Source organism: Veillonella sp. 27098_8_77, assembly GCF_041431535.1.
Lineage (GTDB): Bacteria > Bacillota > Negativicutes > Veillonellales > Veillonellaceae > Veillonella.
In genome coordinates, this window is record NZ_JAPVXW010000001.1 from 288,357 (window position 1) to 333,136 (window position 44,780).

At 36.7% G+C, this 44,780-nt stretch carries 41 protein-coding genes (1 of these 41 only partly in view); all 41 read right to left on the reverse strand.

Annotation, left to right across the window (positions count from 1 at the left end):
* Window positions 1-63 carry the start of a histidine triad nucleotide-binding protein gene (locus tag O3617_RS01380; protein WP_316580245.1) on the reverse strand. The gene continues 282 nt to the left of window position 1, outside the view, so the window shows 63 of its 345 coding nt (coding positions 1-63); its start codon is at window positions 61-63; its stop codon lies off the left edge, out of view.
* A gap of 16 nt (window positions 64-79) precedes the next feature.
* Complete coding sequence (gene mtaB, locus O3617_RS01385) at window positions 80-1,375, reverse strand: tRNA (N(6)-L-threonylcarbamoyladenosine(37)-C(2))-methylthiotransferase MtaB (RefSeq protein WP_371448209.1); 1,296 nt, start codon at window positions 1,373-1,375, stop codon at window positions 80-82.
* Between the two features lie 50 nt (window positions 1,376-1,425).
* Window positions 1,426-2,157 (reverse strand): 16S rRNA (uracil(1498)-N(3))-methyltransferase, encoded by a 732-nt coding sequence (locus tag O3617_RS01390; protein WP_371448210.1) that lies wholly within the window; start codon window positions 2,155-2,157, stop codon window positions 1,426-1,428.
* A complete protein-coding gene (locus O3617_RS01395) occupies window positions 2,154-3,017 on the reverse strand; it encodes a 50S ribosomal protein L11 methyltransferase (protein WP_371448211.1) in 864 nt (287 codons plus the stop codon). The genes O3617_RS01390 and O3617_RS01395 overlap by 4 nt, the downstream gene beginning before the upstream one ends.
* Window positions 3,018-3,073: 56 nt before the next feature.
* Window positions 3,074-4,231 carry a molecular chaperone DnaJ gene (gene dnaJ / locus O3617_RS01400; protein ID WP_371448212.1) on the reverse strand — a complete coding sequence of 386 codons (1,158 nt, stop codon included), beginning with the start codon at window positions 4,229-4,231 and terminating at the stop codon, window positions 3,074-3,076.
* A 16-nt stretch (window positions 4,232-4,247) separates the two neighbouring features.
* Window positions 4,248-6,086 carry a molecular chaperone DnaK gene (gene dnaK / locus O3617_RS01405; RefSeq protein WP_371448214.1) on the reverse strand — a complete coding sequence of 613 codons (1,839 nt, stop codon included), beginning with the start codon at window positions 6,084-6,086 and terminating at the stop codon, window positions 4,248-4,250.
* A 27-nt stretch (window positions 6,087-6,113) separates the two neighbouring features.
* The gene (gene grpE / locus O3617_RS01410) at window positions 6,114-6,665 is read right to left on the reverse strand and encodes a nucleotide exchange factor GrpE (RefSeq protein ID WP_371448216.1); all 552 of its coding nucleotides are present in this window, start codon (window positions 6,663-6,665) and stop codon (window positions 6,114-6,116) included.
* A 12-nt stretch (window positions 6,666-6,677) separates the two neighbouring features.
* Window positions 6,678-7,694, reverse strand: coding sequence for a heat-inducible transcriptional repressor HrcA (gene hrcA, locus O3617_RS01415; RefSeq protein ID WP_371448218.1), 1,017 nt, complete (start codon window positions 7,692-7,694; stop codon window positions 6,678-6,680).
* 278 nt (window positions 7,695-7,972) lie between these two features.
* Window positions 7,973-8,575, reverse strand: coding sequence for a nitrite/sulfite reductase (locus O3617_RS01420; RefSeq protein WP_371448220.1), 603 nt, complete (start codon window positions 8,573-8,575; stop codon window positions 7,973-7,975).
* Window positions 8,576-8,656: 81 nt separating this feature from the next.
* Window positions 8,657-9,835 (reverse strand): radical SAM family heme chaperone HemW, encoded by a 1,179-nt coding sequence (hemW, locus tag O3617_RS01425; RefSeq protein ID WP_371448222.1) that lies wholly within the window; start codon window positions 9,833-9,835, stop codon window positions 8,657-8,659.
* Between the two features lies 1 nt (window position 9,836).
* Window positions 9,837-11,636 (reverse strand): translation elongation factor 4, encoded by a 1,800-nt coding sequence (lepA, locus tag O3617_RS01430; protein ID WP_371448223.1) that lies wholly within the window; start codon window positions 11,634-11,636, stop codon window positions 9,837-9,839.
* A 38-nt stretch (window positions 11,637-11,674) separates the two neighbouring features.
* A complete protein-coding gene (gene mnmA, locus O3617_RS01435) occupies window positions 11,675-12,736 on the reverse strand; it encodes a tRNA 2-thiouridine(34) synthase MnmA (RefSeq protein ID WP_371448225.1) in 1,062 nt (353 codons plus the stop codon).
* A gap of 199 nt (window positions 12,737-12,935) precedes the next feature.
* Window positions 12,936-14,174, reverse strand: a complete 1,239-nt coding sequence (locus tag O3617_RS01440; RefSeq protein ID WP_371448227.1) for an aminotransferase class I/II-fold pyridoxal phosphate-dependent enzyme — start codon at window positions 14,172-14,174, stop codon at window positions 12,936-12,938.
* Window positions 14,175-14,190: 16 nt separating this feature from the next.
* Window positions 14,191-15,114 (reverse strand): tRNA (adenosine(37)-N6)-dimethylallyltransferase MiaA, encoded by a 924-nt coding sequence (miaA, locus tag O3617_RS01445; RefSeq protein ID WP_371448229.1) that lies wholly within the window; start codon window positions 15,112-15,114, stop codon window positions 14,191-14,193.
* Entirely contained in the window at window positions 15,111-15,905 is a 795-nt protein-coding gene (locus tag O3617_RS01450) for a protein-L-IsoD(D-D) O-methyltransferase (protein WP_371448231.1), read from the reverse strand. Before O3617_RS01450 ends, miaA begins: the two co-directional genes overlap by 4 nt.
* A 1-nt stretch (window position 15,906) precedes the next feature.
* Window positions 15,907-17,865: a DNA mismatch repair endonuclease MutL gene (mutL, locus tag O3617_RS01455; protein WP_371448233.1), complete on the reverse strand. Its 1,959-nt coding sequence runs from the start codon at window positions 17,863-17,865 to the stop codon at window positions 15,907-15,909.
* Window positions 17,865-20,486: a DNA mismatch repair protein MutS gene (mutS, locus tag O3617_RS01460; RefSeq protein ID WP_371448235.1), complete on the reverse strand. Its 2,622-nt coding sequence runs from the start codon at window positions 20,484-20,486 to the stop codon at window positions 17,865-17,867. Before mutS ends, mutL begins: the two co-directional genes overlap by 1 nt.
* A gap of 2 nt (window positions 20,487-20,488) precedes the next feature.
* Window positions 20,489-21,805: a tRNA (N6-isopentenyl adenosine(37)-C2)-methylthiotransferase MiaB gene (gene miaB, locus O3617_RS01465; RefSeq protein ID WP_371448237.1), complete on the reverse strand. Its 1,317-nt coding sequence runs from the start codon at window positions 21,803-21,805 to the stop codon at window positions 20,489-20,491.
* An 8-nt stretch (window positions 21,806-21,813) separates the two neighbouring features.
* A complete protein-coding gene (locus tag O3617_RS01470) occupies window positions 21,814-22,692 on the reverse strand; it encodes an Asp23/Gls24 family envelope stress response protein (RefSeq protein WP_371448239.1) in 879 nt (292 codons plus the stop codon).
* 20 nt (window positions 22,693-22,712) lie between these two features.
* Window positions 22,713-23,537 (reverse strand): PHP domain-containing protein, encoded by an 825-nt coding sequence (locus tag O3617_RS01475; RefSeq protein ID WP_371448241.1) that lies wholly within the window; start codon window positions 23,535-23,537, stop codon window positions 22,713-22,715.
* Between the two features lie 176 nt (window positions 23,538-23,713).
* A complete protein-coding gene (locus tag O3617_RS01480; RefSeq protein ID WP_371448243.1) occupies window positions 23,714-25,432 on the reverse strand; it encodes a proline--tRNA ligase in 1,719 nt (572 codons plus the stop codon).
* 4 nt (window positions 25,433-25,436) lie between these two features.
* On the reverse strand, window positions 25,437-26,513 hold the full coding sequence (gene ispG / locus O3617_RS01485) for a flavodoxin-dependent (E)-4-hydroxy-3-methylbut-2-enyl-diphosphate synthase (protein WP_371448245.1): 1,077 nt from the start codon (window positions 26,511-26,513) through the stop codon (window positions 25,437-25,439).
* A 24-nt stretch (window positions 26,514-26,537) separates the two neighbouring features.
* Window positions 26,538-27,554 carry an RIP metalloprotease RseP gene (rseP, locus tag O3617_RS01490; RefSeq protein ID WP_371448246.1) on the reverse strand — a complete coding sequence of 339 codons (1,017 nt, stop codon included), beginning with the start codon at window positions 27,552-27,554 and terminating at the stop codon, window positions 26,538-26,540.
* A 1-nt stretch (window position 27,555) separates the two neighbouring features.
* Entirely contained in the window at window positions 27,556-28,707 is a 1,152-nt protein-coding gene (locus O3617_RS01495; RefSeq protein WP_371448248.1) for a 1-deoxy-D-xylulose-5-phosphate reductoisomerase, read from the reverse strand.
* 27 nt (window positions 28,708-28,734) lie between these two features.
* Window positions 28,735-29,556: a phosphatidate cytidylyltransferase gene (locus O3617_RS01500; protein WP_371448249.1), complete on the reverse strand. Its 822-nt coding sequence runs from the start codon at window positions 29,554-29,556 to the stop codon at window positions 28,735-28,737.
* A 3-nt stretch (window positions 29,557-29,559) separates the two neighbouring features.
* On the reverse strand, window positions 29,560-30,321 hold the full coding sequence (locus O3617_RS01505; RefSeq protein WP_371448251.1) for an isoprenyl transferase: 762 nt from the start codon (window positions 30,319-30,321) through the stop codon (window positions 29,560-29,562).
* On the reverse strand, window positions 30,302-30,553 hold the full coding sequence (locus tag O3617_RS01510; RefSeq protein WP_371448253.1) for a hypothetical protein: 252 nt from the start codon (window positions 30,551-30,553) through the stop codon (window positions 30,302-30,304). The genes O3617_RS01505 and O3617_RS01510 overlap by 20 nt, the downstream gene beginning before the upstream one ends.
* Entirely contained in the window at window positions 30,553-31,113 is a 561-nt protein-coding gene (frr, locus tag O3617_RS01515; protein WP_371448255.1) for a ribosome recycling factor, read from the reverse strand. The genes O3617_RS01510 and frr overlap by 1 nt, the downstream gene beginning before the upstream one ends.
* 5 nt (window positions 31,114-31,118) lie before the next feature.
* The gene (gene pyrH / locus O3617_RS01520) at window positions 31,119-31,844 is read right to left on the reverse strand and encodes a UMP kinase (RefSeq protein WP_371448257.1); all 726 of its coding nucleotides are present in this window, start codon (window positions 31,842-31,844) and stop codon (window positions 31,119-31,121) included.
* Between the two features lie 62 nt (window positions 31,845-31,906).
* Window positions 31,907-32,587, reverse strand: coding sequence for a translation elongation factor Ts (tsf, locus tag O3617_RS01525; RefSeq protein ID WP_371448259.1), 681 nt, complete (start codon window positions 32,585-32,587; stop codon window positions 31,907-31,909).
* Between the two features lie 97 nt (window positions 32,588-32,684).
* Window positions 32,685-33,437, reverse strand: a complete 753-nt coding sequence (gene rpsB / locus O3617_RS01530; RefSeq protein WP_005379083.1) for a 30S ribosomal protein S2 — start codon at window positions 33,435-33,437, stop codon at window positions 32,685-32,687.
* A 225-nt stretch (window positions 33,438-33,662) separates the two neighbouring features.
* Entirely contained in the window at window positions 33,663-34,313 is a 651-nt protein-coding gene (gene rpe, locus O3617_RS01535) for a ribulose-phosphate 3-epimerase (protein WP_371448262.1), read from the reverse strand.
* Between the two features lies 1 nt (window position 34,314).
* Window positions 34,315-35,178, reverse strand: a complete 864-nt coding sequence (gene rsgA / locus O3617_RS01540) for a ribosome small subunit-dependent GTPase A (protein WP_371448264.1) — start codon at window positions 35,176-35,178, stop codon at window positions 34,315-34,317.
* A gap of 7 nt (window positions 35,179-35,185) precedes the next feature.
* Complete coding sequence (gene pknB / locus O3617_RS01545; protein ID WP_371448266.1) at window positions 35,186-37,111, reverse strand: Stk1 family PASTA domain-containing Ser/Thr kinase; 1,926 nt, start codon at window positions 37,109-37,111, stop codon at window positions 35,186-35,188.
* Between the two features lie 26 nt (window positions 37,112-37,137).
* Window positions 37,138-37,839 (reverse strand): Stp1/IreP family PP2C-type Ser/Thr phosphatase, encoded by a 702-nt coding sequence (locus O3617_RS01550; RefSeq protein WP_371448268.1) that lies wholly within the window; start codon window positions 37,837-37,839, stop codon window positions 37,138-37,140.
* On the reverse strand, window positions 37,832-38,878 hold the full coding sequence (rlmN, locus tag O3617_RS01555) for a 23S rRNA (adenine(2503)-C(2))-methyltransferase RlmN (RefSeq protein ID WP_371448270.1): 1,047 nt from the start codon (window positions 38,876-38,878) through the stop codon (window positions 37,832-37,834). The genes O3617_RS01550 and rlmN overlap by 8 nt, the downstream gene beginning before the upstream one ends.
* A gap of 30 nt (window positions 38,879-38,908) precedes the next feature.
* Entirely contained in the window at window positions 38,909-40,267 is a 1,359-nt protein-coding gene (gene rsmB, locus O3617_RS01560; protein ID WP_371448272.1) for a 16S rRNA (cytosine(967)-C(5))-methyltransferase RsmB, read from the reverse strand.
* Entirely contained in the window at window positions 40,251-41,075 is an 825-nt protein-coding gene (locus O3617_RS01565; RefSeq protein ID WP_371448274.1) for a DUF116 domain-containing protein, read from the reverse strand. The genes rsmB and O3617_RS01565 overlap by 17 nt, the downstream gene beginning before the upstream one ends.
* Window positions 41,032-42,039, reverse strand: a complete 1,008-nt coding sequence (gene fmt, locus O3617_RS01570; RefSeq protein ID WP_371448275.1) for a methionyl-tRNA formyltransferase — start codon at window positions 42,037-42,039, stop codon at window positions 41,032-41,034. The genes O3617_RS01565 and fmt overlap by 44 nt, the downstream gene beginning before the upstream one ends.
* Window positions 42,032-42,520: a peptide deformylase gene (def, locus tag O3617_RS01575; RefSeq protein WP_371448277.1), complete on the reverse strand. Its 489-nt coding sequence runs from the start codon at window positions 42,518-42,520 to the stop codon at window positions 42,032-42,034. The genes fmt and def overlap by 8 nt, the downstream gene beginning before the upstream one ends.
* Before the next feature lie 11 nt (window positions 42,521-42,531).
* Complete coding sequence (gene priA / locus O3617_RS01580; protein ID WP_371448278.1) at window positions 42,532-44,715, reverse strand: primosomal protein N'; 2,184 nt, start codon at window positions 44,713-44,715, stop codon at window positions 42,532-42,534.
* Window positions 44,716-44,780 lie beyond the last annotated feature (65 nt).

Genomic DNA, 44,780 nt, shown 5'->3' on the forward strand with positions numbered 1-44,780 from the left:
TTCTAATACTTTTTTGGATGGAATTTCGCCGTTAATAATTTTACAAAAAATACAGTCGCTCATGGGGACCTCCTCTATCTTATTCAATGATTACAAAATCTTTTTCAACAGCCACCACAGTACCGCCTATAAGATCACCTATAGAGTGTTGACCATCTGATTTAACTCTACCATGAATATATTCATTTGTTAAGCCTGTATAATATCCATTTTCCTCTTTTTCAATGAGGATTTCACCAGGTTTACCTATACGAGATGTTGCATACGCATGTAAACCTTTTTCGCTTATATCATTTAACAATGCTACACGTGTTTTTTTTACAGCTTCTGGAACTTGATTTGGCATTGTTGCAGCCGGTGTACCTTTACGAATTGAATATGGGAATGCATGAATATGAGTAAAACCAATTTCTTTTACCGTATTCATCGTCTCGTCGAAATCATCGTCTGTTTCTTGAGGAAAACCTGCAATGATATCTGTTGTAATAGATAAATCAGGTATGCGCATTCTAAGAGTTTTGATTAAGTCCTTATACTCTTGTAATGTATAATGACGTTTCATCAATTGTAAAACATGATCAGAACCAGCTTGTAGAGGTAAATGTAAATGTGGGCATACACGTTTATCAGTAGCCATTAATTCTATGAGTTCATCCGATACTTCAACAGACTCAATAGAACCAAAACGTATGCGATGTAAGTTTGGAATTTCTAAAAGAGCTTTTACCACATCAGCTAATGTGGGTCGATTAGGTAATTCTACACCGTAGTTACCGAGATGAATACCTGTTAAAACGATTTCGTGGAATCCATGGTCAACGAGACGTTTAGCTTCATTGACGATATCCTCAACTTTACGGGACTTTAACTTACCGCGGGTATAAGGAATAATACAAAAGGCACAGTAGTTGTTACATCCTTCTTGTATTTTCATAAAAGCTCTCGATTTATCGGATTCATTGCCAAATAATGGCATTTCCTCAAAATTAGATTCTTTCATAATGTCTCGAACAGCATTGATTTGACGTTCTGTTGTCTCAAGCTGTTCTACAAGTTCGACGATTTTTGAACGATTATTGGTGCCAATTACGAGATTAACACCATCAATGGCTGCGATCGTATCCGGATCCAATTGAGCATAACAACCGGTAACTATAACGTACGCATCTTGATTTTGACGTTTAGCTTTACGTATCAATTGGCGAGACTTTTTTTCACCCATATTGGTAACAGAACATGTATTAATCACGTAGATATCCGCTTTTTCATCAAAATCTACAGCTTCATAATTATGTTGTAAAAATAACCCTTTCATCGCGTCGGTATCATATTGATTTACACGACAGCCTAAGGTTGTAAAGGCAACGGTTTTCATTGCACCTCCCAATTCTTTATATATACCATACAAGATCTGTATCTAATGTTTTATAATTCTAATTCATAGTGAATCATAGATAATGTAGCAATAGCCGCCGTTTCAGCACGTAATATGGTGTGACCTAACGTAACTGATTGACCACCACATTCTATGATATCATTGATTTCTTTCTCTTGAAAGCCCCCTTCAGGGCCAATACAAATTAAGATATCCCTATTAGTAGAATCACTATTAATAGCCTTTAAAGCATCTTTAATGGTATAGCCCGCTTCATTTTCATAGGCAACCAACTTTAAAGATTCAGATTCGATGTCTAATACATTCGAAAGTGGCTCGCCTACAACGAGCGTAGGTAACTGTGTGCGCCCACATTGTTGAGAAGCTTCCAACATAATCTTTTCCCAACGACTATATTTTGACTGTAATTTTTTTGCATCGTACTTAGCAACGCAATTCAATGTGGGCACAAGATATACGGTATCGACATTAAGCTCTGTAGCTTTTTGTAAAACCCATTCTAATTTTTCACCTTTTAAATAAGATTGTACTAATATGGTTCTATACATTGATGTAGACGCATCAATATATTCTATAAGACTAGCTTGTGCTAGGCCATTTATCTCATCATCGATCTGATAGATACCACAACGGTTATCGCTACCTGTAACAGTAATTGGTTTCTCTATATTATGGCGAAATACATGTAATATATGATGAGTCACATCTTTAGGTAATACAATGGATTCATCTAATGGTGTAGGAATAAATATCTTTTTCATCGTTTTTCTAGCGCAAATGTATGCCAAGGTCCAGCAATGCGCTCCTCAATAATATGCCAATCTTTATTAATATAAGGCATAATCTCATCATACCTATCATCAATAATACCACTAATGATGAGAATACCTTTATCATCGAGCTTTTTACCAATTTGTGGCAATAAAATTTTTAAAGGATCTACTGTTAAATTCGCTAAAATCAATTGAGCCGTACCCTTAAAATCAGTATCCAAATTACCACAAATGATATCCGCTACGACATGATTATTATCACAATTAATTCTTGCCTGTTTAGCTGCATATTCTTCTATATCGATGCCTACAAGATGTTTTATACCCATATGAGCAGCTACTAACAACAGAATGCCTGTTCCCGTCCCTATATCTAAACATGTAACAGAATCTAAATCCATAGATTTACTATAGTCATGTAAAAGTTCTGCACAAGTTCTCGTAGTTTCATGTGAACCAGTACCAAATGATATATCCGAATCGATTTCGATAATGGCCTTATTATATTCATTATCATATTCTTGCCATGCAGGTTTGATTATTAAATTAGGTAGTATTTCTGTGGGTTCTATATACTGTTGCCAAGAATTGAACCATGTAGACTCATCTAACATATGTGCATCTATTGATGTGATTTCGATATTGATTTCGTTAAGACGCCGCTTTATATCAGACTCAATCGTGTTAGGATCTAATGCTGCATCAGCATAAAGCGTTAATTGTACTAAATTCGGTTGATTATCTACATCTTCTTCTATAATTCCATTGTCTGCATAATCGCCAAAAAGAGTAGTCACCTCATCGGTGGCTACTCTTTCACAGACAATAGATATTTCTATCCATTGCATATTGTGCTCCTTAGCTATTGATGCGCAGGAACAAACCATTCACGCATCAGAGCTGTTCATTTAGTTAAACAATCCTTGATTTTTTCAAATAAACTTTTACTAACTTGTAAGTTATTTACATCTTCATTACTTTCTTTTGCAAATCGAAGCAATAATTCACGTTGTGTATCAGTTAATTTTTTAGGCGTTTGTACAGTAACGATTACATGTTGATCGCCACGTTGTTTAGGATTGCGTAGATATGGAATACCTTTGCCCTTGAGTCTGAATGCAGTTCCCGTTTGAGTGCCTTCTGGGATCTTTAATTCTACTTTACCATCTAAGGTATTCACTTGTATAGTCGCACCTAATGCAGCTTGTGCAAAGCTGATAGTAACACGACTGATAACATCATTGCCATTACGTTCAAATTCTTTATGAGGGCGTACGTAAATGTAAACGTATAAGTCACCTTTTGGACCACCTAATATACCCGGTTCCCCTTCATTAGAAACGCGTAGACGAGATCCGTTATCTACACCAGCTGGAATCTTAATATCGATTTTTCGTTTTACTAAGATTTCACCAGATCCACGACATTTGGAACAAGGTTTTTCAATGACCTTACCAGAGCCATGGCAACGAGAACAAGTACGAGCAGATTGCATACGACCAAATGGTGTATTTTGAATAACAACCTCTTGACCAGAGCCATGACAATTAGGGCATGTATCAACCTTAGATCCAGGTTCACCGCCGGTCCCGTGACAATGATTACATTCTTCATGACGTTGAATGTTGATTGCCATGGATTTACCAAAGGCAGCATCCTCAAAGGATATATCTATATCTTCACGAAGATCATTGCCTTTTTGAGGACCATGTTGTTGGTGTCCACCACCAAACATGCCGCCAAAGAAATCACCGAAGATATCACTGAAGCCACCAGCCTGACCACCGAAACCGCCAAAGCCACCTTGGAAACCACCGGCCCCAGCGCCGCCTCCTTGTTTGAAGGCGTCGTGGCCGAATTGGTCATATTGAGCTTTTTTAGTTTCATCAGACAATACTTCGTAAGCTTCGTTAGCTTCTTTGAATTTTGCTTCTGCTTCCTTTGGATTATCTTTATTTACATCTGGATGGTATTGGCGAGCCTTTTTACGGAAGGCTTTTTTAATTTCATCTTGGGTTGCATTTTTGCTTACCCCTAAGATGTCATAATAATCTCGTGCCATTAGTTACCAACCCTTCTTATTTCTTATCGTCATCAACTACAGTGTAATCAGCATCAACTATATTATCGTCAGCTTTTGTTTGTTCACCTTGTTTAGCATCACCAGCAGCTTGTTGTGCTTGTTGAGCAGCAGCATACATTTGTTCAGCTAATTTGTGCAAAGGTTGTTCCAAAGCTTCACTATCTTTTTTTATATCTTCAATATTGCCAGCTTCGATAGATTTTTTCAATTTATCTTTAGCTTCTTCAACTTCTTTCAATAATGCAGCATCGCCTTTACCTTCAAGGTCTTTCAAAGCTTTTTCAGCTTGGTATACTAAAGAATCTGCATTATTTTTAATGTCTAATTCTTCTTTTTTAGCTTTATCTTCTGCAGCATGAGCTTCTGCTTCTTTAACCATGCGTTCTATTTCGTCTTCTTTCAAACCGCTAGAAGAAGTAATTGTAATTTTTTGTTCTTTTTGAGTACCCAAATCTTTAGCTTTTACATGTACGATACCGTTAGCATCGATGTCAAATGTTACTTCAATTTGAGGAACCCCACGAGGAGCTGCTGGGATGCCATCCAAGTTGAAACGACCCAAAGTTTTATTATCTGCTGCGAATTCACGTTCACCTTGCAACACATGGATATCTACAGATGGTTGGTTATCCGCTGCAGTGGAGAATACTTGAGATTTAGATGTAGGAATTGTAGTGTTACGATCGATAATACGGGTGAATACACCGCCCATTGTTTCGATACCAAGAGACAATGGAGTTACGTCAAGTAACAATACGTCTTTAACTTCACCTACTAATACACCACCTTGAATAGCAGCACCGATAGCTACGCATTCATCTGGGTTAACGTTTTTAGTTGGTTCTTTACCCAATACTTTTTTAATAGCTTCTTGTACAGCTGGAATACGGCTAGAACCACCAACTAACAATACTTTATCGATATCAGATGCAGATAAGCCAGCATCGTTCATAGCTTTACGAGTAGGTTCAATAGTAGCTTGTACCAAATCAGCAGTTAACTCTTCAAATTTAGCACGAGTCAATGTTACATCCAAATGTTTAGGACCAGTAGCATCAGCTGTGATGAATGGCAAGTTGATGTTTGTGCTAGCTACGCCAGACAATTCAATTTTTGCTTTTTCAGCAGCTTCTTTTAAACGTTGATCAGCTAATTTATCATTGGATAAATCGATACCAGTTTCTTTTTTGAATTCTTCAATAAGGTAGTTCATGATACGTTGGTCGAAATCATCGCCGCCAAGGTGGTTATTACCAGATGTTGCCAATACTTCGAATACGCCATCACCAAGTTCAAGGATGGAAACGTCGAATGTACCACCACCAAGGTCAAATACAAGAACTTTACCGTCTTCGTCTTTATCTACACCATATGCAAGAGCCGCAGCTGTAGGTTCGTTAATGATACGAAGTACTTCAAGACCTGCAATAGAACCTGCGTCTTTAGTAGCTTGACGTTGAGCATCTGTAAAGTATGCTGGAACAGTAATAACAGCTTGTTTTACAGGTTCGCCCAAGTAAGCTTCTGCGTCAGCTTTAATCTTTTGAAGAATCATTGCAGAAATTTCTTGAGGTGTATAAGATTTACCTTCTACAGTTACTTTGTAGTCAGAACCCATATGACGTTTAATAGAAATAATTGTGTTTTCTGGATTGGATACAGCTTGACGTTTAGCCAATTGACCAACTAAACGTTCGCCATTTTTCGCAAAACCAACTACGGAAGGAGTTGTACGTGCACCTTCTTGGTTTGTAATAACCGTAGGTTCGCCGCCTTCCATAACAGCAACACAAGAGTTTGTAGTCCCTAAATCAATACCAATTACCTTTGCCATAATATATGACCTCCTAATACTTATAATCTATTCAACAACCTTTACCATTGCTGGTCGAATACAACGACCATCCACAGTATAGCCAGTTTGCAGTACTTCACATACCGTATCAGATTCATATTCATCTGATGGTACGCGCATAATTGCTTGATGGAAATTTGGATCAAATGGTTTTCCAACTGCATCAATAACAGCCAAACCATGCTTAGACAACATAGCCATCAAGTTTTGATGAATCATAACAAATCCATCAAGGAATACCTTTGTATCCCCTTCTGCAGGAGCTTGTACAGCTCGCTCAAAATTATCTAATACAGGTAGCAAATCTTTTAGGACATCACCCTTAACAAAACCTGCCAACTGTTCTTTTTCTTGATTAGTACGGCGTTTAAAATTTTCAAAATCCGCTTGTAAGCGTTTATAACGATTATCAAAATCGGCTTTTAATTCTTCTAACACCTCACTTGCATCAACTACAGACTCTTCAGCATTTTTTACTTCGGATTGATCCTTCGTTGCTTCTGTAGGCTCAGAAACTTCTTCGTCTACCACATCTTGTTTAATTTGTTCTTCAGACATGCCTTATCCTTTCTATGATTGATTCCTTGCCATCGTTTCCATTAAATGCTTCATATAAGAAAGCAAATTTATAATGCGTCCATATTCCATTCTTGTAGGGCCTAGTATTGCCAATGTACCAAGTTGATTATTATCTTTAGAAAAGTCTGTCTGAATAAGGCTCATATCACTTAATGATTCCATCTGATTTTCTGATCCAATCTTAATCTTAATTGGCATCTTTGAATTATCTTGTAATATATGACCTAATTCTTGCTGCTCTTCTAACAGTGAAAGTACAGGTTGTACTTTTTCTACCGTTTTAAATTCCGGTTGACGTAACAACTCCGTAGCACCAACTGAATAAAATAAGCGACGTTTGGTGATGGCCCTTAATAAGGTTTCTCCGATTTGTAATAATACGGATTTTGGACCGTCTATATGTGCGATAATGGCACTAATATGAACTGCTGTAATATCTCGCAAAAGCTTGTTTTGAACGGCATTGCTAAATTGAATAGCCAATCGTTGTAGTTCATCAGCTTTCACAGAAGATGTAAAATACATCAATTCATTATCTAGTGCACCAGTTGCGGTTATCACAACCATAACAGCTTGGTGAGCATCAAGAGGTAAAATATGTATATATTTTAATTGTGCTTGCTCATGTCCAGGAGCTAATAACAAGCTCATGCTATGACTCACTTGAGAAACCAGTCTGGCCATATGCAATAACATTTCATTGCTTGATAGCTGTGAATCATTCCATATGTTATTGATTTGTTTCACATCCTCATTTAAGACCGGACTTTGATGCACCATAGAATCAACGTATAAGCGATAGCCTTTTGATGACGGTATACGTCCAGCTGATGTATGAGGTTTTTCTAAATAACCTAAGTCCTCAAGATCGGACATTTCATTACGCACTGTTGCAGGGCTAATTCCTAAATCATAATTTTTAGCAATCGTCCTAGAACCAACAGGCTCAGCAGATTTAACATAATCCTCTATAATCACTCGTAAGATGCGTTGTTTTCTTTCATCCATAATGACACCTCACTTGTTAGCACTCAAAATGTTTGAGTGCTAATCGCATGTATAATATTACCATACCAAAATAAAATGTCAAGTAAAATTATCCTTAAAACACCAAATAAAATCAGTTTAGTCAAAAAGACAATATGATTTTATAGAATAATAGGTCAAAAAGACAAGACAATAAAATTATAGGATTAGTCAAAAAGACAAGTCCCATCTATGTTTATAAGATGTATACAAATATAAAATAGCTCCTAGTCAATTTATAACTAAGAGCTATTGTTAAATTATAAAGTTTTATTTTCTAATGGATTTCCAAGACGTTCTAACAATTTTCCCATACGCTCTTTTGGTTCTCCATTTTCTGCATACCAATCGATTAATATATCAGCGGCCTTCTTTGCTTGCTCAACAGATAATTTACGCATCAATATCTTTCCTGCTTCAGGACGCATGCCTGTATTACCACCTACGGCAAGCATAAATCCTTGAGATGTACCAATAAAGGCGATATCTTTAACCATAGAATCAGGACAGTTACGACCACAACCACTAATTCCTATTTTACATTTGTGACTTGTTTTACGACCATAATGTTTGCGTTCTATATAATCTGCTAATTCAGCAGTCTCCATCTGACCATTTTTACATTTTCCTTTACCTACACAGGCAATTAGCGAATTGACGCCTCTATGAATAACCGTAGTGACACCTTCAGGCAATTCAGCAATTAAAGCATCTTTATCATCTTTGTCAATACCTGTAATTTGTATACCAGTCACCACATGTCTAAAGGAACCGCCATATTTTTCAGCTAGTGCTATACATGCTTTCATTTGATCCAAAGAAAATTCATTATGCAATCCATGTATTATAACAGATGTCTTCATCTTTCCTCCTAAATAAGCATGCATATTCATCATCATCCTATTCATCCTAACATGTTACTTATTGAGAAACTATGAGAAATATTACTCTTCTATGAATTGACTAAACACATAATTGCCATGCTTAGCACCTTCTAGCGTAAGATGATATAAATCGCCATCTTGTATAATTAAATTCTTTTCAATTAAATGATTTAAAATAGAGCCATATATATCTTCTAATTTTATATTAAATCTGTTAGCAAAATCGACTGTATTGATTCCCCACTTGGTTCGTAAGCTTAAAAAACAATAATCTTCTCTAGCTCTTTTGGTATCGATAACTTCCTCTTCTACAACAGGAAATTCAAAACAGTCTATTTTTCTAGCATACGGCATGACATTGCGATTATTAGCTCTTCTTACACCATCAAAAAATGAATGAGCACCAGCACCAAAACCTAAATAATCACAATATTGCCAATATTTCAGATTATGTTTACTATAGGACTTATCTCTTGCAAAATTGGATATTTCATAACGCTCAAATCCCAAATCTTGAATTCCTTGCATCATCATGTCATACATCGTATCCTCTGTTGATTCATCAGGTAAAGAAATGAGTCCTTTATCAACCAAATGATATAATCGTGTTCCTTGTTCTACTTGTAAACCATAGGTAGAAATATGATTAATTGGCAAGGAACTAACAATGTCTAAATTTTTATTAATTTCATCAGTTGTTTGATTCGGTAATCCATATATTAAATCGATATTAATATCTTGAAATCCCACCTCAAAGGCCTTTTGAACTGCATTTATAGCAGCCTCACGATTGTGACTTCTATGTAAACTTACAAGAGATTTATCATTAAAGGTTTGAACACCGAAACTGATACGAGAAAATCCTAATTTATGCAACCCCTTTAAATAAGCCTGATCTACCTCTCCAGGATTTGATTCGATGGTAAACTGACAATCAGGAGATACATTATAGTTAGTTTTAATAGTATTCAAAATTTGTTCTAACTGTAATAAGGATAATTCCGTTGGTGTACCGCCTCCGAAATAAACAGTATCTACAAGTTTAGTGCGAGATGTAGGATATGCATCACCGAACATAGTCATTTCTTGAACCAAGGCATACAGATATGTATCGTAATAGTCCTCTAAATTTTGATACGCTGGAAAGTCACAATATATGCATTTTTGTTTGCAAAACGGGATATGGATGTATATCCCCATATCCCGCTGTACAAACAAATCGTTACGATTTGTTTCCATATTAATCTTCTACCTTTAAAATTGCCATAAATGCTTCTTGTGGAATCTCTACAGAACCAACAGCTTTCATGCGTTTCTTACCGGCTTTTTGTTTTTCTAGCAATTTACGTTTACGAGAAATATCGCCACCATAACATTTTGCTAAAACGTCTTTACGCCAAGCTTTTACAGTTTCACGGGCTACAATTTTCGTACCTACTGCTGCTTGAATAGGAATTTCAAACATTTGACGAGGAATTAATTCTTTTAATTTCTCAGCTAATGCACGGCCACGTGTAGCAGCACGATCCTTATGAACAATGATAGATAATGCATCTACAGGTTCTCCATTTAATAAGATATCCATCTTAACCATTGGAGATTGTTTATATCCAATCAATTCATAATCAAGAGATGCATACCCCTTTGTAGCAGATTTTAATTTATCAAAGTAATCATAAATGATTTCACTCAATGGTAAGTGATATACAACGGATACACGCGTTTCATCCAAGTATTCCATAGATTGATATTCGCCACGTTTATCTTGAGACAATTCCATAATAGTACCAACAAAATCCTTAGGTACAATGGTGGTAGCCTTAACATATGGTTCTTCAATATAATCGATTTCCGTTGGAGGTGGTAATTTGGCAGGGTTATCCACTTCGAGCATTTCCCCATTAGTCTTATACACCTTGTAGTTAACAGATGGAGCCGTAGTGATAAGTGTTAGATTATATTCACGCTCTAAGCGCTCTTGAATAACATCCATATGTAGTAAGCCTAGGAAACCACAACGGAAACCAAAACCTAGAGCCAAGGATGTTTCTGCTTCATATTCTAAGGCAGCATCATTAAGCTGTAACTTTTCTAATGCATCACGAAGATTTTCATAATCCTTAGAATCTGTTGGGTATAAGCCACAATATACCATGGATACGGCTTTGCGATAGCCAGGTAATGGTTCAGGTGCAGGGTTATCAGCCAATGTTACGGTATCACCAACGTGACAATCCTTTACATTTTTAATACTAGCAGCAATACAACCTACAGAACCACATGGTAATTCTTGAACAGGCACAAGATTTGGTGTAAAGATACCAAGCTCTGTAACATCAAAATCTTTTTTATCATGCATCATGCGGATTGTATCTTTTGCCTTAATAGCCCCTTCTTTCACACGAACATAAGCAATGGCCCCCTTATACGCATCAAAGCGGCTATCAAAGATCAATGCTCGTGTTGGTTCATCAGATTTATCTGGTGGAGGTGGAACCTTATTGACAATAGCTTCTAAAATATTAAGAATACCGACACCAGATTTAGCAGAGCATAAGACAGCTTCAGAGGCATCTAAACCTATAATGTCTTCAATTTCTTGCTTAACTCGTTCAGGATCTGCAGATGGCAAATCGATTTTATTAATTACAGGTATAATCTCAAGGTCATGTTCTAAAGCGAGATATACGTTTGCCAACGTTTGTGCTTCTACACCTTGTGCAGCATCTACTACAAGCAATGCTCCTTCACAAGCTGCTAGAGAGCGAGATACTTCATAGCTGAAATCCACATGGCCCGGTGTATCAATAAGGTTCAAAATGTATTCTTTACCATCTTGAGCCTTATACAAAATACGAACGGATTGCGCTTTAATAGTAATACCACGTTCACGTTCTAAATCCATGGAATCCAATACTTGTGCTTCCATTTCTCGTTTTTGTAGAGTACCAGTATATTCAATTAATCTATCAGCGATAGTAGATTTACCATGGTCGATATGAGCTATAATACAGAAGTTTCTAATCTTTTTCGTTGACATACTATGTGAACAAGTTCAAGGAACTTGTATTCTCCTTTCTAACATACGCAATCGATAACAGCACCTCCTAATAATTGAGTGCCATTATAAAAGGCTACGGACTGACCGGGTGTAATAGCCCGTTGTGGTTCATCAAAGATGACCTCCATCGTATCGTCGTCTAAGATACGTGCCGTACAAGGCGATGGCTTGGCTGCGTAACGAATTTTACCTTCCGCCTTTAACTCTTTATGGATTGTATCATCTAAGAAATTATAAAACTTACAAATCATACGATTTGTAAAAAGTCGTTCATTAGGTCCTACAATAACTTCATTGCGTTCACCATTAAAGCCAATAACATATAAAGGGTGTTTATAGGCAATGCCTAGTCCTTTACGTTGACCAATCGTGTAATTGAATAAACCCGTATGCTTTCCTAATATTTCACCATCTTCAGTAACAATATTACCAGATTTTGGTTTAGTTTTCATTTCTTCTACTACGAGTTTTTGGTAATTACCATGCGGTAAGAAACAAATATCTACACTGTCTGGTTTCTTAGCTACTGGCAAATCATATTCAGCAGCTAATTTACGTGTTTCTGTTTTACATTGGCCACCCAATGGGAACATAAGATGACTCAAAATACGTTGATTCATATTATACATAACATAGCTTTGATCTTTAGTTGGGTCAACACCTTTATGCAATTCATATAAACCAGTGTCTTCATTATAATTAACCTGTGCATAGTGACCGGTTACCATATGTGTAGCACCTAGTTCTAATGCCCGATTAAGCATTAAATCAAATTTAATATTTTTATTACAGAATACACAAGGATTTGGTGTGCGCCCATAAGCATATTCTTTCACGAAATAGTCTACTACATTATCGTAGAATACATCACGAGCATCGATAACATGATGCTCGATACCAAGAAAATCACACATTTTCTTAGCATCTGTTACAGCAAGAGGCACCTCATCATACGGTGTCCCACTCACCCATAGCCATAGGGTAATACCAAATACTTTATAGCCTTGTTTTAGCAGCATTGCAGCAGTCAAAGAACTATCTACTCCACCACTCATAGCTACAGCGATAACTTTTTCCATACTTTCTCCTTTTAATGATCTCTTGATCATAAAACTAATCAGGGTGAAAGCCTGACGTGTAAAAACACTAATTCGGTGTAAAAGTCCGAGTAGTATTGCTATGAAATTATAGCAACTTATATTATAGCCTAGAATGATGTATATTGAAAAGATTTGAAACAAAAGAATCTCTTTCCATCAAAGAAAGAGATTCTAATTATTATCTATGTTTTAATAATTCCTCTGCCGCACCTAAAATGCCGAGCATAGAATGTTCGAATACAAGACCACCTTGCATGAAGATTGTATATGGAGGGCGCACAGGACCATCAGCACTGAGTTCAATAGATGACCCTTGTACAAATGTACCGCCAGCCATGATAATTTTATCTTCATAACCAGGCATATCCCCAGGAATTGGATGCACATGAGCATCTACAGGAGAGTAAGCTTGCATGCCTACACAGAAATGCTCCATTTCCTCACCATTTTTTAAATTGATGGCTTGAATTAAATCATAACGGTCTGCATCTACCTTAGGAAATACTTCATATCCTAGTAATTCACCTACCGCAGCTGTATACACAGCCCCTTTAAGAGCTTGTAAAACTACATGAGGAGCCATAAATAAGCCTTGGAAGAATAGACGGTAGCCAGGAGCATAGGAACCCATATGATCACCAAGTCCTGGAGCCGTCAATTGATATGCTGCGTCTTCTACAAGGTCCTCACGACCTACGATATAGCCACCGGTTGGTGCCAAACCGCCTCCTGCATTTTTGATGAGAGAACCTGCCATGATATCAGCACCAGCCTCTAATGGTTCTTGAAGCTCTGTAAATTCACCGTAGCAATTATCTACAAAGCAAATGGTTTCTGGATTCTTAGCTTTCACAACATCAACGATAGCCTTAATATCCGCAATCGATAATGGTTCACGTGTGCTATACCCACGAGAACGTTGTATAACAACAGCACGCGTATTGGAATTAACAGCCTTTCCAATAGCCTCCAAATCGTAGGTATTATTTTTTAGAGGCACTTCTGTATAGGTAAAGCCTTTTTCAATCAATGATCCCTTAACAGGACGAGTATAGCCTATAACAGATTGCATGGTATCATAAGGAGCTCCAACAGCATAGATAAATTCAGTTCCTTTAGAGCCATTTCCCATAATAGCCATCAGTGTAGTAGCTAATGCGTGAGTACCCGATACAAAATGAGGTCGCACAAGAGCCTTTTCGCCTTTAAATACATAGGCAAATACTTCATCTAATTTTTCACGTCCCACATCATTGTAACCGTAACCAGTTGTGCCTATAAAATGATAATCAGATACTTGACACTCTTTAAATGCTTCTAATACTTTTTTTGTATTTGCTAATGCAATAGGTTCAAACTTTTTAAATTGTGTCTCCGCCATTTCAAGGGCTTTACTACGTATTTCTTCTAATGTCATACCTTTTCCTTTACTGTTATAGTGTCGCTTCTATTATAGTGCGAGCTTTACAAAAAATTTCATTACTTGTAGTTTGTTTATCAATAGTAATCCACTCTATATACGGCATACGTTTGTACCACGTAATCTGCCGTTTTGCAAAGTGGCGCGTATTCTTTTGAATTAAATCAACACATGCGTCATAGCTGATTAATCCTTCTAAATACTGGATAACCTCTTTATAGCCAATGCCTTTAAAGGCTTGGCATTGTGGATTTACGCCAGAGTCTAATAAGGTCTTAACTTCATCTACTAATCCCTGTTCAAACATAATCTCCACACGGCGATTGATGCGGTCATACAAATCACTGCGCTCACGTTTTAATCCAATAACTGGACCTTTATAGGATAAACCATCTTTTGTTTGCTTTATTAACGATTCATAATCACCAGCTGTCATCAATTCAATAGCGCGGTACAACCGATGTTTATCGGTATATTTAATTTCTATGCCACCTTTTTCTGCCAAATTCTGAGCATACTCACGTAATCCATCTACGCCATATTCAGCATATAACTCATCTAATTCGCTTCTTAATTTTGTATTAGGTTTTATATCATTAAAATTATAGTTTTCTAACAAAGACTGAACATATAAACCAGTTCCACCAGATAAGATTGGTACAACATGATTGTTATTTAATTGATCTATTAATGATTTGGCTTGTTGTTGAAAGATAGAAACACTGTAATCATCGTCAGGTTCTAAAATATTTATAAGATGATGAGGTACAGCAGCTAATTCTTCTGTTGTCGCCTTTGCAGTACCAATATTCAAATGTTTATACACCTGATACGCATCACCAGAAATCACTTCGCCATGATAGCCTTTAGCCAATGCTAATGTTAAGTCAGTCTTACCTACAGCTGTAGGACCTACAATTGTTATTAACTTTTTCATTGTAACCCCTCATTACTGTAAACACCATATCCTATACGACTATACTTGCCGCCCACCCATGTGGATGGTGGAAAATCTTTAAATACAGAGCTAAACGGTCGTTCTTTGATAATAAAACCTAATCGACAAACGCGCTTAGCTTCCTGAATAACAGAATCTGTGATTCTACCTTCCGAAGTATGCCCACGCAACGGTTTAAATTGTGGACTTTCTTCAATAGGAACTTCAAACATAGGGTCAAAATATAATATATCTACACTATCGTTAGGTAGCCCCTGTAAAAAGCTTTCAAAATTATCATGACGAGCATCAATACGACGTAGTGCATTTGTTACAGTCATATCCTCATGAGTATAATGTTTCAATCCAAACCATGTAGATAGCCATATAGGATATGACGCTTCTAATCCTATAATATGTGCACTAGGGAATGCATAGGACATGATAATACTATCACTGCCAAGGCCCAGCGTACAATCAACTATAGATATAGAATTAGATGATTCAGCTGTTAACAATTCTATAGCGTTTACAAGATGGTCATCATCTCCACGTTGTAAGCGTAAAATACGCAATTGAGCCATGGATAAATGAAATCTATGATCCTGTTCTTCGTTAAAATGAATTGTCAATTGATTCTTAGAAACAACCGCAATAGGCGTATCCTCTAATAATAGTTCAGAAATAGGCCTCTTTTGACGATTTAGATATACTAAATCTAATGATTTAGCTAATTCTTTTGTTTCTTCTTTTATTGCTGAAGACGCTTTTTGTGAAGTAGTAATAATCATATTAAGACCTTAAGAATAACTTACCCAATTCATCAGGTGTAAATTTAATAATTGTTGGGCGACCATGAGGGCACACATAAGGTTTATCTGTATGGAATAAATCTTCAATAAGGGTTGTCATTTGGTACATATTAAGATTGTGTCCAGATTTAATGGCCCCCCTACAAGATGCATAAGCTAGCATTTCATGACGCAATTGAGCTTTGGTAGGCTGTTCATGGTCATGCAAAAAAGTAAATACATAAGATAAAATTTCCTGAGCTTTACTTTCTACTAGATCTACAGGTGCACCAACTAATTTGATTTGATTAGGACCGCCAAGCTCTACTTCAAAGCCTAAATCCAACAAAGCGTCTTGTTCATTCTCAACAAGATTCATTTCATCCTCTGTGGCATTGCTATAAGTCGGTACAAGCAGGCTTTGCATTGGTATAGCTTCCGAAGATTTACACAAACGATCATAACGGACACGTTCATGTGCTGCATGCTGATCTATAATATATAAATCATCACCTTTTTTGGCTAATATATAACAGGATGCAACCTGCCCCATTGGTAAAAAGCCTGATTTTTGTATATCTCTAGATTCATCTTCTATATGCTGTTCTTGTATTTGATGGAATTTCTCTTTATCTTCCGTCGTATAGCTAGTATAAGCTGTAGGAACTGATGTAAATGAGGATTCCTCAAATGTTTCCTGTTCATATGTCGCTTTTGGAGCTGGTGGTGTGAACCCTTTTTCTTTTAAGGCATCTACAAAATCACGTGTATCTTGGCGAAGCACCTCATACCCTTTTGTGCGACGCCCACCAAAGACCTTATCATAATCAATGGCTGTTGCAATATGCTCTGCTGTATCACTGTGATCACTAACTACTTGAGGTGATTGATATGAATCGTATCCACTACCTTTGGCTTCAGTTTCTACTGGTTGTACGTACGACGATGATTCACGTTCATATCGTTCATGAAGAGGGTTATTTAAAGCATTTAAAATTGCATGATAAACAGCCTTAAATATTATTTTATCATCTTCAAATTTAACTTCGCTCTTACGAGGGTGAACATTGATATCCACCATACTAGCAGGTACTGTAATATGTAATAAAACCAGTGGATAACCGGATTTTGGCAATAATGCATGATACGCATTATCTATAGCTTTTAAGATTGTCTTATCCGATATAACACGGTTATTGACGATAATCGTCTGCCATATACGCGTACTCTTCAATAAGGTTGGTTTTGATACAACACCTTCGATATAGATATGTTCACTTTCATAAGCGATAGGAAATATATCATTCTTGGTCTTATAACCGTATAATGCAGCCACTGTATCTTCTATTGAGCCAGATCCTGGTGTAATGATGGCTACACGATCATCAATAGTTAATTTAAAAGCAATATGCGGATTACTTAATGCCAATTTACCAACAATGTCTTGAATTTTAGATGATTCAGTTCGTTCGGTTTTAAGAAATTTACGACGAGCTGGTGTATTAAAAAATAATTCCTTCACTTCAATTGTCGTACCAGGTGCTGCACCATAAGGAATACAATCAGTAAAGGTTCCTCCATCGATGAGGATACGTGTACCAAGATCTTGGTCTATAGTTCTAGTAGTCAAAACAAAATGAGAAACAGAGGCGATACTCGCCAAAGCCTCTCCCCTGAAACCTAAGGATGCAATATCGAATAAATCCTCTACATTTTTAATCTTAGAGGTTGCATGACGCAAAACTGCAAGGCGGGCATCCTCTTCTGTCATCCCCTTGCCATTATCAGTAATGCGCATATATGCACTTCCACCTTCACCAATTTCCACTTCAATCGATGTAGCACCAGCATCAATAGAGTTTTCAATCAGTTCTTTTACAACTGATGCAGGACGTTCCACAACCTCACCAGCTGCTATTTTATTGATTGTAGTTTCATCCAAAACATGTATGGTTGCCATTATTTACCGCCTCCATTACGCGCCTCTGCTTGTAACTGATGAATTGTATTCAATGCCTCTATCGGTGTCATCGTATTCACATCTATAGCTAGCAAAGAATCTACTACAGAATGGGTGAATAAATTCCCAAAATCATCTTGTTCGATAGATGGTTTTGTATATTTTACAACAGTGTCTGATGTTATTACGCGATTATTTAAATCATCGGTATCGGTATTTTGTTCCTCTAAGGATTCAAGAATCACTTCCGCTCGTTTCAATACTTGAGCCGGCAAACCCGCCAATTTTGCTACGTGAATACCATAGCTCCTATCGGCACCACCTCTAATAATGCGGCGTAAAAAGGCTATATCCTTACCTTTTTCCTTTACAGCTACCGTATAATTCTTCAACCTAGGATATACATCTTCCAAAGGAATCAATTCATGGTAGTGTGTAGCGAACAATGTTTTTGCATGAATATGCTTGCAAATATGTTCGACTACAGCCTGTGCAATGCTTAAGCCATCGAATGTACTCGTACCACGACCTATTTCATCGAGGATAATCAAACTCTTAGAGGTAGCATTTTCTAGAATATACGCAACCTCTTTCATTTCTACCATAAATGTACTTTGACCAGTAGAAATATCATCACTCGCACCAACACGTGTGAATACGCGATCTACTGGAGAAATAGTAGCCTCCCTTGCAGGAATGAATGATCCTATTTGAGCCATAATCATAAGTATCGCGACTTGTCTCATATAGGTAGATTTACCAGCCATATTAGGGCCTGTTATGAGCATAAATTCTTCATCATCATGATTAAGTACCACATCATTGGGAACAAATACTTCTCGTTTCAAGAATTTTTCTATTACCGGATGACGGCCATCACGAATATTAATTTGTCCATTCATAACGATATTCGGGCAAATATAGTTCGACTCATAGGCTACTGTAGCTAATGATGCTAGCACATCGAGTTCTGCTAAGGCTCTCGCTGTTTCTTGAACACGTTTGATAACACCCTTAATTTGATTACGTAAATCTTGATAGAGTTGTTGTTCTAGAGAAACGATTTTTTCCTTGGCGCTTAGAATTTTAATTTCAAACTCTTTCAAATCAGGCGTAATATACCGTTCAGCATTAACTGTAGTTTGTTTTCGAATAAAATAAGCTGGCACCTTATCAATTTGTGATTTACTTACTTCAAAGAAATAACCAAAAACCTTATTATATTTTGTTTTAAGTTTAAGACCTGTTTCTTCTCTAGCCTTATCCTCTAACTTTTGAAGCCAAACCTCACTGTTTGTTGCTAAGGATCGTAGTTCATCTAATTCTTCGTTATAGCCATCACGAATTACACGACCATCTTTTAATGTTAATGCAGGTTGTTCTGCAATAGCACGATTTAATAAATCATATATATCAGCATGATTATCGATGCGGCTGTTAATAGATGTTAAGGAAAGTCCAGAAAATTCCGTAAGAAGGCTCTTAAGCTGTGGCAATACTTGCAAGGATTCGCGAAGAGATGTAAAGTCTCGAGGTGATACAGAACCCGTTTCAATACGACCAACGATACGCTCAAAATCATAAATACAATCTAAATAACTTTGAATTTCGCATCTTTCACCATTACGAGATATAAGTTCTGCAACAGCAGCTTGACGTCGTTGAATCGTAGGTATATCTGTTAGAGGACTTTCCAACCATTGTTTTAATAAACGAGCTCCCATAGGTGTTAATGTTCTGTCGAGCACATCTAATAAGGTACCCTTTACACCACCATCTCGTAAATTGTGAGTAATCTCAAGATGACGCAATGAGGATGTATCTAAAATCAAACGATTTCCTACATCCATTTGATGAACATAATTAATATGAGCTATTTCTGTTTTAATTACATCTTGTAAATATAAGAGCATAAAGCCTAGAGCAGCTAATACATCTTCCTCCATAAGGCCCATATCTTGAAAGTGATTATTTGCTAATTTACATACCTGTTCAATACTTTCAAAAGAGGAAAATGGAGATAATACCACATTATTGAATTGATTATGAATGAAATCGACAATTGATTGTGGCAAAATAGTTCCATCAGGAACAATGATTTCTGCAGGCCTATACATGCTTAAGGAATCATATATTTGACTTATATTATCTTGTGATACACGGTCCCAAATAACCTCTCCTGTAGAAACGTCGGAATACACAAGAATCCATGCTTCCTTGACTAAATAAAATAACGCTAAAAAATTATTTCTTCGTGCATCATTACCGTTTTCAGTCATCACGGTACCAGGTGTAATCACTTGTATAACATCGCGCTTAACAATCCCTTTAACAGCTTTAGGATCCTCTAACTGCTCGCATATAGCAACCTTATACCCCTTTTTAACTAAGGTTTCAATATAACTTTCAGCAGCATGAAAAGGAACGCCACACATAGGTGTTCGTTCCTCATTGCCTGTCGGTCTACCCGTTAGAGTAATATTCAATTCTCTAGATGCAATTAATGCATCTTCATTAAATAATTCATAAAAATCACCGAGGCGGAAAAATAATAGTTCATCACTATGCTTAGATTTGATGTCTATATATTGTTCCATCATTGGTGTTAATTTTTTTGCCATTCTTACCCCTTTTGAATGGTGCCGTAGCAGACCCACGTTTGTGCTTTATCAATATAGGCTGGTACAGTATCACCAATAGTTAATTCATCATCTTTTGGAAATAATACCATTTTATTTCCCGACGTACGACCAAACCACATGGTTTCATCTTTAGCACTTGGACCTTCTACAATAATATCAAATACTTGGCCTTCCATAGTTTTATTAAGCTCTAAGGAAATTTCATTTTGAATATCCATCAATTGTTGGAGACGAACACGCTTTACTTCATCAGGAACTTGCTCATCCATAGTAGCAGCAGGTGTACCAGAACGTTTAGAGTAAATGAATGTATACGCCATATCATAACGAACATCTTTTAATAATTGAAGAGTTTGTTCAAAATCCTCATCAGTTTCCCCTGGGAAGCCTACAATGATATCTGTAGTGACAACAACATCTTTAATTTTTTCTCTACAATAGGACAATAGCTCTTTATAATGTTCCACCGTATAATGTCTATTCATTTTCTTCAAAATTCTATCTGAACCAGATTGAATTGGTAAATGTAAGTGTGTCACGATATTACTAGAACGTCCTAATGCATCAATCATGGATTTGGTCATATCTTGAGGATGACTCGTCATATAACGAATACGTTCGATTCCTGGGATATGATCAAGGGCGTCTACTAATGTGCCAAAATCAGTACCATCTTTAAAATCTAAGCCATAGGAATTTACATTTTGTCCTAATAACGTAATCTCCTTAAACCCTTTTGCACCCAACTCTGTTACTTCTTTTACAATAGCATCTACAGGGCGACTAATCTCACGTCCACGCACATGAGGAACGATGCAATAGGTACAAAACTTATTACACCCATTCATAATAGGAACCCACGCAAAAAATGTGCCATTAGGTTTAGCTTGTAATTCAGGAAGCACGGTATTATCCATATCAACATTAATTTGATGTTTATGAGTACGCTGAACCTCAGCAATCATTTCATTAATATGTTGAATATTATGAGTGCCTAATACAATATCTATGTGAGGGGCACGTTTAAACATTTCAGCTTGATTTTTTTGTGCCATACAACCTGTAATAGCAATAATCAAATTTTTATTTTGTTGTTTTAAACGTTTTAATTCACCAATACGACCAAATACTTTCGTTTCTGCCGTTTCACGCACCGCACAGGTATTCAATAATATTAAATCTGCCGATTCTACATCATCGGTCGGTATATAACCTACTGTTTCAAGTTGATGTGAAAGACGCTCAGAATCAGCGGTATTCATTTGACAACCATAGGTATATATATAATATGACTTCATTCTATCTCCTACATATGTTTTATAATCTTACGTTTTGTTTCTACAATATTTTTTACTTTTATAGACATCCGCTCTACAGACATGCCCGTAATATATTCTAATTCGTTGCGTACAGATTTTTGTACCTGTTGCATCAGTGGTTTAACTGGATGTCCTTGTTCTATAACAACTGACATATCTAACATTAAACCATTCTGCCCTTTAGAGCTCTTTTTGAAAGCGATATCTGATGAGGCATCAACACCAGGAACCTTTTTTAGGCTATTTCTAATTAATTTAATGATAACATCATCATCAAAGGTTAGACGGCCATAATAACTAAAGGCTGGTCTAACAACGGAACGTTCAAAGCCTTCAGATCCAATTTGACCAATTTTATCAGGATCTTGTTTACGCAATGTACGTCGTCTCCAAATCGTCTTAATTGGATCGATAAGATATCCTTTAAAGTGAGGTTTTAATTCCATGGTTGGCACAGGAATAATATGCTTGCCTTCCTTTAAACGAGCATACTGCGCTTTTTCAATTTCTTTTGGTGTTGCTACATCTTCAATGCGAATATATCGATCTGGTTCTTGTAACCCCAATGCCTTTGTAATTTTTTTGACCATATTATCGGATGTACCGATAATCATCAATCGATTCGGATTAATAGCATCTAATTGACTACGAACCTCTTTAACTTGAACAGGATCTTGGAATATAGCACGACGAACGGCCTTTAAACGGCTGGATTCTTTTTTTGCAGAAAATCCAGCTACAATTTTATTATCATGAATTAAAATACCATCATCAATAATGCATTCCACACTATTTTCATGAGCTAGTACGAGAGCCCGATGACTTTTACCGGTCCCACTACCACCTACAAAAGCAATAACTTCCATAGTACACCTCACATCTATAATTACGCTGTTATACAACGTATGCGTTCAATAAATTGATTTACTAGATTACTATCTACAACATATTCACCTAAATGATAAGGGTATCGATTAGGTATTCCATGATAATCAGATCCACCTGTAACAAATAAATTTCGCTCTTTTGCCATGGTTAAATATTTTACTTCATCATCATAATCATGTTTAGAATGATATACTTCTATACCATCAAAACTATAGTTTAATAGTTCCGTAACATACTCATCATTACGGACTAATTTTGGATGCGCTAATACAGCTAGGCCATTCGCATTATGAATAATATCTAATATTTCGGGTACTTCTAATTTTACTTTAGGTATATAACAAGGGCTTTTTGAATTTAATATACCATCAAATACATCTTGTACATCTTTGGCATAGCCATGATCTATTAATAATCTAGCAACATGTGGTCTACCATAGGACTTAGTATTTGGATATAATTTTTCCAATTCAGAAAAAGAAATATCATAGCCATGAGTAATACATCGACTAATAATTTCTTTTATTCTTGATTCACGTTTTTCTTTGAAAAATTCAATGAATTTCCTCAATCCTTCATCATGATGATTAAATCCATAACCTAAGATATGAATATCCTTACCTTTATAGTGACCACTGAACTCACAACCTGTAATAATTTGAATAGAACTATTATTTTGTAACATTACATCTATACCAGCAATTTCATCGTGATCAGTTAATGCAATCATTTTCAAATCAGCTTCACTAGCATGTTGTAATAGCTGTTCTGGTGTTTCTACACCGTCAGAGAATGTAGAATGCATATGAAAATCTACACGCATAATTACCTCCAAATTATTACATTACCCTATCATTTTATTATGACTTATTCCGCTTGTTTATTCAAGTTTTTACAAGGTATTAACTAAAAGTTTTCAATATGAAATTGAATACATTCACATATATATAAATATAAAAATTGCGATTCCAATGAGCTTTCACTAGAATCGCAATTTAATTATAATTGGCTCAATAATTCTTGTACCTTGTTAGATACTTCATCAATTGGACAATTAATAGCTTCACCTGTTTTACGAACGCGAATTTCAACCTCATTACTTTCCAACGTATTTTTACTTACTGTAATACGCAACGGATAGCCAATAAGATCAGCATCTTTAAACTTAACGCCAGCCCGATCTTTACGGTCATCTAATAAAACATCTACTTTATTGTTTAATAATGTATTGTAAATAGATATACTTGTGGACATTAGAGCTTTATCTTTTGCGTTAATAGGAACAATAACTACTTCAAATGGAGCTATAGCACGCGGCCAAATAATACCATTTTCATCATGATATTGTTCAATAGCTGCAGCTAATGTACGGCTAACACCGATACCATAACAGCCCATAACCATTGCATTAGGACGACCATTTTGATCAAGGTATGTAGCTTGTAAACTTTCAGAATATTTAGTACCTAACTTAAATACTTGGCCTACTTCGATACCTTTACTGTATTCTAAAGGACTATGGCATTCAGGGCACACATCGTCTTTAGTAATCAAACGAATAGGTGCTACGATGATATCATCTGTATTAAAATCGCGTTTAGGATTGATATTGATGTAATGAGCATCAACTTTATTGGCGCCACCACAAACATTGTAGGTTTCCATAACGGATTCGTCTACAACAATAGCAAAATCGTCTGTTTGTGTAAGACCTACCGGACTGATAAACCCAGCAGTCAATCCAACATTTGCCAATTGTTCAGGTGTTGCCATTTCAGGCTCTACGGAACCATTAACAGCGTGTTGAACAGCTACTTCATTCACATCGTGATCGCCGCGAACCATAGCTAGAATTACTTTATCTTCAATGGCATATACTACGGCTTTAATAGTTTTTTCTAAAGGTAAATTGAGCATTTCTGCAACAGCTTCAATAGTAGATGCATGAGGTGTATCCACTACTTCTAATTCTTTTAAAGCTTCTTCTGCTTGCTTCATGATGCCAGGTTTACCAATTTCAATATTCGCTGCATAGTCACAAGCGGAACAGTGAATAATATCTGCTTCACCGGCTTCAGCAATAGCCATAAATTCATGGGTATTACTACCACCAATAGCACCGCTATCTGCTTCTACAGGTCTAAAAGTAAGACCGCAACGAGTAAAAATACGACTATATGCATCATACATATTTTTGTAAGATACATCTGCAGCTGCATCATCAATGTCAAAGGAGTAACCATCCTTCATGATAAATTCGCGGCTACGCATTAAACCATATCGTGGACGACGTTCATCGCGGAATTTACTTTGGATTTGATAAAGATTAACTGGTAATTGACGATATGAATTAATTTCATTTTTTACCAATGTTGTAATCATTTCTTCATGAGTTGGTCCTAAGCAGTACTCCACATCATGACGGTCATTAATACGCATCATTTCAGCACCATACGCATTCCAACGACCAGATTCTTTCCAAATCTCTGCTGGTTGCAAAATAGGCATCATAATCTCTTGTGCACCAGAGCGATCCATTTCTTCGCGAATGATAGCTTCAATTTTTTTGATGCTTCGCCAGCCCAAAGGTAAAAAACTATATAAACCATTAGCTACCTTACGCATAAAACCTGCGCGCAACATAAGCTGTTGACTTACCACATCTGCATCAGATGGAACTTCCCGCAATGTTGGGGCATATAATTTACTGGCTAACATACAATTACTCCTTATCAATTGTTTCTAAATATTGATCAATTTCTCTAAATAAAGTATCTACTAGTTCAGATTCAGGTACGGTTTTTAAAACTTCCCCTTTTTTGAATACGATACCTTGACCTTTGCCACCGGCAATACCAAAATCGGCTTCCCTTGCTTCACCAGGTCCATTAACGACACATCCCATTACGGCAACCTTGATAGGTGCAGAAATGGATGCTAGACGTTCTTCTACAATGCTTGCCATATCAAATAAATTAACTTGGCAACGACCGCATGTTGGGCATGAAATCATGGTAGCTCCAAAGTTTCTAAGACCTAAATTGCTTAGAATACTTTTACCTACCTCAATTTCATGAATAGGGTCACCGGTTAAGGATACGCGCAATGTATCACCGATACCATCTAATAATAATGCTCCAATACCCATAGCCGATTTAATCGTACCTTGTTTGATGGTACCGGCCTCAGTTACACCTAAGTGCAATGGATATGGTATTTTATCTGAAAGCTTTCTATAAGCTTCTACCATAAGTGGTACTTCAGTCGCTTTAATAGAAATCTTCATCTGTTTATAGTCTAATTTCTCTAAAATACGTACGTGTTCTAGTGCGGTCTCAACCATACCATCAGCTGTTGGATGACCACCATAAGCATCTAGAATATATTGTGGTAAAGAACCAGCATTAACACCAATACGAATAGGTATTTGTTTGGGTTGAGCCTTTTCAATAACGGCCAACACCTTATCCTCTCCACCAATATTCCCCGGATTGATACGGAGGCCGTCTACATTATTCTCAATGGCTTCTAATGCCAATTTATAATCAAAATGAATATCTGCGATAAGAGGAATTGTAATGCCTGCACGTACTGCTTTTAACGCTTTAGCGGATTGCATTGTCGGTACTGCAACGCGTACTAATTCACATCCAGCATCTGCCAATCTATTAATTTCAGCAATCGCTTTTTCCGTATGTACAGGATCCGTAGTAATCATAGATTGAATACTAACAGGTGCATAGTCGCCAATTTTTACATTGCCTACATAGATACCATTTGTTGGTTTTCTAGTAATCATATATAACTCCTAACTATGACTTATTTATAGTAATTGTAGTATATCTTTGGCAGTGGCATATACGAATATTGTAACTAATAAGGCGATACCTACCATTTGTATATACATAAGAGCTTTTGCAGGTAATTTTCGTCTTGTAATAGCCTCTACTAAGATAATAATAAGATGACCACCATCAAGAACAGGTAGTGGTAACAGATTGATTACACCAAGGTTAATGCTAAGCAATGCGGCAAACCCTAACAATGGCGCAAACCCTTGTTGCGCTATGGAACCCGCCATATGCGATATACCAACAGGGCCTGATACTTCAGCTTGTTCTGTTCCTACAACCATTTCACGTAAACCATCAACCATGGCAACAATAATATATCCTGTCTTATGAATAGCTAGTACAAATGAGTCACCTATGCTATGAGGAATCGTTTCATAAGCCTGATAGATACCAAGCTTAGGAGTATCCTTTTCCATTTTTGGAACTACTGTCGTCTCTACCATGTCACCATCGCGATTAACAACAATGGAAACACCATGATTAGCAGTCCCTTTTAAAGTATCGGAAATTTCAGACCATCTAGAAATAGGTTTATTATCTATAGACACGATAATATCCCCTTTCTTTAATTGTCCTATATCAGCAGCCCCACCAGCGATAGTACTACCAATAATTGGTTTATCTGTAGATACCATGGTACCTACTGTAGCATTAAGACCAAAGAATATAACGATGGCCAACAAAAAGTTAAACATGGCACCAGCAGATATAACAATTAATTTTTTATAAGCTGGCTTATTATAAAATGAACCTTCATCTAGTGGTTCATCAGGTGTCATTCCAGCGATGCGATTGAAACCACCTAGAGGAATACAACGAACGGAGTATAAAGTTTCACCATACTGTTTTTTTAGTAAAACTGGACCGAAACCAATAGCAAATTCATCAACACGCATGCCAGATAATTTAGCTGTAATAAAATGACCTAATTCATGAATAAACACGATTAACCCAAATACAAATATTGTGGCTAAAGCCGTAATCATACTATCTCCTATTTATAAATTCTGAAGCTTTTATGCGAGCCCATTGATCGATAGCTAGTAAATTATCAAGAGTAAATGCATCATCTGTTTCCATAGATGCCAAGACAGCAGTAACGATTTTATAGATATCGCTAAATACGATTTTCCCGTCTAAAAATGCATATACAGCAGTTTCATTAGCAGCGTTAAATACTGCTGGTTTAAAACCACCAATTTTACCAACTTCATATGCTAAATTTAAAGCAGGAAAATCATCCACTCTAGGAGGCATAAACTCAAGAGTGAGTAATTCTTTAAAGTCCAAATGTTTCATATCAAGGTGCATCCGCTTAGGATATGTTAAGGCATATTGAATTGGTTCGCGCATATCAGGATTGCCCATTTGAGCAAGTATGGCACCATCATTTAATCGAATCATAGAGTGGATAATACTTTGAGGATGTACTACCACATCGATATGATTGAAATCAAAATCAAATAACCAATGAGCCTCAATTACCTCTAAACCTTTATTGAATAAAGATGCAGAATCAATAGTAATTTTACTGCCCATATTCCATGTAGGATGTTTTAAACAATCCTCAGCTGTAGCAGACGCAATACGTTCGCTTGACCAGGTTCGAAGCGGACCCCCAGAAGCTGTTAGAATCAATGAGTCTACATTTGATTTAGTTTGTCCTTCTAAGCATTGAAAAATGGCACTATGTTCACTATCAATAGGTAATATATCCACATTATATTCCTTGGCAAGCGCTGTAATCAAAGGCCCACCTGCTACCAAGGTTTCCTTATTAGCTAAACCAATCGTCTTATGTGATTTAATAGCTTCTACAGTTGGTTCAATGCCAACGGCTCCAACAATAGCAGTAACAACCATGGTCGCTTCTTGAATGGTAGCAGCAGCTATTAAAGCTTCTTTACCACCAATTAGTTTAGTCGAACCATGGTAACGTTCTTTAATAAGAGCATATGCATCCTCATCAACAACACCAGCTATAAGAGGATGAAATTCATTAATTTGCTGTTCTAGTAGATCAATATTCCGATGTGCAACCAAAGCGACAGCTTCAAATTGATCTGGGTGTTGTTTGATAACATCTAGTGTCTGTGTTCCAATAGAGCCAGTACTGCCCAATATACTCACATATTTCATAAAAGCCTTCTTTTCTGCTTATGCCAATTATGCAAAACACAATATTAGTAATAATGTAACAGGTGCCGTAAACATCAAGCTATCAAAGCGATCTAACACACCGCCGTGACCGGGTAATAATGTACCCGAGTCTTTTACATTACATAATCGTTTTAGCTTAGATTCAAATAAATCGCCTAAAGGTGCTAATATACCACATATAATTCCCACATAGACGCCAATATAAATAGGTATACTACTGATAATCGCATATACAATTCCAGTTATAATGCAGCCGATAAAACCTCCAATAAAACCTTCTAATGTTTTATTGGGACTAATAGAAGGTACTATCTTACGTTTACCAAATGCACGACCTGCAAAATACGCAAATGTATCACTGGCCCATGTAGAAAATAATAATAGCCAAAGCATAACTACGCCCCAGCTTTCACCTTCAACAGGCATAGTTAAGGAACTATATAACCAATCATGACGAATTAGGAGTAAAGATCCAAGTCCCATGATGATATATAAGAGTCCAAATACGCTATAGGAAACGCTACCCATAGAATACGTATTTTCACCAAATGTACACATTAAATAGTTAGCTATGATGGCAAATGTAAAACAAGCTAAACTCAATGTATAATTTCCAAACCATAAGGATATCATGATTACAATAATAGATAGATACCCCCATAATAGGGGAACACGAACATGTTTAGCCTTACTTAACAGTGCAAATTCTCGCCACCCAATAAGTGCTAACAATGTAATAAGTACATCATAAGTAAAGCCACCTAATGTAATGGCACCTAATGCGATAATAAACCCAATAACGGCTGTAATAACACGTGTTTTAAGCATCGATTATTCCTCTTGCAAGCCACCGAAACGACGTTCTCGTTTTTGATAAGCTGCTATAGCTTCTAATAATGTTTCTTTTGTAAAATCTGGCCAATGTAAATCTGTGAACCAGAATTCAGCATAAGCTAATTGCCATAATAAAAAATTACTGATACGGTAATCTTTACTTGGACGTATCAACAAATCGACATCACTAAACTCACGCGTATACAGATGATCGCTAATATATTGTTCAGTAATATCCTGAACTGTAAGATTTCCTTCTAACACAGATTGTGCTATGCCTTTTACAGTTCTTACTATTTCATCACGCCCACCATAATTGATTGCTAATTGTAAGGTTAGGCCTGTATTATTCTTAGTTAATGATTCGGAATCTTGAATAATTTGTTGCAATTCCTCTGAAAGTCCCTGAATATGGCCAATAAAACGTATACGCACATTGTGTTCATGCATATATCGTACATTTTTTTGTAAATATTCTTTTATCAGAGCCATTAAAAGAGAGACCTCTTGTTCAGGTCGTTTCCAATTTTCTGTAGAAAATCCATATACTGTTAATGCACTAACACCAATTTCATCAGCAGCAATAACAATTTCTTTTAATACATCAGCACCTGCTCGATGTCCCATTGACCGAGGCATGCCACGACGCTTTGCCCAACGCCCATTGCCATCCATGATAATAGCAACATGACGAGGTACATTATGTTCATCTATAGTAATGGTAGATGATGTATCGCGTTTAAATAGTTTCCTCAGCATACATTACCCCCAGAGTATGTCCAAAATCACTAGCCACCATTGGCCTATATAAAATGATATGGAGCATATCATCACATGCAGTAATTCTTGCGACATAATAGCCTTCAGAGGCTATATCAAAAAAGCGATTAAAGTTATCGCCAATTATTACCTTAAAAGGAATATGGGCAGCCTGCAATTGAGACTTTGCAAGCTGCCAAGGCATTCCGATAAGACTACTAGAATCGGTCATTATACTTCTAATACGTCCTTTTCTTTAACGGCTTTCAAATCATCGATTTGTTTAATCTTTTTATCCGTTAATTTTTGAATTTGATCTAAACCATCTTTAGCATCATCTTCAGTAATTGTTTTTGCTTTTTCTTCTTTTTTTAATGCATCATTAGCATCGCGGCGAATATTGCGAATCGCTACCTTTGCATCTTCAGCTTTCTTATGAACTACTTTTACAATCTCTTTACGACGTTCTTCAGTCAATTGGGGGATTGTTAAGCGAATAGCAGTACCGTCATTCCCAGGATTCAATCCTAAGTCAGATTGTAAAATGGCCTTTTCTATGGCACCAATCATGGACTTATCCCATGGTGCGATTAAAATCATACGTGGTTCTGGTACAGAGATATTTGCTACTTGATTAATTGGTGAAGGAGATCCATAATAATCAACCATTACCTTATCAAGTAAGGCAGTACTAGCTCGACCGGTACGAATAGAAGCAAATTCATGCTTCAAAGACTCAATGGACTTATTCATACGCTCTTCTTGTTGTTGCAGTAAGTCTTTTAATTCCATATTGATTATACCCCGTGAACGATGGTCCCTACTTCTTCACCCTTAGCAGCTTTAGTAATATTACCAGGAATATCCATGCTAAATACGATAATAGGGATATTATTATCTTTACATAATGTAGTGGATGTAGAATCCATTACCTTTAATTCTTTTGTAATAATGTCATTATATGTCAATTCATCAAATTTAACGGCATTTGGATTTGTTTTTGGATCAGAATCATATACACCATCAGCAAACTTTTTAGCCATCAAAATTGCATCTGCTTCAATTTCTGCAGCACGCAATGCAGCTGTTGTATCTGTAGAAAAATACGGTTTACCTAGACCCGCGCCAAAGATAACGATGCGTTTTTTCTCTAAATGTCGAATTGCACGACGACGAATATAAGGTTCTGCTACCTCTTGCATTTCAATAGCTGTTTGTACACGAGTATCAACACCAGCTTGTTCTAATGCATCTTGCAATGCTAAGGAGTTCATCACTGTTGCTAACATGCCCATATAGTCAGCTGTAGCACGATCCATGCCTTTATTACTACCAGCCAAACCTCTCCATAGGTTACCGCCACCAACAACAATAGCGATTTCTAAATCAGTGGACTTAGCTAAAGCCGCAATTTCTTGTGCGAACTTTTCAACTACATCTGGATTGATACCAAAGCCTTGTTCTCCTGCTAAAGCCTCACCACTTAACTTCAAAACAATACGTTTAAAGTGTCTTTTTGCCATTTGTATACTCCTCTATTGCAAAATAAGAGAACACGGTACGGTGTTCTCTTATTATTTCTTAATTATTTACCAACAGATGCCATTACTTCTGCTACGAAGTCATCTTGGCGTTTTTCAATGCCTTCGCCTAAACCGTAGCGAACAAAACGACGTACGTTGATGTTTTCACCGATTTTTGCAATATTTTCATTAATGATATCAATAACAGATTTGTCACCATCTTTAATGAACGCTTGTTCTAATAGGCAATTTTCTTTATAGAATTTTTCAATACGGCCATTAACCATTTTTTCCAAAACAGCTTCAGGTTTTGGTTTACGACCAGCTTTAACGTCTTCTTCAGCTTCTACCTTAGCTTGTTCCAACAATACTTGTTTTTCATGTTCGATTACTTCAGCAGGAACTTCTTCACGATTCAAGTATGTAGGGTTAACAGCAGCGATTTGCATAGCAATATCACGTGCTAAGTTTTGGAAATCATCAGTTTTAGCAACAAAGTCAGTTTCGCAGTTTACTTCAACCAAAACACCGATACGACCACCAGCATGAATGTAGGATTGTACTACACCTTCAGCTGCAATACGACCTGCTTTTTTAGCAGCAGCAGCCAAACCTTTTTCACGAAGAAGGTCAACCGCTTTATCGATATTACCGTCAGTTTCAACCAATGCTTTTTTAGCATCCATCATACCAGCGCCAGTCATGTCGCGCAATTCTTTTACCAAAGCAGCAGTAATTGCCATTATTTTCTTCCTCCTAGTACTAATTAAGGTAAGGATATAGTCCTTACCCTAATTATATATGTTATAGATTTATCTTTCAAATGCTAATCAATTATGATTAAGCTTGACCGTCGCGAACCATTTCTGCAGAATCAGAAACCATGTTATCTAATGCTTCATCAAAGGATTCGCCTTGACGACCTTCAAGAACAGCGTCAGCCATTTTACCAGCTAATAATTTTACAGCACGGATAGCGTCATCATTTGCTGGGATTGGAAATTCAACTTCGTCTGGATCACAGTTAGTGTCAACTGTTGCAACAACTGGAATACCCAATTTTTTAGCTTCTGCAATAGCGATTTTTTCTTTTTTAGGATCAACTACGAAAAGAGCACCTGGCATTTTAGGCATATCTTTGATACCGCCAAGATATTTTTCCAATTTTTCCATTTCATGACGAAGGCCGATAACTTCTTTTTTAGGTAATACTTCGAAAGTACCATCTTCTGCCATAGCTTCCAATTGTTTTAAACGTTTAATACGAGTTTCAATTGTTTTGAAATTAGTCAACATGCCGCCCAACCAACGTTCGTTAACGAAGAACATGTTAGCACGGATAGCTTCTTCTTTAATAGCTTCTTGAGCTTGTTTTTTAGTACCTACGAACAAGATTACTTCGCCTTGGGAAGCAACTTCACGTAAGAAATTGTAAGCTTCTTCTACTTTTTTAACTGTTTTAGACAAGTCAATGATATAAATACCATTGCGTTCAGTGAAGATGAATTTCGCCATTTTAGGGTTCCATCTTCTAGTCTGATGACCAAAGTGTACACCAGCCTCTAATAATTGTTTCATTGATACTACTGCCATTGTGGCACCTCCTGTTAATTAACCTCCGCCGCTTCATCCTTCGGGTCACCCAAAATTAGGCACAGTACCGAAGTCCACCGACGTGCTTATTTTTCATACCAGATAATTTTAACAAAAAATTATCGTAAAAGCAAGTAAAGAGTCAGTAATTCCAAAAGAATTACTGACTCTTTACGAAGATCTACATGTTTAATTATAAAATATTACATTCTTATAACAAGTATATTAGTTATTTCGTATAGCTTCTATCATCTTAGCTCTATTGGGAGCACCGAATACTGCTGAACCTGCAACTAATACAGTTGCACCTGCATCCTTGACTGGAATACACGTAATATCATTGATACCACCGTCTACTTCTATAACAGCATTCGTATTTTCTACGGAATCTAATAACAGTTTAGCTTGTTTAATTTTCTCAACAGCCCGAGGAATAAAAGATTGGCCTCCAAATCCAGGATTTACGGACATAATTAAAATCATATCTAGATCTCCTGCCACATCTTCTAACATTGAAACAGGAGTACCTGGGTTAAGTGCAACACCAGCTTTCATACCTACCGACTTAATATGTTGTATTAAACGATGTATATGAGGAACAGTTTCTTGATGAAATGTAAAATATTCAACCCCTATTTTCGCATATTCCTCGACATAATCCGCAGGATTTGTAACCATTAAATGTACATCGAACGGCAATGATGTATGTGGGCGAATAGCTTTCACTATAGGTGCGCCAAATGTTAAATTAGGAACAAAATGCCCATCCATAACATCAATATGTAAATAATCTGCCCCAGCTTGTTCAATAGTTTTAACTTCATCACGCAATATAGAAAAGTCTGCAGATAACATCGACGGTGCTATTTTTATCATTTTAAAACCTCTTTCTTTGGTTCTGTATATCTTTTCTAATAATCTGATATGCATCATAGCGGCTTTCATAAATCTTATGATCCGCTAACGCCTTTTTAATTCCACAAATAGGTTCATGCTCATGATAACAAGGGCTAAATTTACAAGCGTCCACATAATCAGAAAATTCTGGGAATAACGTAGGTAATCGTTCTAATGTAATATCGGTAAACTCAATAGAACTAAAACCAGGTGTATCCATAATAAAGGAATCCGTATTTAGGCTAAATAATGAGGCATGCCGTGTTGTATGCTTACCACGTTTAATCTTGTCGCTTATTTCACCTGTTTGGAATGCAAATTTCTCATCAACCGCATTTAATAAGCTACTTTTACCAACACCAGAAGGCCCTGCAAAGGCCGTTACCTTATGCTGTAATTGACTACGCAATTCATCAATACCGATATTATGTGTAGCAGATGTAGTAATAACATGATAATCAATCGATTTATATTTATTAATTAGTTCATCTGTCGCAGAATCCCCTACATCGTATTTATTTATACATAGGAGAACAGGAATATCGGCATGTTCAATCATTACCAGCATCTTGTCAAGCAATAATTCATTGATATCCGGATTATGAGCAGCTACCACGAGAATAACCTGATCTATATTAGCAACGGCAGGTCGTATCATAGAATTTTTACGTGGTAAAATGGCCTCAACAAAGCCATCATTGGAAAACTCAACTCGATCACCAACTAATAAGCTATATCGAGACTTTTTGATACGCCCTCTAACCTTGCATTCATGAATGGTTCCCAATTCATCTTGGATATAAAAGTAACCATTCATATTTTTAATTACAATACCTGTGTTCATAGCACCTCTATAATGCAGTATCCTGAACTAATGCGCCATTTAGATATACTTGTATTCGCACATTACCAACACCGGAAACATTTTTCACGATCCGGTCACCAGGCTTATTGGTATCATCATAAATGACAGATGAACCTTCATCATCTTTAACTACGATTTTTACCTCCTGATTTTTTGAACCAGATGGTACCGTTATATCCACAGTTCCTTTAGTACGATTTGAAGAGCTTTGTTTTGAATCATCCTTCTTATTGGATGCATCCTTTAATTCAGTGGCTAAATTTAAGCTACTGCCTTCAGAAACCTCTTCACCAGCCTTAATACTTTGTTCTGTTACAATCGATTTATCATCAACCGAACCAGATATTTGATTAACCCCAATGTTATTAGAGCTTAAAACTTGGCGTGCATCCTTCAATGTCATGCCAACCACATCAGGCATTTTTACTTTTTTGGCTTGCGCCTTATTAAGAACTAAATCTATAGTTGTGCCCTTTGAAACTTTTGAATCACCAGAAGGACTTTGAGCAACTATAACATTATCAGGCTTTCCTTCCACAGAACCTTGTGTGATTTTACCAACCACAAGACCTAAATCTTTTAAACGTTGACGTGCTTGTTCTACGGTTAAACCGGATAAATCTGGAACCGTAATATCACCAACACCTTTAGATACGACAAGATGAATAGTACGTTGTTCTTTTACCTTTTCACCAGCCCCTGGACTTTGAGAGATGACTTGTCCTGCTGGTACATCTGTATTGGTTACTTCACTGGTGGAAACGCGCAAATGTTTATCTTCCAAAATATTTTTCGCTACAGACACTTGTTTTCCTACTACATTGGGCACGTCTACAGTTGTATTACTCCAGAAATTACCATAGCTCAAGAACGCCCCTAAAAATGCAATCAAAAAAATAACGGCAGCACCAAGAACTATATATTTCTGTGGTATGGATGCAATCTTACTAAGCATAGATTTCTTTTTAACCTCATTAGGCGTAGAGTCATCAATATCATTAAAATCTTCTAATGTATCCGGATCTACAGCTGGAATCATTTGTGTGGCAAAATCATAAGGTTCATGTCGTTGAGTTTTTCCCATTGTAAAGCCTTGGGATAACCTTAAATCCCCCATCATTTCCGAAATAGAATCAAAGCGATCGGCCGGATTTTTAGCTAATGCTTTCAACACAACAGCCTCTAACAATGGTGGAATAGACGGATTGTATCGCGTTGGAGGAATTACCTTTTCACGAACATGTTTTAATGCTACTGCAATTGGCGTTTCCCCTTCAAAAGGAACCTTACCAGTTAACATTTCATATAAAACTACACCTAATGAATAGATATCTGTACTCCCATCCACTGATTTACCACTTGCTTGCTCAGGTGAAAGATAGTGCGCTGACCCCATGATTGAGTTTGTATACATAACGGTATTCGTGGTATTCATGGCGCGGGCAATACCAAAATCAGTAACCTTTACGCGACCAGTATTTGTAATGATGACATTATGTGGTTTTATATCACAATGAACAATTCCCATTGCATGGGCATGTTCTAACCCTTCACCGATGGCAATAGTAATTTTAACCGCTTCATCAATTGATAGTCGATGATGACGTGTAATATATTCCTTAAGCGTTTCCCCATCAACGTATTCCATAATGATATAATGCATCCCTTGATCGTAGCCTACATCATACATATTAACAATATTAGGATGATTTAATTTACCTGCGGCTTGAGCTTCTCGTTTAAAGCGACTTACAAATTCGTCATCACTAGCAAAGTTTGAATGTAAAATTTTTATAGCTACTGGGCGCCCTAATAATGTATCTTCACCTTTATATACATCGGCCATTCCGCCGACGCCAATTTTAGTCAGGATACGATAGCGATTATCCAGCAATGTATCTTTAATCTTCATAATATTTATAACTCTCCATATCTAGATTAGATAGTTCCTACAATAATGGTAACATTATCACCGGCACCGGCATCATAGACGTCAGCAATCAATATATTTAAAACCTCCGTATTATCATTTGTATCATGTAATACTTGTCGGATTGTTTCATCACTAACATACCCGGACAATCCATCTGTACATAGTAAAATACGATCACCGGTTTTTACTGAAAGTGTACCACTATCGACATGTAAATCTTCTTCAACACCAACTGCTCTAGTCAGTAAATTACGTTGTGGATGGACTAACATCTCATCCTTTGTAATTTCTCCAGCATCCAATAGCTGTTGTACCATAGAGTGATCAGTGGTAATTTGAGTCAATTCATCATTTCTATAAATATAGAGTCTACTGTCACCTACACTGGCCCACAGCAGATTATCATCTACCTTAGCGACTACTACAGCAGTCGTTCCCATCCCACTAAGTCGTTCCTCTCGTGCTACGCGATTTACTATACGCGTATTAGCGTGTAGTATGGCATCTACAAGGGATGATTCGTCAATAGTAGAAATTGATTGTAAATATTCTTTTATTTCATCAACCGCATAGGTGCTGGCAATTTCTCCACCTCTATAGCCACCCATACCGTCGGTGACAGCACAAATGTTATCGCTAATAAAAAATCGATCTTCATTCTGCTTTCTGACTAATCCAATTTTACTTAAACCTACGATATTATTCATGAATCTCCTCTTTCCGTCCATGGGCCGCTTTTAATTGCCCACATGCGGCTTGAATAGCATCGCCCATCTCTTTACGGATTGTAACAGAAACACCATAAGAGGCGATAATATCCTTAAATACGTTCATATGTTTACTAGAAGGTTTATACAAATTAATATGTTCATTACCATTTACAGGAATCAGGTTAATATGACAATTAGGGAATTCCTTACCAATTCGACCTAATTCATGTGCTTCCTCTAATGATACATTTATTGAATCTATTAAAATATACTCAAACGTAATACGTCGTTGTGTCTTGTCATAATAATATTTTACAGCCTCTAGAACCTCTTCCAATTTATATCGAGATCCGACAGGCATAATCTTACGACGTGTTTCATCTGATGTAGCATGTAAGGATAATGCCAATGTAATCGGCAAATCCTCATCTGCTAATTTATAAATATTAGGAACCCATCCACATGTAGATATAGTCATCTTTCTATAACTTATATCAAATGTAGTTGAATCATGAATTATTTTTAATGCTTGTAGTACATTATCATAATTTTGTAAAGGTTCACCAGCCCCCATAACTACTAATGAATGGATATCTTCCTTTTTTAGGGAACTAAAAAGAACAACTTGTCCTACGATTTCAGACACGGTTAAATCACGAAATAATCCCCCCTGTGTAGAAGCACAGAAGACACAGCCCATGGCGCATCCCACTTGAGAAGAAACGCATATGGAATTACCATAATGTTGCTCCATTAAAACAGTTTCAATACGGCTGCCATCAGTAAGCTCTAATAGTAATTTCTGTGTTTTTCCATCAGGAGATATAGATTGGGTGATAACCTTAGGAATTGACAATTTACAATTAGTATCCAACCAATCTCTTAACATTTTAGGGAATTGTGTCATATCTTGAAATACAAAAATATGACGATGATAAATATAATCTATTAATTGTTTTGCACGAAATTTTTGGAATTTATAGTCTTCAAATAACGTTTGTAATTCAACTAGAGATTTACCTAGTAATTCAATCATAAATACTCCCATTCACTAATGACTAATTAGTTAAGATAGTCGCTGCATTTTCACCATAAAGAAACCATCCATGTCATCTTTAGGTGGATTTGTTGTAATCATACCATTATTTGATGTAAGTGGAAAATCTTGAGGCACAGAAACAATTGTAAATTCACTATGCTTTTGTAAAAATGTTTCAACTACCTCTTCATTTTCCTTATAGTTTAATGTACATGTTGAGTATATTAAATACCCATTTACCTTTACTGTCCTTGCAGCACGTTCTAAGATATCTAACTGCAATGGTGGTAATTCTGAAAGAATAGATTCTTGCTTACGCCATCGCATATCAAGTTTCTTTTGTAGTATGCCCAAACCAGAACAAGGAGCATCCACCAATACGCGATCAAAATAAGAATCCCAGTTATTAGGTAATTGTGTAGCATCCTGTACTTTAGTTTGTACAATAGAAACTCCAAGACGACTAGCATTAGACTCCATTAGTTCAATCTTATGTGCATGAATATCGCAACTCATAATCGAACCGGTATTATCCATCAATGAAGCCATATACATCGACTTACCACCAGGTGCTGCACAGCAATCTAAAATACAATCACCCGGTTTTGGATCTACAAGGCGTGCTACCATCATGGACGCCTTATCCATAAATGTAATATATCCATTTATAACAGCATCTGATTTTTCTAAACTTCCACGATGACTATTTATATAAATAATGTCATCATAGGTGCTATCCTGTGAAACATCCCAGCCTTGCTCTTTTAACAATGACAAACATTGCGGAATATCAATAAGAATTGTATTAATGCGCGCTGTTAATATAGGCTGTTGGTTAAACCAAGCACATAAATCTTCCGTTTGTTCACGACCACGTTCACCAATCCATAAATTGATTAGCCATAAGGGAATATTGTATATAAAGGATATTATTTCTACATCATTCTTTGCTAAATCCTCTATACCAATAGTATCTTGTTCTCGAATGACAGATCTCAATATAGCATTCACAAAACCTGATAAGCCATGTGTTAGTTTTTTGGCTAATTTAACTGACTCATTAACGGCAGCACTGTCCGGTACCTTATCCATATAGATAATTTGATATATACCGAGTCGTAAAATCTCAACAACCATGGAGGATAGTTTTTTTACAGGCCTTTTAGCAAAATGCACGATAATAGCATCTAAATAATTCCTTCGACGTACTACACCATATACAAGTTCCGTAAAGAACCGTCTGTCTAGATCTGAAAGATTATACTTTGATATATAGACTTGTAATGTTATGTTGGCGTACGCACCATTTCGATTGATATCAGATAATGCCTTTACAGCCAACAGTCGTATATTTTGTTTTTGTCCGTTTTTAGGAGTTTCGTTCATACTTATCCTTATCAATCAATAATTCAACAGCATTACGAACCTTGTTGATATCAACCGTAGTATTACAACAGGGTCCATTAGGGCGTTCGTTTAATACCCCAATAACAGGAATGGGAAATACATCAGCCATTCCACTAGAAAGATCACGTTCACAAGCTATAGCAATAATAGCCTTAGGTTTTGCTTCTTTAACCTTCATACGGGCTAACGTTCCACCAGTGACAACGATGAATTGACAGCCATACTCTTTTGCAATACCCAGTAAGCCACCCACTTCACATCGCCCACATTGCTTACAATTATATACGTCATGTGTCACCTTATGAACACATGTATTTTCTTGCAAACAATGAGGTGTTAATAAGAGTATTCGTTCAGGGCTCACCTTATATAATTTCATTACTACTAAATGATTGATTAAATCAATCATAGATTGTCGTAATTCATCCTTTGTAACACCTGTAAAAATTTTTCCCAACCCTAAAGATATAGGAAATAACAAATATATAAAGCGATTAGCTAAACGTAATATAATAGGGTGGATATGTTTAACACCTGCTGAAGCAATACATAAAATAAGCCATAAGAACCAGATGATAAAAATGATCACTCCACCTATAACTTCACTTGTAACCGCTAGTGTATATGATATTCTCTCTAATCCGGGCCATACTATATACATTGTAAAACCAATGATAATAGAAATCGCTAAACAAGACAGTGCTGAGAGATTTAAATATAGTGGATATGTTTTGTAAGATACATTACACTTTGTCAAATGCAATACCACCTTTAATTTGGTGACCATTAATAAAGTCTTGTGCACTAATGCGTTTTTTATTTTCTGGTTGTACCTCTGTAAGAAGAATAAATCTATGTTCACCAGTTGATACAATCAATCCTTTAGATGTATGTACAATTGTACCTGCAGGTGCAAAATCTACAGCAACCTGGTGATGATTACAAATAACTGTAGCCTTACCTTCATTTATAGATTCAACATTAATGGTTTGAGCAGACCAAATCTTTAAACGTTTTCCTTGTAAAAAGGTATAACATCCGGGTGCTGGATTTAATCCACGAATTAAATTAACAATCTTATGAGCCGGTTGATTCCAATCGATTAATCCCATTTCCTTAGTGATTTTAGATGTATGACTTGCCAAATTATCATCTTGAGGTGTAGCCTTAATTTCACCTTTCACCCACTTATCTAGGACTGGGGAAATTGTTCGGGCCCCCAATTCCGCAATACGCTCGAATAAAGCACCCGTAGTTTCATTTGGTTGAATGTCAATTTCTGCAATATCAATGATATCACCCGTATCTAAACCATCATCCATATGCATAATCGTAACGCCGGTCTTAATATCACCGTTTAAAATTGCATAATGGATAGGAGCTGCCCCCCTATACTTAGGCAAGATAGATGCATGAATATTGATACACCCATATTTTGGAAGTCGAATAAGCCAAGGCGGTAATATCTTGCCATACGCAATTACAACTATTACATCGGGAACTAGATCAGTCAACTCTTTTTGAACGGCGTCGTCTCGCAATGTAATAGGCTGATATACAGGTAAGTTCAATGACAAAGCAGCCTCTTTAACTGGTGGCATTTGAATCTGCTTACCGCGTCCTTTTTGCTTATCTGGTTGACAGTATACACCAACTACAGAATGGCCAGCCTCAACTAGTGCACGTAATGTAGGGACGGAAAAATCTGGTGTTCCCATGAATACAATACGTAACGGTTTATTGTTAGACAATTTCCTTTTCCTCCGGATGATCTGCAATACGACGTAAATTAGTCGCCTTTTCAATAAATAGATGACCTTCTAAATGATCAATTTCATGTTGAAAAATTCTAGCCAAGAAGCCTTCGGCCTTAATGGTAACCTTTTTATTATGAGGATCTATACCTTTTACGGTTACTTTTTCGTACCGTTCTACATCGCCAAAATAACCAGGTACACTTAAACACCCTTCTAAGCCAATTTGAGATCCTTCACCATGAATGATTTCAGGGTTTATGAGTGCTATTAATCCACTGCCTGCATGATCATCAACTACGATAATACGCTTAGATACATTAACCTGTGGCGCTGCTAATCCAACGCCTTCAGTTTTGTACATTGTATCAGCCATATCTTCTATTAATGCACGCAATTTTTTATTTACATGTTCTACAGGTTCTGCTATTTCCTTTAAAACAGGGTGACCTGCTTTTACAACTTCTAATACTGCCATTTTTCCTCTTATTAAATAGGGTCTACATCAATGAGTAGCCCTTCTTGTGTAAAAATCCAAGAATGATATATGTAATCTTTTACGGCATCTAAATTTTCTCCACGAATCATAATCGATAAACGATACATATCGCGGATTTTTTTTATGCCTGCTTCATAAGGTCCATTTAAATCAATCGATTGCGACTCAAATCTAGACTCTAAATCATCTACAATTTTTTGTGCTATGGACTCAGCCATTTCTTCCTTTATATGGCGCACTACCATGTAAATCATTTCACGAAATGGCGGGTATCCTAAGGCCTTACGATTTTCTATTTCTTCATTGTAAAAGCCCAAATAATCATGAGCCTTACTTTTTATTATAGCATAATTTAAAGGATTATATGTTTGTATAACAACGCTGCCTACCTTATCACCACGTCCTGCTCGGCCTGAAGTTTGAGTTAATAAGTCGAATGCTCGTTCAGATGCAGAATAAACAGGGATATTCAAGACGGAATCAGCAGTCAATATACCCACTGCTGTAACATCCTTAAAATCATGACCTTTGGATACCATTTGGGTGCCCAATAAAATATCATATTTATGATTTCCGAAATCTTGAAGAATTTCTTCGCCCACATCTTTATGCTTAGTAACATCTTGGTCTAAGCGCGCAATCCTTGCACGTTTAAAATGGCGTCGTAACTCTTCTTCCACCTTTTGCGTACCTGATCCAAAGAATTTAATTTTTTTACTGCCACATTTTGGACATATAGTAGGTATTGGTTCATGATGTTCACAATAGTGACACCGTAATTCCGCACCCGCCTGGTGATACACCATAGCCACCTCGCAATGTGGGCACATAATTGTTTCCCCACAATCACGGCACATTACAAATGTACTATAGCCTCGGCGATTTAAAAGAATAATCATCTGATTTCCATCGGCTAATGTACGCTCAATCAGATTTGTCATAGCATCAGAAAATACGGAATAATTGCCGTGGATCATTTCCTCTTTCATATCCACAATATGGACATGAGGCATGGCTTGGTCAAAAATACGAGTGGGCAACTCTAATAGCTTATATTGTCCTTGTAAAGCCTTGTAATACGATGTTATAGCAGGCGTGGCAGATCCTAAAATAACGACGCAATTATGGGCCTGTCCGCGCCATAACGCTACATTTTTTGCATTATATCGAATCATATCCTCTTGCTTGTAAGATGTATCATGTTCTTCATCTAGCACTATAAGGCCAATATCCTCTGCCGGAGCAAACACTGCAGACCGAGCACCAATAATGATATGGCTGTCCTTTCTTCGTATACGTTCCCAGTTGTTATTTCGCTCACTAATGGTTAGTTTACTGTGAAAGACAACAACTTCATCACCAAAGGTAGACACAAATCGACGAACAATCTGATCTGTCAAGATGATTTCAGGAACAAGAATAATAGCTGTTTTACCACGTCCTATACAACGTGCAGCAGCTTTCAAATAAATCTGCGTTTTACCACTACCCGTTACGCCGTGTAATAAAAACGTTTCATATTTGTCTTGATCCATCGTTTGTTTAATTGGTTCATATACAGCTTGTTGTGCATCTGTCAATGGTATGGTTTCTTCACCACTGAGCAATTCTTTGAATGACGTTTTCGTATCTTTAAAACGTTTCTCTATATGAATGCCCTTTTCTCCAGCCACTTGTTTAATGACCATATAAGAATATCCCTTGGCTCTCAACAAGGACTTAGGAGCGCCGCCTACATCAATTAAAAAAGCAGCTAATTCTCGTTGTTTACGTTTTTTAGGGCTCAATTGGTCTATATCAAATTCAGATGTAACAATAAGCCATTCTTCCTTTGGAGCATCATATGATTTTAACGTTTTATGAACAGTAAATAGCCGTAACGCATCGCCAAAGGAGCATAAGAAGTAATGGCTAATTTGTTCTGCTGTATCCATCATTTCGCGTGTGAACCATGGATCACTATCGAGAATATCTATAATAGAACGCAATGTAAATGAAGGTTTTTCCAAAAGATCTTCATAACCAATTAGTATGCCTTCTTCACGGCTACCACCTAAGGGAACTAATACACGCGTTCCTGCCTCTACGTCACCAAACTTATCGGGCAATAAATAACTTAAAGGCTTATGTAGTTGTTTTGCAGGTCGATTAATAATAATACTTGCTACGCGCATTAGTTCACCTCCTCTAATCTAATTATTATATCATATTCAAAAGGAGATAAAAAAAGACTTAGTAG

Coding starts and splice junctions, on each gene's coding strand:
- mtaB (WP_371448209.1), bottom strand. CDS start 1,375: ATGAAAACCGTTGCCTTTACAACCTTAGGCTGTCGTGTAAATCAATAT.
- O3617_RS01390 (WP_371448210.1), bottom strand. CDS start 2,157: ATGAAAAAGATATTTATTCCTACACCATTAGATGAATCCATTGTATTA.
- O3617_RS01395 (WP_371448211.1), bottom strand. CDS start 3,017: ATGCAATGGATAGAAATATCTATTGTCTGTGAAAGAGTAGCCACCGAT.
- dnaJ (WP_371448212.1), bottom strand. CDS start 4,231: ATGGCACGAGATTATTATGACATCTTAGGGGTAAGCAAAAATGCAACC.
- dnaK (WP_371448214.1), bottom strand. CDS start 6,086: ATGGCAAAGGTAATTGGTATTGATTTAGGGACTACAAACTCTTGTGTT.
- grpE (WP_371448216.1), bottom strand. CDS start 6,665: ATGTCTGAAGAACAAATTAAACAAGATGTGGTAGACGAAGAAGTTTCT.
- hrcA (WP_371448218.1), bottom strand. CDS start 7,694: ATGGATGAAAGAAAACAACGCATCTTACGAGTGATTATAGAGGATTAT.
- O3617_RS01420 (WP_371448220.1), bottom strand. CDS start 8,575: ATGAAGACATCTGTTATAATACATGGATTGCATAATGAATTTTCTTTG.
- hemW (WP_371448222.1), bottom strand. CDS start 9,835: ATGGAAACAAATCGTAACGATTTGTTTGTACAGCGGGATATGGGGATA.
- lepA (WP_371448223.1), bottom strand. CDS start 11,636: ATGTCAACGAAAAAGATTAGAAACTTCTGTATTATAGCTCATATCGAC.
- mnmA (WP_371448225.1), bottom strand. CDS start 12,736: ATGGAAAAAGTTATCGCTGTAGCTATGAGTGGTGGAGTAGATAGTTCT.
- O3617_RS01440 (WP_371448227.1), bottom strand. CDS start 14,174: ATGACATTAGAAGAAATACGTAGTAAAGCCCTTGAAATGGCGGAGACA.
- miaA (WP_371448229.1), bottom strand. CDS start 15,114: ATGAAAAAGTTAATAACAATTGTAGGTCCTACAGCTGTAGGTAAGACT.
- O3617_RS01450 (WP_371448231.1), bottom strand. CDS start 15,905: ATGATTATTACTACTTCACAAAAAGCGTCTTCAGCAATAAAAGAAGAA.
- mutL (WP_371448233.1), bottom strand. CDS start 17,865: ATGGCAACCATACATGTTTTGGATGAAACTACAATCAATAAAATAGCA.
- mutS (WP_371448235.1), bottom strand. CDS start 20,486: ATGGCAAAAAAATTAACACCAATGATGGAACAATATATAGACATCAAA.
- miaB (WP_371448237.1), bottom strand. CDS start 21,805: ATGAAGTCATATTATATATATACCTATGGTTGTCAAATGAATACCGCT.
- O3617_RS01470 (WP_371448239.1), bottom strand. CDS start 22,692: ATGGAAGTTATTGCTTTTGTAGGTGGTAGTGGGACCGGTAAAAGTCAT.
- O3617_RS01475 (WP_371448241.1), bottom strand. CDS start 23,537: ATGCGTGTAGATTTTCATATGCATTCTACATTCTCTGACGGTGTAGAA.
- O3617_RS01480 (WP_371448243.1), bottom strand. CDS start 25,432: ATGTTAGCCAGTAAATTATATGCCCCAACATTGCGGGAAGTTCCATCT.
- ispG (WP_371448245.1), bottom strand. CDS start 26,513: ATGATTACTAGAAAACCAACAAATGGTATCTATGTAGGCAATGTAAAA.
- rseP (WP_371448246.1), bottom strand. CDS start 27,554: ATGATTACGGCTTTAGCCACAATATTTGTATTTGGGTTAATCGTGTTT.
- O3617_RS01495 (WP_371448248.1), bottom strand. CDS start 28,707: ATGAAATATGTGAGTATATTGGGCAGTACTGGCTCTATTGGAACACAG.
- O3617_RS01500 (WP_371448249.1), bottom strand. CDS start 29,556: ATGCTTAAAACACGTGTTATTACAGCCGTTATTGGGTTTATTATCGCA.
- O3617_RS01505 (WP_371448251.1), bottom strand. CDS start 30,321: ATGCTGAGGAAACTATTTAAACGCGATACATCATCTACCATTACTATA.
- O3617_RS01510 (WP_371448253.1), bottom strand. CDS start 30,553: ATGACCGATTCTAGTAGTCTTATCGGAATGCCTTGGCAGCTTGCAAAG.
- frr (WP_371448255.1), bottom strand. CDS start 31,113: ATGGAATTAAAAGACTTACTGCAACAACAAGAAGAGCGTATGAATAAG.
- pyrH (WP_371448257.1), bottom strand. CDS start 31,844: ATGGCAAAAAGACACTTTAAACGTATTGTTTTGAAGTTAAGTGGTGAG.
- tsf (WP_371448259.1), bottom strand. CDS start 32,587: ATGGCAATTACTGCTGCTTTGGTAAAAGAATTGCGCGACATGACTGGC.
- rpsB (WP_005379083.1), bottom strand. CDS start 33,437: ATGGCAGTAGTATCAATGAAACAATTATTAGAGGCTGGTGTACACTTT.
- rpe (WP_371448262.1), bottom strand. CDS start 34,313: ATGATAAAAATAGCACCGTCGATGTTATCTGCAGACTTTTCTATATTG.
- rsgA (WP_371448264.1), bottom strand. CDS start 35,178: ATGAACACAGGTATTGTAATTAAAAATATGAATGGTTACTTTTATATC.
- pknB (WP_371448266.1), bottom strand. CDS start 37,111: ATGAAGATTAAAGATACATTGCTGGATAATCGCTATCGTATCCTGACT.
- O3617_RS01550 (WP_371448268.1), bottom strand. CDS start 37,839: ATGAATAATATCGTAGGTTTAAGTAAAATTGGATTAGTCAGAAAGCAG.
- rlmN (WP_371448270.1), bottom strand. CDS start 38,878: ATGATTGAATTACTAGGTAAATCTCTAGTTGAATTACAAACGTTATTT.
- rsmB (WP_371448272.1), bottom strand. CDS start 40,267: ATGAACGAAACTCCTAAAAACGGACAAAAACAAAATATACGACTGTTG.
- O3617_RS01565 (WP_371448274.1), bottom strand. CDS start 41,075: ATGGTCACCAAATTAAAGGTGGTATTGCATTTGACAAAGTGTAATGTA.
- def (WP_371448277.1), bottom strand. CDS start 42,520: ATGGCAGTATTAGAAGTTGTAAAAGCAGGTCACCCTGTTTTAAAGGAA.
- priA (WP_371448278.1), bottom strand. CDS start 44,715: ATGCGCGTAGCAAGTATTATTATTAATCGACCTGCAAAACAACTACAT.